This is a genomic window from Microbacterium sp. NPDC090281, from assembly GCF_044769635.1.
Taxonomy (GTDB): domain Bacteria; phylum Actinomycetota; class Actinomycetes; order Actinomycetales; family Microbacteriaceae; genus Microbacterium.
The window spans coordinates 504157-560211 of sequence record NZ_JBIVYH010000001.1 but is presented as its reverse complement, the minus strand read 5'-3'; the positions used below and the strand labels follow the sequence as shown (position 1 = coordinate 560211).

General features: G+C 68.4%; 53 protein-coding genes (2 of these 53 cut by a window edge). 27 read left to right on the top strand and 26 right to left on the bottom strand.

The window, feature by feature from the left end; all coding sequences use genetic code 11:
- Nucleotides 1–153 carry the 3' portion of a helix-turn-helix transcriptional regulator gene (locus ACIQTX_RS02705; protein WP_402968555.1) on the top strand. Its footprint begins 744 nt before the window's first position, so only the last 153 of its 897 coding nucleotides appear in the window; its start codon lies off the left edge, out of view; it ends in the stop codon at nucleotides 151–153.
- Nucleotides 154–561: 408 nt separating this feature from the next.
- Nucleotides 562–915: a helix-turn-helix domain-containing protein gene (locus ACIQTX_RS02700; RefSeq protein ID WP_105526050.1), complete on the top strand. Its 354-nt coding sequence runs from the start codon at nucleotides 562–564 to the stop codon at nucleotides 913–915.
- Between the two features lie 2 nt (nucleotides 916–917).
- Here ACIQTX_RS02700 and ACIQTX_RS02695 read toward each other — a convergent pair whose 3' ends face one another.
- The 3 genes from ACIQTX_RS02695 to ACIQTX_RS02685 form a co-directional block, all read right to left on the bottom strand.
- Nucleotides 918–1508: a ClpP family protease gene (locus ACIQTX_RS02695; RefSeq protein WP_028501040.1), complete on the bottom strand. Its 591-nt coding sequence runs from the start codon at nucleotides 1506–1508 to the stop codon at nucleotides 918–920.
- Nucleotides 1505–2119, bottom strand: a complete 615-nt coding sequence (locus ACIQTX_RS02690; RefSeq protein ID WP_028501041.1) for an ATP-dependent Clp protease proteolytic subunit — start codon at nucleotides 2117–2119, stop codon at nucleotides 1505–1507. Before ACIQTX_RS02690 ends, ACIQTX_RS02695 begins: the two co-directional genes overlap by 4 nt.
- A gap of 143 nt (nucleotides 2120–2262) precedes the next feature.
- Complete coding sequence (locus ACIQTX_RS02685; protein ID WP_402968551.1) at nucleotides 2263–3690, bottom strand: hypothetical protein; 1428 nt, start codon at nucleotides 3688–3690, stop codon at nucleotides 2263–2265.
- A gap of 214 nt (nucleotides 3691–3904) precedes the next feature.
- Here ACIQTX_RS02685 and ACIQTX_RS02680 point away from each other — a divergent pair, with 214 nt between their 5' ends.
- From ACIQTX_RS02680 to ACIQTX_RS02670, 3 genes are all read left to right on the top strand, one after another.
- Nucleotides 3905–4378, top strand: coding sequence for an acyl-CoA thioesterase (locus tag ACIQTX_RS02680; RefSeq protein ID WP_402968548.1), 474 nt, complete (start codon nucleotides 3905–3907; stop codon nucleotides 4376–4378).
- Nucleotides 4379–4560: 182 nt separating this feature from the next.
- Nucleotides 4561–4746: a hypothetical protein gene (locus ACIQTX_RS02675; RefSeq protein ID WP_402968545.1), complete on the top strand. Its 186-nt coding sequence runs from the start codon at nucleotides 4561–4563 to the stop codon at nucleotides 4744–4746.
- The gene (locus tag ACIQTX_RS02670) at nucleotides 4743–4877 is read left to right on the top strand and encodes a hypothetical protein (RefSeq protein WP_402968542.1); all 135 of its coding nucleotides are present in this window, start codon (nucleotides 4743–4745) and stop codon (nucleotides 4875–4877) included. Before ACIQTX_RS02675 ends, ACIQTX_RS02670 begins: the two co-directional genes overlap by 4 nt.
- Before the next feature lie 28 nt (nucleotides 4878–4905).
- On the opposite strand, the gene ACIQTX_RS02665 is transcribed toward ACIQTX_RS02670, so the two are convergent.
- Entirely contained in the window at nucleotides 4906–6156 is a 1251-nt protein-coding gene (locus ACIQTX_RS02665) for a trans-sulfuration enzyme family protein (RefSeq protein WP_402968539.1), read from the bottom strand.
- A 112-nt stretch (nucleotides 6157–6268) separates the two neighbouring features.
- Between ACIQTX_RS02665 and ACIQTX_RS02660 the strand changes: the two genes are divergently transcribed.
- Together ACIQTX_RS02660 and ACIQTX_RS02655 are read left to right on the top strand one after the other, a co-directional pair.
- The gene (locus tag ACIQTX_RS02660) at nucleotides 6269–6736 is read left to right on the top strand and encodes an Lrp/AsnC family transcriptional regulator (RefSeq protein WP_036273520.1); all 468 of its coding nucleotides are present in this window, start codon (nucleotides 6269–6271) and stop codon (nucleotides 6734–6736) included.
- A gap of 291 nt (nucleotides 6737–7027) precedes the next feature.
- Entirely contained in the window at nucleotides 7028–8737 is a 1710-nt protein-coding gene (locus ACIQTX_RS02655; RefSeq protein WP_402968535.1) for an AMP-binding protein, read from the top strand.
- Nucleotides 8738–8755: 18 nt separating this feature from the next.
- Here ACIQTX_RS02655 and ACIQTX_RS02650 read toward each other — a convergent pair whose 3' ends face one another.
- The 5 genes from ACIQTX_RS02650 to ACIQTX_RS02630 all read right to left on the bottom strand — a co-directional run bounded on the left by ACIQTX_RS02650 (nucleotide 8756) and on the right by ACIQTX_RS02630 (nucleotide 13866).
- On the bottom strand, nucleotides 8756–9187 hold the full coding sequence (locus ACIQTX_RS02650; RefSeq protein ID WP_402968532.1) for a hypothetical protein: 432 nt from the start codon (nucleotides 9185–9187) through the stop codon (nucleotides 8756–8758).
- Between the two features lie 135 nt (nucleotides 9188–9322).
- A complete protein-coding gene (locus ACIQTX_RS02645; RefSeq protein ID WP_105526058.1) occupies nucleotides 9323–10795 on the bottom strand; it encodes an MATE family efflux transporter in 1473 nt (490 codons plus the stop codon).
- A gap of 103 nt (nucleotides 10796–10898) precedes the next feature.
- Complete coding sequence (locus tag ACIQTX_RS02640) at nucleotides 10899–11789, bottom strand: ATP-binding cassette domain-containing protein (protein WP_402968529.1); 891 nt, start codon at nucleotides 11787–11789, stop codon at nucleotides 10899–10901.
- The gene (locus ACIQTX_RS02635) at nucleotides 11786–12829 is read right to left on the bottom strand and encodes an ABC transporter permease (RefSeq protein WP_402968526.1); all 1044 of its coding nucleotides are present in this window, start codon (nucleotides 12827–12829) and stop codon (nucleotides 11786–11788) included. Before ACIQTX_RS02635 ends, ACIQTX_RS02640 begins: the two co-directional genes overlap by 4 nt.
- A 53-nt stretch (nucleotides 12830–12882) precedes the next feature.
- Nucleotides 12883–13866 carry a sugar ABC transporter substrate-binding protein gene (locus tag ACIQTX_RS02630; protein WP_105526061.1) on the bottom strand — a complete coding sequence of 328 codons (984 nt, stop codon included), beginning with the start codon at nucleotides 13864–13866 and terminating at the stop codon, nucleotides 12883–12885.
- A gap of 157 nt (nucleotides 13867–14023) precedes the next feature.
- Here ACIQTX_RS02630 and ACIQTX_RS02625 point away from each other — a divergent pair, with 157 nt between their 5' ends.
- Complete coding sequence (locus ACIQTX_RS02625) at nucleotides 14024–15208, top strand: Gfo/Idh/MocA family protein (protein ID WP_402968523.1); 1185 nt, start codon at nucleotides 14024–14026, stop codon at nucleotides 15206–15208.
- Nucleotides 15209–15214: 6 nt separating this feature from the next.
- Here ACIQTX_RS02625 and ACIQTX_RS02620 read toward each other — a convergent pair whose 3' ends face one another.
- Genes ACIQTX_RS02620 through iolC form a run of 8 tightly spaced genes read right to left on the bottom strand, consistent with a single transcriptional unit; the run spans nucleotide 15215 to nucleotide 24352 of the window.
- Complete coding sequence (locus ACIQTX_RS02620) at nucleotides 15215–16012, bottom strand: TIM barrel protein (protein ID WP_402968520.1); 798 nt, start codon at nucleotides 16010–16012, stop codon at nucleotides 15215–15217.
- Nucleotides 16009–17019, bottom strand: coding sequence for an inositol 2-dehydrogenase (iolG, locus tag ACIQTX_RS02615; protein WP_402968517.1), 1011 nt, complete (start codon nucleotides 17017–17019; stop codon nucleotides 16009–16011). Before iolG ends, ACIQTX_RS02620 begins: the two co-directional genes overlap by 4 nt.
- Before the next feature lie 55 nt (nucleotides 17020–17074).
- Complete coding sequence (locus ACIQTX_RS02610) at nucleotides 17075–17992, bottom strand: sugar phosphate isomerase/epimerase family protein (RefSeq protein WP_402968514.1); 918 nt, start codon at nucleotides 17990–17992, stop codon at nucleotides 17075–17077.
- Nucleotides 17989–19932 carry a 3D-(3,5/4)-trihydroxycyclohexane-1,2-dione acylhydrolase (decyclizing) gene (iolD, locus tag ACIQTX_RS02605; protein WP_402968511.1) on the bottom strand — a complete coding sequence of 648 codons (1944 nt, stop codon included), beginning with the start codon at nucleotides 19930–19932 and terminating at the stop codon, nucleotides 17989–17991. Before iolD ends, ACIQTX_RS02610 begins: the two co-directional genes overlap by 4 nt.
- A complete protein-coding gene (iolB, locus tag ACIQTX_RS02600) occupies nucleotides 19929–20909 on the bottom strand; it encodes a 5-deoxy-glucuronate isomerase (RefSeq protein ID WP_402968508.1) in 981 nt (326 codons plus the stop codon). Before iolB ends, iolD begins: the two co-directional genes overlap by 4 nt.
- 7 nt (nucleotides 20910–20916) lie before the next feature.
- A complete protein-coding gene (locus tag ACIQTX_RS02595; protein WP_402968505.1) occupies nucleotides 20917–22485 on the bottom strand; it encodes a CoA-acylating methylmalonate-semialdehyde dehydrogenase in 1569 nt (522 codons plus the stop codon).
- Nucleotides 22486–22494: 9 nt separating this feature from the next.
- The gene (locus ACIQTX_RS02590) at nucleotides 22495–23385 is read right to left on the bottom strand and encodes a deoxyribose-phosphate aldolase (RefSeq protein ID WP_402968502.1); all 891 of its coding nucleotides are present in this window, start codon (nucleotides 23383–23385) and stop codon (nucleotides 22495–22497) included.
- 10 nt (nucleotides 23386–23395) lie between these two features.
- On the bottom strand, nucleotides 23396–24352 hold the full coding sequence (gene iolC, locus ACIQTX_RS02585; protein WP_402972933.1) for a 5-dehydro-2-deoxygluconokinase: 957 nt from the start codon (nucleotides 24350–24352) through the stop codon (nucleotides 23396–23398).
- Nucleotides 24353–24512: 160 nt separating this feature from the next.
- On the opposite strand from iolC, the gene ACIQTX_RS02580 reads away from it, so the two are divergent.
- A complete protein-coding gene (locus ACIQTX_RS02580; protein WP_402968499.1) occupies nucleotides 24513–25274 on the top strand; it encodes a GntR family transcriptional regulator in 762 nt (253 codons plus the stop codon).
- Between the two features lie 135 nt (nucleotides 25275–25409).
- Nucleotides 25410–26879, top strand: a complete 1470-nt coding sequence (gene cycA, locus ACIQTX_RS02575) for a D-serine/D-alanine/glycine transporter (RefSeq protein WP_402968496.1) — start codon at nucleotides 25410–25412, stop codon at nucleotides 26877–26879.
- 66 nt (nucleotides 26880–26945) lie between these two features.
- Here cycA and ACIQTX_RS02570 read toward each other — a convergent pair whose 3' ends face one another.
- The 4 genes from ACIQTX_RS02570 to ACIQTX_RS02555 all read right to left on the bottom strand — a co-directional run bounded on the left by ACIQTX_RS02570 (nucleotide 26946) and on the right by ACIQTX_RS02555 (nucleotide 31512).
- Nucleotides 26946–27398, bottom strand: coding sequence for a DUF2871 domain-containing protein (locus tag ACIQTX_RS02570; protein ID WP_402968493.1), 453 nt, complete (start codon nucleotides 27396–27398; stop codon nucleotides 26946–26948).
- A 79-nt stretch (nucleotides 27399–27477) separates the two neighbouring features.
- On the bottom strand, nucleotides 27478–28101 hold the full coding sequence (locus ACIQTX_RS02565; protein WP_402968490.1) for a response regulator: 624 nt from the start codon (nucleotides 28099–28101) through the stop codon (nucleotides 27478–27480).
- The gene (locus ACIQTX_RS02560) at nucleotides 28098–29420 is read right to left on the bottom strand and encodes a histidine kinase (RefSeq protein ID WP_402968487.1); all 1323 of its coding nucleotides are present in this window, start codon (nucleotides 29418–29420) and stop codon (nucleotides 28098–28100) included. Before ACIQTX_RS02560 ends, ACIQTX_RS02565 begins: the two co-directional genes overlap by 4 nt.
- Nucleotides 29386–31512 (bottom strand): MMPL family transporter, encoded by a 2127-nt coding sequence (locus tag ACIQTX_RS02555; RefSeq protein WP_402968484.1) that lies wholly within the window; start codon nucleotides 31510–31512, stop codon nucleotides 29386–29388. The genes ACIQTX_RS02560 and ACIQTX_RS02555 overlap by 35 nt, the downstream gene beginning before the upstream one ends.
- A gap of 187 nt (nucleotides 31513–31699) precedes the next feature.
- On the opposite strand from ACIQTX_RS02555, the gene ACIQTX_RS02550 reads away from it, so the two are divergent.
- The 9 genes from ACIQTX_RS02550 to ACIQTX_RS02510 all read left to right on the top strand — a co-directional run bounded on the left by ACIQTX_RS02550 (nucleotide 31700) and on the right by ACIQTX_RS02510 (nucleotide 41637).
- On the top strand, nucleotides 31700–32686 hold the full coding sequence (locus tag ACIQTX_RS02550) for an aldo/keto reductase (RefSeq protein WP_402968481.1): 987 nt from the start codon (nucleotides 31700–31702) through the stop codon (nucleotides 32684–32686).
- 30 nt (nucleotides 32687–32716) lie between these two features.
- Nucleotides 32717–33370, top strand: a complete 654-nt coding sequence (locus tag ACIQTX_RS02545; protein ID WP_402968478.1) for an IMPACT family protein — start codon at nucleotides 32717–32719, stop codon at nucleotides 33368–33370.
- Between the two features lie 69 nt (nucleotides 33371–33439).
- Nucleotides 33440–34378 (top strand): DnaJ domain-containing protein, encoded by a 939-nt coding sequence (locus tag ACIQTX_RS02540; RefSeq protein ID WP_402968475.1) that lies wholly within the window; start codon nucleotides 33440–33442, stop codon nucleotides 34376–34378.
- Nucleotides 34379–34505: 127 nt separating this feature from the next.
- Entirely contained in the window at nucleotides 34506–35495 is a 990-nt protein-coding gene (locus ACIQTX_RS02535) for a LacI family DNA-binding transcriptional regulator (RefSeq protein ID WP_105526079.1), read from the top strand.
- Nucleotides 35496–35577: 82 nt separating this feature from the next.
- Nucleotides 35578–36843, top strand: coding sequence for an extracellular solute-binding protein (locus ACIQTX_RS02530; protein ID WP_402968471.1), 1266 nt, complete (start codon nucleotides 35578–35580; stop codon nucleotides 36841–36843).
- A gap of 4 nt (nucleotides 36844–36847) precedes the next feature.
- The gene (locus ACIQTX_RS02525) at nucleotides 36848–37744 is read left to right on the top strand and encodes a carbohydrate ABC transporter permease (protein WP_402968468.1); all 897 of its coding nucleotides are present in this window, start codon (nucleotides 36848–36850) and stop codon (nucleotides 37742–37744) included.
- A complete protein-coding gene (locus tag ACIQTX_RS02520; RefSeq protein ID WP_105526082.1) occupies nucleotides 37741–38583 on the top strand; it encodes a carbohydrate ABC transporter permease in 843 nt (280 codons plus the stop codon). Before ACIQTX_RS02525 ends, ACIQTX_RS02520 begins: the two co-directional genes overlap by 4 nt.
- 29 nt (nucleotides 38584–38612) lie before the next feature.
- The gene (locus ACIQTX_RS02515) at nucleotides 38613–39596 is read left to right on the top strand and encodes a glycoside hydrolase family 130 protein (RefSeq protein ID WP_402968465.1); all 984 of its coding nucleotides are present in this window, start codon (nucleotides 38613–38615) and stop codon (nucleotides 39594–39596) included.
- 4 nt (nucleotides 39597–39600) lie between these two features.
- Nucleotides 39601–41637 carry a hypothetical protein gene (locus ACIQTX_RS02510; protein WP_402968462.1) on the top strand — a complete coding sequence of 679 codons (2037 nt, stop codon included), beginning with the start codon at nucleotides 39601–39603 and terminating at the stop codon, nucleotides 41635–41637.
- An 80-nt stretch (nucleotides 41638–41717) separates the two neighbouring features.
- Here ACIQTX_RS02510 and ACIQTX_RS02505 read toward each other — a convergent pair whose 3' ends face one another.
- Nucleotides 41718–45281, bottom strand: a complete 3564-nt coding sequence (locus ACIQTX_RS02505; RefSeq protein WP_402968459.1) for a GEVED domain-containing protein — start codon at nucleotides 45279–45281, stop codon at nucleotides 41718–41720.
- 210 nt (nucleotides 45282–45491) lie between these two features.
- Here ACIQTX_RS02505 and ACIQTX_RS02500 point away from each other — a divergent pair, with 210 nt between their 5' ends.
- The 3 genes from ACIQTX_RS02500 (at nucleotide 45492) to ACIQTX_RS02490 (ending at nucleotide 48111) form a co-directional block, all read left to right on the top strand.
- On the top strand, nucleotides 45492–45914 hold the full coding sequence (locus ACIQTX_RS02500; RefSeq protein WP_028501068.1) for a Fur family transcriptional regulator: 423 nt from the start codon (nucleotides 45492–45494) through the stop codon (nucleotides 45912–45914).
- A 66-nt stretch (nucleotides 45915–45980) separates the two neighbouring features.
- Entirely contained in the window at nucleotides 45981–47432 is a 1452-nt protein-coding gene (locus ACIQTX_RS02495; RefSeq protein WP_402968454.1) for a catalase, read from the top strand.
- An 82-nt stretch (nucleotides 47433–47514) separates the two neighbouring features.
- Nucleotides 47515–48111, top strand: a complete 597-nt coding sequence (locus ACIQTX_RS02490; RefSeq protein ID WP_402968451.1) for a hypothetical protein — start codon at nucleotides 47515–47517, stop codon at nucleotides 48109–48111.
- A gap of 23 nt (nucleotides 48112–48134) precedes the next feature.
- Here the strand turns inward: ACIQTX_RS02490 and ACIQTX_RS02485 are convergent, their stop codons facing one another.
- Nucleotides 48135–48794 (bottom strand): TetR/AcrR family transcriptional regulator, encoded by a 660-nt coding sequence (locus ACIQTX_RS02485; RefSeq protein WP_219844672.1) that lies wholly within the window; start codon nucleotides 48792–48794, stop codon nucleotides 48135–48137.
- Between the two features lie 122 nt (nucleotides 48795–48916).
- Between ACIQTX_RS02485 and ACIQTX_RS02480 the strand changes: the two genes are divergently transcribed.
- Together ACIQTX_RS02480 and ACIQTX_RS02475 are read left to right on the top strand one after the other, a co-directional pair.
- Nucleotides 48917–50938: a glycoside hydrolase family 3 protein gene (locus ACIQTX_RS02480; RefSeq protein WP_402968448.1), complete on the top strand. Its 2022-nt coding sequence runs from the start codon at nucleotides 48917–48919 to the stop codon at nucleotides 50936–50938.
- An 80-nt stretch (nucleotides 50939–51018) separates the two neighbouring features.
- Nucleotides 51019–52320 carry an MFS transporter gene (locus ACIQTX_RS02475; protein ID WP_402968445.1) on the top strand — a complete coding sequence of 434 codons (1302 nt, stop codon included), beginning with the start codon at nucleotides 51019–51021 and terminating at the stop codon, nucleotides 52318–52320.
- On the opposite strand, the gene ACIQTX_RS02470 is transcribed toward ACIQTX_RS02475, so the two are convergent.
- Entirely contained in the window at nucleotides 52304–52792 is a 489-nt protein-coding gene (locus ACIQTX_RS02470) for a winged helix-turn-helix transcriptional regulator (RefSeq protein ID WP_402968442.1), read from the bottom strand. The genes ACIQTX_RS02475 and ACIQTX_RS02470 overlap by 17 nt on opposite strands.
- A 56-nt stretch (nucleotides 52793–52848) precedes the next feature.
- Between ACIQTX_RS02470 and ACIQTX_RS02465 the strand changes: the two genes are divergently transcribed.
- Both ACIQTX_RS02465 and ACIQTX_RS02460 read left to right on the top strand, forming a co-directional pair.
- Nucleotides 52849–53214, top strand: coding sequence for a DoxX family protein (locus ACIQTX_RS02465; RefSeq protein WP_402968439.1), 366 nt, complete (start codon nucleotides 52849–52851; stop codon nucleotides 53212–53214).
- A 31-nt stretch (nucleotides 53215–53245) separates the two neighbouring features.
- Nucleotides 53246–54049 (top strand): alpha/beta fold hydrolase, encoded by an 804-nt coding sequence (locus ACIQTX_RS02460; RefSeq protein WP_402968436.1) that lies wholly within the window; start codon nucleotides 53246–53248, stop codon nucleotides 54047–54049.
- A 76-nt stretch (nucleotides 54050–54125) separates the two neighbouring features.
- On the opposite strand, the gene msrA is transcribed toward ACIQTX_RS02460, so the two are convergent.
- Nucleotides 54126–54671 (bottom strand): peptide-methionine (S)-S-oxide reductase MsrA, encoded by a 546-nt coding sequence (msrA, locus tag ACIQTX_RS02455; RefSeq protein WP_028501075.1) that lies wholly within the window; start codon nucleotides 54669–54671, stop codon nucleotides 54126–54128.
- Complete coding sequence (gene msrB, locus ACIQTX_RS02450; protein ID WP_402968433.1) at nucleotides 54668–55162, bottom strand: peptide-methionine (R)-S-oxide reductase MsrB; 495 nt, start codon at nucleotides 55160–55162, stop codon at nucleotides 54668–54670. Before msrB ends, msrA begins: the two co-directional genes overlap by 4 nt.
- 157 nt (nucleotides 55163–55319) lie before the next feature.
- Between msrB and ACIQTX_RS02445 the strand changes: the two genes are divergently transcribed.
- Nucleotides 55320–56055, top strand: partial view of a DUF808 domain-containing protein gene (locus ACIQTX_RS02445; protein ID WP_028501077.1) — the 5' portion only. It continues 182 nt past the right edge of the window; 736 of the gene's 918 nt are visible here — the first part of the coding sequence; the start codon lies at nucleotides 55320–55322; its stop codon lies off the right edge, out of view.

Below are 56055 nucleotides of genomic sequence, written 5' to 3'. Positions count from 1 at the left end.
GCCGATCCCGGCCTGCAACTGTCGACGTACACCGCAGAGCCGGGCTCGGCATCGGCCGACAAGCTGAAGATGCTCGCCAGCTGGGCGGCGACGGATGCGGCCGGGCCCGTTCCGGCAGAGGCCGAGGCCGCGCCCGAACGCACCGACGTCTGACACCGCGCACCGCGCCCCACGCTGGGAGTTCAACTTCGGTCCCGGCAGGGTCACTCTGCTGTGGGAGTGGTGAAGCCGTTGGAATGGTGGTCGGACGACCCGCCTCACGGCGTTCGAGGATAGGCGTTCGAGGATAGGGGAGCGAAACGGTCCACCACCGTCTCGCTCCCCGCGCTTCCCCCTCAACCGGTTCCGACAGGGAGAGAACCGGTGACAGCCCCACCCGCGCATCGCTGCGCGGACTGCCACCGGGACGCTCGTCCGCCACCGGCGCGCAGAAACGTATCAGTGCGCCGTTCACGGAGAGGCCCTGCTCGCGTGAACGATCCACGCCCCCGGCCTCCGCATCCGGTTCTGCTCTGAGCAGAACGTCTCGAATCCCCCGGTTGCGGCGGCTTATCGTGAGGCATGGCCGACCTCCTCTCGTTCCCGCGCTCCCCTCGCTCCGACCGTCCACGGCCGAGTGATCCCGAACCCCTCTGGCGTCATCTGCTGGGCGACCAGCTGCGCCGCCGCCGCCACGACCGCGAGGAGACGCTCACTGAGACGGCCGAGAAGGCCGGGGTCTCCCCGCAGTACCTCTCCGAGGTCGAGCGGGGGTTGAAGGAGCCGTCGAGCGAGATGATCGCGGCGATCGCGGGCGCCCTCGACACGAGCCTCATCGAGCTGACCAGCGCGGTCGCGGATGAACTCCGTTCGGTGTCGGCGTCCGCTGCGGTGTCGATGTCCGCCGGACCCGGCATGTTCGCTCTTGCCGCCTGAGCTCAGACGCGCGGCCCGAGCACGGAGTCGATCAGCCCGTAGTCGAGCGCTGCGGATGCGGTGAACACCCGGTCACGGTCGGTATCCGCGCGCAGTTCGACCACCGAGCGGCCGCTATGCCTGGCGAGGATCTCCTCCATGTCCGACCGGACGCGCACCACCTCGTCGGCGGCGAGGATCAGGTCGGGGATCGCTCCCCGCGACTGGCCGGCCGGCTGATGCAGCACGATGCGTGCGTGCGCGAGCGCAGCTCTCTCCCCCGTCGCCCCGGCAGCGACGAGCAATGCCGCTGGACCGATGGCCTGGCCGACGCACGTCGTCGCGATGCGCGGACGGATGTGCTGCATCGTGTCGTAGATCGCCAGCGCCGCGCCTGGGTCGCCGCCCTCGCTGTTGATGTAGAACTGGATGCCCGACTCCGGGCTGTCCGCGTCGAGGTGCAGGAGCTGGGCGATGAGGGCGTTCGCGACCCCCGCGTCGATGCCGGTGCCGAGGTAGATGACCCGCTCGGCGAGCAGGTGCGAGTAGACGTCCATGACGCGTTCGCCTCGCGGATGCTGCGCGATGACGTTCGGGATCGTGTAGCTGCTCATGCGTCCACCCCCAGTCCGACGCGCGCGCGTCGTCGCGGCATCACCTCGGCGATCGAGGCCACGATCCCGTCGATGAAGCCGTACTCCTGGGCCTGAGTCGCGGTGTACCAGCGGTCGTGCAACGAGTCCTCGAAGATGCGCTCGATGGGCTGGCCGGTGTCGGCGGAGATGAGCCCGAGCACGGTGTCTCGCATGTGCCGGAGGTCGTCGGCCTGCGTCTCTATCTCCCCTGCCGAGCCCCCGATCCCCGCTGACCCCTGATGCATGAGGATGCGCGCGTGCGGAAGGGCTCGCCGCTTGCCCGGAGTGCCGGCGGAAAGCAGGAACTGCCCCGCACTGCAGGCGAGACCGAGCGCCAGCGTCGCGACGTCGTTGGGGATGAGGTGCATGATGTCGCGGATCGCGAGCATCGACGGCACGGAGCCGCCGGGCGAGTGGATCCAGAGCGCGATGTCGGCGACCGGGTCTTCTGCCGACAGTGCGAGCAGCTGTGTCATCAGGAGGGTGCCGTTGTCGTCATCGAGCGCACCGTCGAGCACGAGCACCCGCTCGTGGAACAGCGCGCGTCGGGCTTCTGGGCCGAACTGCGGGATGGGGTTGTCTTCGCTCATGCCCCCAGCATCCGTCGCATCTCTGCACGCGGGGGTGGATTCTGCCGTGGGCGGCTCTGCCCTGAGCGGATGCCGGTGGGAAGGCATCCGCTCAGAGCCCCGGGGGAGAGCAGGGTGGGTGGGGTCAGGCGGGGTGGATGGGGTCAGGCGGCGAGAGCCAGGGAGCGGCGGTGGGAGACGCGGTGACCGACCCAGAAGCCGATCGCGATCAGTCCGGCGAGCGCGATGCCGAGGATCCACGGTGTCATCGACGGCGCAGCCCCCGCCGTGGCGGTGGCGAGAGTGCCCGAGCCTTCCGCGATCAGGCCGTTGCCCTCGGCGAGGTCGGCGGCTCCGGCTTCGAGCTTGTCCCCGCCCGCCGCGAGATCACCCGAACCGTCCGCCACCGTGGATGCCCCGGCCGAGAGCTTGCCGATGCCGGTGTTGAGGTCGCCGGCGCCGGACTGCAGCGCGCCGACTCCGGTGGCGAGCGTGCTCGCTCCGTCATTCAGTCGGGTTGCGCCCGCGCTGAGATTCGCCGTGCCGGAGTACAGCGCAGAGGCTCCGGACGAGAGGGTCTGCAGGCCCGAGGCCAGCCTGGCTGCACCGGCCGAGAGCTGCGAGGTGCCGGAATGCAGCGCCTGGGCGCCGGCGACGAGGGCGGGCGCACCCTGGGGAGCGACGAGCGCCGCGGTGCCGGGCCACTTCTTCGACGGGTCCCCGCTGATGAGGGCGTTGACCCCGCCCGTGACCTTCGCGGAACCGTCGGCTGCCGCGACGAGCCCCTGCGCGAGGAGGGGGGCCTTGGCCACCACCGGTGCCATGGCATCCACCTGCTGGTCGACGCCGGTGGCGAGGGTAACGAGCGCCTGCAGCTGCGCGTTCGTCGAGTCGGCCGCGAGCATTCCGGTGAGGGCGTCGCGGAGCTGCTGGGAGTACCCGGGAGCGGTGGCGGCGAGGCCTTCCAGCTTGGTCTGCGCATCCGCGTGCGCGAGAGCGACCACATTCGCATCGACTCCCGCGCCCAACGTGTCGCTGAGCGTGGTCGCGCCGAGGAGCACGCCGTTCGCATATGCGTGGGCGCCGTTGACCCCTGCGGCGAGCGTCGACATTCCGGAGGAGAGGCTCTGCGCCCCGGCATCCGCCGTCGCCAACTTCGCGGCGAGTTCCTGTGCACCGGCAAGCGCCGACTGCGCGCCTCCGCTGACCTTGCCCGCACCGACCACCGCTGTGGATGCACCGGTTGCGAGGCTGCTCGCGCCCTCGGCGAGGGTCGTCGCGCCGGTCGCGGCCGTCGTGGCACCGTCGCTCAGCTTCTGCGAGCCCTCCTGCGCGCTGGCAGCCCCTGTGGAGAGGTCGTCTGTGCCCTCGGCGAGTCGCGCGGCACCGGCCGAGAGGTCTGCGGCGCCGGCAGCGAGGTCCGCGGAGCCGTCCTTCGCCGAGGTGGTGCCGTCGGCGAGTTCAGATGCACCCGCGGCGATCTTGCTCGTCGTCACGAAGAACAGGATGACCATGGCTGCCAGCAGCAGGCTGAGCACGATGACGGCGATGCGCATGCCGATGCCGTGCGAATGGGGCGTGGTACTCGTCATTGAGGACTCCCGAGGTAGGTGGCGTCGTTGCCACCGGCGACTGTATGGGCAGGCCACCTCGCGACTCCGGGATTTGCCGTTCGATACCAAGTCTCAGTGCTGTTGAGACTCAGTTTCTTGTGGCTAGTGCACAAAAGGACATCCGCCACCCCTGTGCTTTCCACGAAAACGAGCCGTAACATCGTGGACTCACGGCCCGCCTAGCCTCGTGCTCATGGCGAAACAACAGGCACAGGCATGGCAGTGGTCGGAAGACGGGCTCAACTTCCGCACCCGCAAGTGGGTGCGGCCCGAAGATCTCAACGCGAACGGCTCCCTGTTCGGCGGCAGCCTGCTGAAATGGATCGACGAAGAGGCGGCGATCTACGCGATCGTGCAGCTGGGCAACTACCGCGCCGTCACCAAGCACATCTCGGAGATCAACTTCGAGGCATCCGCGGTGCAGGGCGACCTGATCGAGATCGGCCTGCAGGCCACGCACTTCGGCACGACGTCCCTGACCATGCGCGCGGCGGCCAGGAACATGATCACGCGCAAACGCATCCTCACCATCGAGAAGATCGTGTTCGTGAGCCTCGACGAAGACGGGATGCCGACCCCGCACGGCTACGACCGGATCACCTACGACCGCGACCGGATGCCGACCGAGCGCATCGCGACCGGGACGATCCGACTCCCCTCGCTCTGACTCGCCTCGACAGCGCCGCGTTGATCGTGTTCGGCTTCGAGAGGTTCGATCAGGTTCGTGAGGGCGCGGAGTCCCCCGAGTGGCCGACAGATATTGCCGGTCAGGTCGTCGATACTGGTTGAGCGCTGTGGCTGCCTCGGGGCTGTCCATATGAAGTTCGGGACCGTGGAGGAGGGTGGTACATGTCAGCCATGGCGGTTTGGATTGTGTATTTGGAGGACGAGCCTGGTTTCATCGGCGTATTCGACATCGAAGACGATGCATATGAGTTCCAGGAGACCTATGCGGCTGAGACTGGCCGTTCGGTATTGCTGACCCCAGTAGTCGTCCCTTACCAGCAAACAGTCGCGCGGTCGCCCGCAACATGATCACGCGCAAGTGCAGCCTCGACGAAGACGGGGTGCCGACCCCGCACGGCTACGACCGCATCACCTACGGCCGCGACCGGACGCCGACCGAGCGCATCGCGACCGGGACCATTCGACTCCCCTCGCTCTGACTCGCCTCGACAGCGCCGAGCCACCTCCTCAGGCGCGAACCGCCCCCCGGTGTGTCGCGCTCGAGGAGGTGACCCGGCCGGGGAGGGGCGCTTCGACCTCGAAGGCCGGAACGCCGGCGAACGCCTGGGCGAGGTCGGCGATGAGGTCGTCGACATCCTCCAGGCCGATCGACAGCCGCAGCACGTCGGCGGCGGGCCGGGCCTCGGGCGGCACCGGGCGATGAGTGAGCGCCGCCGGATGCTGGATCAGCGAATCCACCCCGCCGAGCGAGACGGCATGGGTGAACAGGGTCGTCGCGGTCGTGACGGCGGATGCGGCGGCGAACCCGCCCCGCATCCGCATCGCGATCATCGCGCCGGTGCCGCGCATCTGTCGCTCCAGGATGCCGCGCGGATCTCCATCGAGCCCCGGATAGAAGACCTCGGCGACCTCGGGACGGTCGATCAGCCACTGCACGACCCGCCGCGCACTCTCCTGCTGGTGCCGCACCCGCACCGGCAGGGTCGTGAGTCCGCGATGCAACAGGTAGGCCCCGAGCGGATGCAGCAGCCCCCCGGTCACCGCCCGCACGCGGCGCAGGGCCTCCGCGGTCTCTTCGCTGCAGGCGACGACACCGGCGATCACATCACCGTGGCCGCCGAGGTACTTCGTGGCGCTGTGCAGTGACATCGCCGCGCCCAGATCGATCGGGTTCTGCAGCACCGGAGTCGCGAAGGTGTTGTCGACCACGACCGGGACCGACCCGGACTGGCGCACCACATCAGCGATGTCGGCGATGTCGAGTGTCGGGTTCGCCGGGGTCTCGACGACCACGAGGCCGGTGTCCGGCCGCATGGCCGCTGCCACTTCGTCGGGGTGGCAGTAGGTCGTCTCGACGCCGAGCAGCCCGGAACCGAGCAGATGGTCGGTGCCACCGTAGAGCGGACGCACCGCGACGACATGCCTCAGGCCGGTCGCGCCGGTGTGCGCCAGGATCACGGCGGTCATCGCGGCCATGCCCGAAGCGAAGGCGACTGAAGCCTCGGCGTGCTCGAGCTCGGCGAGTGCCTCCTCGAAGCGGGCAACCGTGGGGTTCCACAGCCGCGCGTAGACCATGCTGCCGTCGGCAGGAGGACGCCCGCCCGTCGCCATCGCCTCGTAGGAGTCTCCGCCACGCTCGATGTCGGGAAGCGGGTTCGTCGTCGACAGGTCGATCGGCAGCGCGTGCACTCCGAGACCCTCCAGATCGGAGCGGCCGCTGTGAACGGCGACGGTATCAGGATGCAACGGTGCAGTCATGACTCCAGGCTGCCGGAATCACAGAAATACCGCAGGAAGTTGACAGAAGCCACTATTGAATCACGCGTTGACGCTATTCTGTGCAATATCCGGCACGAGAAGGGGCGCCCCGTTGGCGAAAGCGCAACTCGACGAGATCGACCTCGAACTGCTCGCGGTCCTCAGCCGTGACGCCGAGACGACGAACAAGGCGCTGGCGCATCGGCTCGGCCTCGCCGAATCGACGTGCGCACACCGAGTGCGTGCACTGCGCGAGCGCGGGGTGATCCGCGACACCCGCATCCGCATCGACGGGGCAGCACTCGGCTTCCCCCTGCAGGCGATCATCAAGGTGCGCCTCGCGAACCACACCGGCGAGAAGGTGACGGCACTGTTCGACGCGCTCGCCGACATCCCGCGCGTGCTTCAGGTCTTCCACGTCGCCGGCGTCGACGACTTCCTCGTGCATGTCGCCGTGCAGGACGCGACGGCGCTCCGCGACATCGTGCTCGAGCACATCACTGTCCACCCGGTCGTGCGCGGTACCGAGACGCAACTCGTGTTCGAACTTCGCGACGGCCCGGGAGTGCTCCCCCAGTAGGCCACGACGGGCTCGATCTCGTCGGGTCAGAGCGCGGCGGCCACCGCGCCGACGAGCTCTTCCGAGACCGCATCCTGAGCATCCCCTCGTTCCGGTCGCAGTTGCTGCCGCTCCAGCGGGCCCGCGGGCGGCAGGAAGTGCGACCGGAGCGGCGGAGGGCGACACGAAGTGCGACCGGAGCGGCGGAGGAGCAGGCGCGTGCGCGAGGATGGAAGGCACGTCAGCAACGGAGCAAGTCAGCAACGGAGCACGTCAGCAACGGAGCACGTCAGCCAGGAGCAAGGGAGCACCATGAGCCGCAGCGCCACCGCAGCCACGCACACCATCCGCGAGATGCGGGACTTCCTCTTCGCCAACGCGACGGACTACGCGGCGGCCCGTGCGGGATTCGCCTGGCCCGAGGTCGACGAGTTCAACTTCGCGCTGGAGTGGTTCGACGTCATCGCTGGCGAGCGTCCTGACCGGCCGGCTGTGCAGATCGTCGAGGCCGACCTGAGCGTGCGCTCCTGGACCTACGGCGAGCTGTCCACGCGATCCGACCAGGTGGCCGCATGGCTCAGCGGGCTCGGCATCAGCCGGGGCGATCACGTGATCGTGATGTTGAACAACACGATCGAGCTGTGGGAGGTGATGCTGGCGATCACGAAGATCGGCGCCGTGTCGATCCCCACCTCGACGCTGCTCTCCGCCTCGGACCTCGCCTACCGTGTCGACCACGGTCGCGCCGGCGCGGTCATCACGCTCGGCACCCTCGCCGACCGCCTCGCCGACATCGGCTCCGCCGTCCTGCGCATCGGCGTGGGCGACAGCGTCCCCTCCGACTGGGCGCGCTTCGACGATGCGACCACCGCACCGACGACCTTCGAGCCCGATGCTCCGACACCCTCGTCCGACACCGCGCTGCTCTACTTCACCTCGGGCACGACGAACCGGCCGAAGCTCGTGCAGCACACGCACGCGTCTTACCCGATCGGACACCTGTCGACCATGTGGTGGCTCGGCGTGCGCCCGGACGACGTGCACCTCAACATCTCATCCCCCGGCTGGGCCAAGCACGCGTGGTCGAGCTTCTACTCGCCGTTCCTCGCTGAGGCGACCGTGTTCGTGTACAACTACGCCCGTTTCGATGCGAACACTCTCATGCAGGTCATGGATACCCATCACGTCTCGACCTTCTGCGCGCCGCCGACCGTGTGGCGGATGCTGATCCAGGCCGATCTCGCTCGTCTCACCCACCCTCCTCGCGAGCTGGTCGGTGCGGGTGAGCCACTGAACCCCGAGGTCATCGACCGGGTGCGAGTCGCGTGGGGAGGCACGATCCGCGACGGCTTCGGGCAGACCGAGATGACAGCCTGCATCGGCAACTCCCCCGGCCAGACGGTGAAGGTCGGCTCGATGGGACGCCCGCTGCCCGGGTACCCGGTCGTGCTGCTCGACCCCGTCACCGGAGAGGTCGTCGAGGGCGAGGGAGAGATCGCGCTCGACCTGTCCCACCCGCCGCTCGGACTCATGGCCGGGTACTACGACGACCCCGAGAAGACCGCCGAGTCACGGATGGGTGGGTATCACCACACGGGCGACATCGCAGTGCGCGATGACGACGGCTACCTCACCTACGTCGGTCGCTCCGACGACGTGTTCAAGGCCTCCGACTACAAGATCTCGCCCTTCGAGCTCGAGTCGGTGCTGCTCGAACACGACCTCGTGATCGAGGCGGCCGTGATCCCGAGTCCCGATCCGACACGACTCGCCGTTCCGAAGGCCTACGTCTGCCTGACCCCGGATGCCACGGCAGCCGAGGGCGACGCCGCGCGCGCGATCTTCGCCTACGCGCACGAGAGACTGTCGTCGCATCTGTGGGTGCGGATCATCGAGTTCGTACCTGAGCTGCCGAAGACGATCTCCGGGAAGATCCGCCGTGTCGAGCTGCGGGCGCGCGAGGTCGCGCGAGTGGAGTCCGGTGACGAGACACGGCAGCACCGCGACCGCGACTACCGCTGAGCTCTCAGCCGCGGTCGGTCAGCGAACGATCGCGATCGACCCGGTCACTGCGCTCTTCGCGGTCACCGGCTTCGTCACGTTCACACCGGCGGTCTTGGCTGCGGTCTTGGCTGCGGGAACCGCCTTCGGCAGCGGCTCCTCGATCGCGCGGTCCGCTCGTCCGACTCCGGCCGCGTTCACGAGAGCACGCACGACGCCACCGATCAGCAGCATCGACGCGAGTGCTGCGCCCGCCAGGATCAGCGGCATCCACACCTGTGCGAATGACGCCGTGAAACTCAGCAGCGCGGCGACGATCCACCCTCCGACCGCGCCCCCGACAAGCCCTCCGGCTCCTCGGACGATCGCGACCGCCGCGACGATCGCGAAGACGGCGGCGAGCGCCGCGCCCACGTAACCGATCGGCACCATCAACGCAGCCAGATCGCTGGCCACTCTCATTGTCGTCATGACGACCCCCCGTCAGTGGTTACTCCACTAATTCGACATTAGAAGTGTCTCCCGAAAAGGGCATCCGCCTCAAGTCCTACCTGCATCATCCTGCAGACGGATATCCGCCCGGATCGGACGAGTCGGCGCGGGGTTTCAGCGGCGGCGCGGCCAGCGCAAGCGGCGGGCACGCACGACCCGGACCGGCTGGGTGACGACAGCGTCCACGACCATCGAGCCGTCGGTGGGACCGACGATCGCGATGGCCGAGGTCTCGGTCGTCTCAGCCGGGTCGATGGGCAGCCGCCCGAGTGCCCTGTGCGCACGGATGTAGGCCGGCACGAGCAGCACGATCGCGCCGAGCCAGGCGAGCGGATTGCTCAATGCGACGCCCTCGAACCCGATCCACGCCCCCAGCACGATGGCCGCCCCGACGCGCATGACCAGCTCGATCACACCGGTCACGGTGGGCACGAGCGTGTGACCGAGTCCCTGCAGTGCGCCGCGCAGCACGAACAGCATGCCGAGCGCCCAATAGCCGCAGCCGTTGACGATGAGCATCAGGTGGGCCTGTTCGACGACGATGTCAGAGCCCTCGCCGATGAACAGGCGCACCATCGGGGCGCCGAAGGCGATCAGCAGACCGCCGAGGACCACTCCGGCCACGACCGCCATCCAGGTCGCCTCGACCACACCGCGACGGATGCGGTCGGGGCGACGACCGCCGTGGTTCTGCGCCGCGTACATCGAGACCGCGAGTCCGAGCGAGGAGAGCAGGGCGACCGCGAGGCTGTCGACGCGGGAGCCCGTCGTGTAGGCGGCGACCGCGTCGGCTCCCAGGGTGTTCAACGCCACCTGCACCGTGAGCGTGCCGATCGCGATGATCGACGCCTGGAAGCCCATGGGCAGTCCGAGGCGGAGGTGCTCGGCGATGTCGCCCCGCGTGATGCGCCAGTCGGCACGGCGCAGGTGCAGCATCGGCAGGCGTCGGCGCACGAACTCGAGGCACAGCGCGACCGAGACGGCCTGCGCGACGACGGTCGCGAGTGCGGCGCCGCCGACACCCCATTCGAGGGGTCCGACCATCAGCACGACGAGCCCGACGTTCAACGCGCACGAGACGGTGAGGAACACCAGCGGCGTCTTCGAGTCGCCGATCGCACGGATGATCGCGGAGAGGTAGTTGAAGAACATCGTGGCACTGGCACCGAGGAAGCTGATCTGCGTGAAGATCGTGGCCTCTGCCATCAGCTCGGGTGGCGTCTGGAGCAGGGCGAGGATCGGGCCGGCGAGGAGGGGTGCGCCGATGGTCAGGATCACGCTCGCGATGCCGCTGAGCAGCACTCCCGTCGCGACCGATCGGCGCACGGCGGCGTCGTCTCGCGCGCCGAACGCCTGCGCGATCGGGATGGCGAAGCCGCTCGTCAGTCCCCAGGCGAACCCGAGCAGCAGGAACAGCAGGCTGCCGGTCGCGCCGACGGCTGCGAGCGAGGTCACACCGAGGTGCCGTCCGACGACGATGGCGTCGGCGAACTGGTACAGCTGCTGCACCACGTTGCCGAGGAGGAGGGGGATGGAGAAGGCAAGGATGACGCGCCACGGGCGGCCCGTGGTGAGGGAGGTGGCCATGAAGGAGCGGCTCGCAGAACTGAGGGGGTGATCGGGGGTGGAGCAAGCCTATCGAATCGATTCGGTGAAGCGGAATACCGGAACGGCATTCCGCCTGTCGACCTCACTCTCGCGGTGCGGTCGTCCGAGGGTTCACGACGTCGAGTGCGTCGGCTTCCTCCGCCTCCCGGAGCACCTCCTGCACGACCGGCGAGTTATCGCCGATCTCGCGTTCCAGTTCGTGCGCGAGGGAATCCAGCTCAGCCCCGCCGGCCATCATGCTGGTGAGCTGTGCGAGCGAGATCTCCGCCTTCTCGAAGTTGCCGATGCTCGTGCCGCGGTTGAGCAGGAGGAACCGGTCACCCACCGGGTATGCGTGATGCGGGTTGTGCGTGATGAACACGACGCCCAGCCCGCGATCACGAGCTCTGGCGATGTACTTCAACACCACGCCGGACTGCTTCACTCCGAGCGCGGCCGTTGGCTCGTCGAGGATGAGCACTCTCGCGCCGAAGTACACGGCACGAGCGATTGCGACGCACTGACGCTCACCACCGGAGAGCGTGCCGATCGGCTGGTCGACATCTCGCAGATCGATCCCCATGTTCGCAAGCTCGGTGTAGGTGATCTGCTTCATCCGCTTGACGTCGAGCCGGCGCAGCGGCCCCCACCCCTTCGCCAGCTCGGATCCGAGGAAGAAGTTCCGCCATACCGGCATCAGGGGCACCACGGCGAGATCCTGGTACACGGTCGCGATACCGACGTCCAGAGCCGCTCTCGGCGAAGAGAACGACACCGGCTGCCCGTCGACGAGCAGTTCGCCGGTGGACGGCGCGTGAGCCCCCGCCAGCATCTTGATGAAGGTCGACTTGCCCGCGCCGTTGTCACCGAGGACGCACGTCACCTGCCCGGCGTTCACCGTGGTGCTCACCCCGGCGAGCGCGTTCACCGGTCCGTAGCTCTTGCCGATGTCTCGCACCTCGACGACGGGCACGCCCGTGATGACCCCGCTCATTTCACTCCTCCTGCTCTGAGCCGCACCCAATGGTTCAGGAACACGGCCAGCAGCAGCATCGCCCCGAGGAACGTGCGCAACCAGTTCGTGTCCCACTGGGCGAAGGTGATCCCCTGGAAGACCATGCCGTAGATGAGGGCGCCCAGCGCCGCCCCGATCGCCGAACCGAAGCCTCCCGTCATCAGGCAGCCGCCCACCACCGCGCAGATGATGTAGATGAATTCCTGGCCGACACCCGTGTTCGCCTGCACCGTGGAGGTGCGAAACAGCGAGATCATCCCGACCAGCCAGGCCGCGCCTGCGGTCACCATGAAGAGGCCGATCTTGGTTTTGAGGACGGGAACGCCCACCTGACGCGATGCGGTCGCCGCGCCGCCGACCGCGAAGATCCAGTTACCTGGGCGGGTGCGCAGCAGCACCCAGGTGGCGACAGCCGTGACGATGAACCACCAGAGCACCGAGATGTAGAACGTGCCTCCGCCGATCGAGATCGACGAGCCGAACAGGGGTTGGATGCTGTCGTAGAACGGCACCTTCGTCATGCCCTGGATGGCCACCTGACCGGTGATGAGCTTGGTGACTGCGAGATCGACACCCGCGAGCACGAAGAAGGTGCCGAGGGTGATGATGAAGCTCGGCAGCCCGGTCTTCATCACGAGGATGCCGTTGAGAGCGCCGATAGACAGCGCGAGCACGAGCGAGACCAGGACGGCGAGCCAGATGTTGAGCCCGTACTGCGTGGTGAGGACACCGACCACGAGAGCGGTGAACCCCGTCAGCACTCCTGCCGAGAGATCGAACTCACCGCCGATCATCAACAGGGCGACCGCCACGGCCATGATGCCGAAAGTCGACGCGGATTCCAGCCACACGCCCGCACCGGCGGCCGTCATGAAGCTCTGCGTGTACACGGAGAAGAAGATCATCACCGCGAGTGCCGCGACGAGTGCACCCATCTCCGGACGCACGAGCAGATTGCGCAGGGGTCGTCGCTCGAGACGGGGTCTGTTCCCCACCGCGACGATGTCGGTCGTTGTCATCACTCAGTCCTTTCGCCGAGAGGGGACGGGTCGCCCCGTCCCCTGCCGGATGCCTAGCGCGTGCCCTTCTTGGCGAACTCGGCGACCTGTGCCGCGTTGTCCTTCGTGACGAACGCCGGCCCGGAGTACACCGGCTGTCCACCGCCGATGTCGTTGCCGTTGGTGCTCTTGAGGTAGAGCGCCGTCACCCCGAGGAAACCCTGCACGTACGGCTGCTGGTCGACCGCGAACGAGATCTTGCCGTCGGCCACTGCGGCCACGACATCCTCCGAGAGGTCGAAGGTCGCGACCTTCGCCGCGCTGCCGGACTCCTCGACGGCACCGACCGCATCGATCGCGTACTGCCCGCCGAGCGTGAGCACGGCGTCGATGGAAGGATCGGCCTGGAGCTTCGACTTGATGGTGGCCTTGACCTCGGCGTCGTTCGTGCCGTCGACCTGCAGATTCGCCATCGAACCGCTGAAGGCACCGGCGGCCGCTGCGCAACGCTCCTCGAGCCCGATGTTGCCGGCCTCCTGGATGACGCAGAGCGCGTTGGTCGCGCCCTCTTCACCCAGACGCTCACCCACGGCGGCACCGGCGATGGACTCGCTCTGACCGATGTGCGTGATCGCGCCGAACTCGGCGAACTTCTCGATACCCGAGTTGATGGTCACTACGGGGATACCGGCCTCGACGGCGCGTTCGACGCTCGCCTTCACGCCGTCCGGGTTGGCCATCGAGACGACGATGCCGTCGACGCCCTGGGCGATCGCGTTGTCGATGAGCTGCGACTGCTTGGCGGGGTCCGGGTCGGAGTTGTAGGTGACGTCCGCGCCGTAGTCGGCGCCGGCCTTCTCCGCGCCGGACTTGACGCGGTCCCAGAACGCGTCGCCCGGTGCGGCGTGCGTGACGACCGCGTAGCTCAGGTCGGACGACTTCGTGTCGCCACCCCCCTGGGTGTCGGTCGTCGGTTCCTGCCCGGTCCCGGAGCATGCCGACAGCAGCAGCGCGGCTGCGGCGGCGATCCCCAGAACGCCGATGAGGGGCTTCTTCATTTCGGTTTCCCTTCGATGCGGATGCTGTCGACGTCGACACGTCCCACATTCATGACGTCGGTGTCAGGGCGAGTCTGACACCGCGGAAATCAAATGTCAATACATTCTGTCAACATCTCCTCTTCATGTAACCTGGATCAAACGGAAGGAGTCGCTCGTGGTGGCGAAGAAGCACATCGGAGTCGGTCTGGTCTCGGTCGGATGGATGGGGCGTCTGCACTCGCGCGCCTATCTCGAGGCGCACCGCCACTACCCCGACCTCCCCGTGATCGCCGAGCTGACGGTCGCCGCCGACCCCGATGCCGTGGGCCGCGATCATGCCTCGAGCGTGCTCGGCTATCGCGAGACCACGACGGACTACCAGGAGCTGATCGCGCATCCCGACGTCGACGTCGTCTCGATCTGCTCGCCGAACTTCCTCCACCATGAGATCGCTCTGGCCGCCATCTCCGCCGGCAAGCCGTTCTGGATCGAGAAGCCCATGGGCCGGGGCGCGCGCGAGTCGAGGGAGATCGCGCAGGGTGCCGCGGAGGCCGGGCTCGTCACCTCCGTGGGCTTCAACTACCGGCATGCGCCCGCGATCGCATATGCCAGGCGCCTGGTGCGCGATGGCGCGCTCGGCACGATCACGAACGTCAGAGTCGCGCTGCTGGCCGACTACTCCGCCGACCCCGAGGGTGCGCTCACCTGGCGATTCAACCGGGAACGCGCCGGCACCGGCGTGCTCGGCGACCTGCTCTCGCACGGTGCCGATCTGGCGCAGTACGTCGTCGGCAGGATCAGCGAGGTCAGCGGACTCACCGAGACCTTCATCCGCACCAGGCCCCTGCCTGCCGGCGGCGCGACGAGCCACTTCAGCAGGGGGACCAGTGGAGGCCCCACCGGCGAGGTGGAGAACGAGGACTACGCCGCGATCCTCGCGCGGTTCGATTCGGGCGCCGTCGCGGTGCTGGAGTCCAGCCGGGTCGCGATCGGCCCCCGTGCCGAGTACCGCATCGAGGTGTACGGCACCAAGGGCTCGCTGCGGTGGGACTTCCAGCGGCTGAACGAACTCCAGCTCGCCGACGACGCCTCGGGGTATCGGACCGTGATGGCCGGACCCGACTTCGGCGACTTCGCACGTTTCCAGCCGGGCGCCGGCACGTCGATGGGCTTCGACGACCTGAAGACCATCGAGGCATCGTTGTTCCTGCGGTCGGTGGCCGAGGGGGCGCAGCTCGCGCCGTCGGCATCCGATGCCTGGTCGGCCGCCGAGATTGTGGATGCTGCGCAGCGCAGCGCAGCATCCGGGTCATGGGAGTCGGTGCCGACGGTGACAGGCTCGACGACCTACGATGCCTGAGCGGGATCAGACCCCGAAGGCGGTCCGGAACGCGTCCAGCGCGGCATCCGTGTCGCCCCGAGCCCAGCCCTCGAGACCGATCACGCCGTCGTAGCCGAGTTCGCGCAGCTCCGCGGCGATCGCCTCGAACCGGATCTCTCCCGTACCGGGCTCGCAGCGCCCCGGCACGTCGGCGACCTGGATCTCCCCGACCCACGGCAGCGCCTCCCGCACCAGCTCGACGAGGTTCCCCTCACCGATCTGCGCGTGATAGAGGTCGAGATTGAGGCGCAGGGCCGGCGCGTCGACGGCGCGCACGAGTCGGAGCGTGTCGGCTGCACGGGCGAACGGGGTGCCCGGATGATCGACGGCCGTGTTGAGGTTCTCGAGGGTGAACACGCGACCTTCCCGTGCACCGAGCTGGGCCAGTCGTCCGAGCGTCTCGGTCGCCGTTGCCCACTCGCCCTCGGCGACCTCGCCACGAGGGCGCACCGGCAGCCCGTCCGAAGCGAGGCCCGTGCCGTGCAGGTTCAGTCGCGGCACATCGATCAGCTCCGCCATCCGCAACGACTCCTCCGCCGTGGCGATGAGCTCGGCGATGCCGTCCGGTGTCGTGAGGTCGCCCCGCAGGTAACCGGTCATCGAGGAGAACACCGCACCGGTCGCAGCGAGCGCCGGCAGATCCTTGGTGCTCCAGTCCCAGATCTCCACCTCGAATCCCCGCTCGTGCAATCGTCGGACGCGCTCCACGAAATCGAGTCCGGTGTGGAGCATCTCCGCCGAGGCGGCCAGACGGTAGCGGGCAGGCGGCAGGATTCCGCTCATCGCAGATCCACCGGCACCACGACGCGCTCGGTTGCGGAGCGCTGCGCGGCATCCGCGAGGATCAGGGCAGCCCGACCGTCTTCGAAGGTCGGGCTGGTCGAAGCTTCCCCTCGGACGAGGCGGATGAACTCGTGCAGCTCCGCCGCGTACGCAGCCGCGTAGCGCTCCAGGAAGAACGGCTCGTATGGCGGCTTCGCCTCGACGGCCGCAGCGGTCGACAGACTCACGAGGCTGGTCGGCGCATTCGCCACCTGCAGCATTCCTGCAGCTCCGAACGCCTCGATGCGCTGGTCGTAGCCGACGGCGCTGTGACGCGAGTTGACGATCGTCACGAGAGCGCCGGATGCCGCACGCAGCGTCGTCACGGCAGTGTCGAAATCCCCGTGCTGAGCAGCACCGGCGTCGAACGTCGTCGAGCCGGAGGCTGAGACCTCGACGATGTCGGGCAGGAAGAACCGCGCCATGTCGAAGTCGTGGATCGTCATGTCGCGGAAGATGCCCCCGGACACGGCGACGTAATCGGCCGGCGGTGCCGACGGGTCGCGGCTGATGATGGTCAGCTGTTCGAGCGTACCGATCTCGCCCGCCGCGACGCGCGCCCTGACTGCTGCGAACGCGGGGTCGAAGCGGCGGTTGAAGCCGAGCGCGACCGGCACGCCGGACGAGACGACCCGCGATCGCAGGGCGTCGACTCTGGCGATGTCGAGGTCGATCGGCTTCTCGCACAGCACGGGGATGCCGGCGTCGATGGCCCGCGCGATGAGGTCGACGTGCGTCGGCGTCGGCGAGGCGATCAGGATCGCGTCCACATCGCCGGCGGTGAACACGTCTTCCGGCGTATCGGTCGCGGTGCCGCCGTAGGTCGCCGCGACGCGAAGGGCGCCGTCGACGAACGGGTCGGCGATGCGGATGAGCTGCGCGTCAGGATCGGCGGCGATACTCGCGGCGTGCACCTGGCCGATGCGTCCGGTACCGATCAAACCGAAGCGGAGGGGAGCGTGTGACATCGTGCCGTCTTTCGTGGAGAGGATGTGTACGGAGAGGGATTCGGGAAGGAGACCGTCACGCCCAGGGGCGCAACGCCTCACGGTTGCGGACCTGGTCGGCCCCACGCGCGGCGCGGAACGCGGAGAGCGAGACGTCCGGCCCGTTGAGCACGTCCTGCTCGACGACGATCCATCCGTCGAAGCTTCGGGCATCGACGGCGTTCATCACGGCGCCGAGATCGATGTCGCCCTGCCCGAAGGCGACGAACGCCCCGGAGGACCAGACCTCGCGCATCCCACCCCCAGCGGCGAGCACTCGGGTGAGAGCGGCGAGGTCGACGTCTTTGAGGTGCAGGTGATTGATGCGGTCTCCCCAGCGCTGCACGGCGTCGAGCGGATCGCCCCCGGCGATGAACAGATGCCCGGTGTCGAGCGTGAGATCGACATCGACGTTCGCGAGGAACCGGTCGATCTCGTCCGGAGACTCCACGAAGGTGCCGGCGTGATGGTGGAAGGTCGGCTCGAAACCGGCAGCGCGCACGATGGCCGCCGCACGTTCCGTGTTCGCCAGCAGGCGCCCCCAGGCGGCGTCGGCGAGCGGATCGACATCGGCTCCGCGGCCCGGCGCCCCCTGACGCGCGACCGATCCGCCGTCGGCGAGCGTCGGCAGCGGCAACCGGTCCGGCCCCTCCTCCGCGGCGTCGGAGAATGCCCGCAGCGTCTCGTGCAGCTCCGGCAATGCGGCTTCGAACGCCTCGTCATCCGAGAACGGCAGCTGCACCCAGCCTCCGGCGAGCTCCAGTCCGTGGCTCCGAAGCCGCTCGCGCAACCGGGCTCCCTGACCGAAGAATCCCGAGGGCCCGAGGTCGACTCCCCGATAGCCGGACTCAGCGAGGGTCGCGAGCAGGTCGTCGGGCGTGATCGTCTCCGCGCCTTCCGGCGTCAGCTCGAACACGCCGAAACTCACGGGAGCGCCGGCCACCGTCGCCCTCACTTCCCGCTCCCCGCGTCGACGTCCAGCGGACCTTCGCCGCCCAGCAGCGGTCGCTGTGCGGTGCGACGCCGCTCGTACTCCCGCCGTGCCCGACGGGTAGACGGCAGCGAGGACTCCTCGGGCACCGGTACGTCCCACCAACCCTCCCCGTCGGGGGCGTAGCGCAGCGGATCGCTCTCGATGTGGATCACGGTCGATCGCGGCGACGCCTTGGCTGCGGCGAGCGCTGCCGAGAGGTCGTCGATCGCCGAAGGTGTTGCCGCAATCTCCACGACGTCGAGCCCGTAGCTGCGTGCGTTCATCGCGAGATCGACCGGCAGCAGCCGTTCGCCGTGCTGCGGGTCGTCCTGCATCCGGTATCTGGTGCCGAACCGCTCGGACCCCACTGTCTCGGAGAGGTGCCCGATCGACGCGTATCCGTGGTTCTGCACGATGACGATGATGAGTTTGATGCCCTCGGCCACGACGGTCGCGAGCTCGGAGCTCAACATCAGATAGGAGCCGTCGCCGACCATCACGACCACGTCGCGATCGGAGCCGTCTGCGAGCGCTCCCCGTTTGGCCCCGAGTCCGCCGGCGATCTCGTAGCCCATGCAGGAGAAGGCGTACTCGACGTGATATCCGAGCGGATCCCGCACTCGCCAGAGCTTGTGCAGGTCTCCGGGCAGCGATCCCGCCGCCTGCACGATCACGTCTTCGGGGTCGGTGGCCGCCTGCACGGCGCCCACGATCTCCGGTTGGCCGGGCCTGGCGAGACCCGAGGGCAGGAAAGCGGCATCGACCGCGGCGTCCCATTCCTGCTTCTCCGCAGCGATGCGCGTGGCGTACTCGGGCGCCACGAGCAGGTCGGGCAGCGCGGCCGCGAGTGCGACGAGACCCTCGCGCGCATCGGCGATCACCGGCAGCGACGTGCCATGCTTGTAGGCATCGAACGCCGCGACGTTGACGTTGACGAACTCGACTCCCGGATGCTGGAACGCGGTGCGCGAACCGGTCGTGAAGTCGCTGTAACGCGTGCCGATGCCGATCACCAGGTCGGCCTCCGCTGCGAGCCTGTTCGCCGCGGTCGACCCGGTCGCGCCCACGCCGCCGACGTACTGAGGATGGCCCCAATCGAGACTGCCCCCTCCCGCCTGAGTGGTACCGACGGGGATCCCGGTCGTCTCGACGAAGGACCGCAGCTGCCCTTCTGCACCCGAGTAGATCACTCCGCCTCCGGCGACGATGAACGGACGCTTCGCGGCGCGGATCGCCCGCACGGCCCGCTCCAGAGCGCCACGCTCCGGCAGAGGCCGGCGAAGATGCCACTCGCGCTCGGCGAGGAACGGCAGCGGCACATCGATACTCTCGGCCTGCACGTCTTCCGGCAGCGCGATGGTGACCGCTCCCGTCTCCGCCGGGTCCATGAGCACGCGGATCGCGTTCAACGCGATCGAGAACAGCTGCTCCGGACGCTGCACACGGTCGAAGAAGCGAGAGAGCGGACGGAAGGCATCGTTCACGGTGAGACCGATGTCCCACGGCTGCTCGAGCTGCTGCAGCACGGGGTCGGCGACGCGCGTGGCGAAGGTGTCGCTCGGCAGGAGTAGAGCCGGCAGTCGGTTCGTCGTGGCGAGTGCTGCTCCGGTGAGCATGTTGGTCGCACCGGGACCCACGGAGGCCGCCGAGGCGAAGGTCGACCTGCGGCGGTGCATCCGCGCGTACCCCACCGACTGGTGCACCATCGCCTGCTCGTTGCGCGCCTGGTGATAGGGCATCGCACCGGGGCGCTCGGCATCGATCTGCCGCAGCGCCTGTCCTATGCCTGCGACATTGCCGTGCCCGAAGATCCCGAAGACACCGGGGATCGTCCGCTCGCGGATGTCGCCGTCCACCGTCCACTGGTTCGCGAGGAACTCGACCAGCGCCTGGCTGACCGACATCCTGCTGGTCGCCGTCATCGCCGGCCTCCTCCGTCTGACTCGTCATCGTGCAGAGTTGCGCCCGCCGAGAAGGGCAGACGATGGTCGATGGGCAGCGCCTTCCAGGAGTCGCGCGCCCAGGCGTGCGCCGGATCGTCGGAGATCAGCCACTGCCGCTCCGCATCCGGTCCCGCCATCACGTTCAGGTAGTAGAGGTCGTAGCCGGGTGGCGCGGCAGCCGGTCCGTGGTAGCCGTACGGCACCAGCGCGATGTCTCCGGAGCGCACCATCGCATCGATCTCGATCTCCCCGGCAGGGGACGAGTAGGCGCTGAACAGTCCGAAAGCGGCGCCCTCCCCCCGCTCCGGCCCCCGCGCCGATCCATCGGAGCGAACCGACTCGAAGTAGTAGATCTCCTCGAGACGGGACTCGTGGCCCGGCACGTTCTCGTCGTGCTTGTGAGGAGGGTACGACGACCAGTTGCCGGCGGGGGTGATCACTTCGCATACGATCAGCCGCGCGGCGTCGAGCGCCTGTGGTGTGCCGAAGTTGTGCACCTGTCGGCTGGCGGATCCTGCGCCGCGGAGCTCGACCGGGGTCTCGCTCGCCGCGATCCGACGCGTGGGTCGACGCTCGTTCGTGGGCGACGATGCGACAGCGAAGCGACCGGATCCCCGCACCGTGGCCGCAGCTGCCGAGGAGAGGTAGAGCACGTCGGTCGGTCCGTCGAACACCGAGTGTCTCCCCTCGAGCTCGATCGTCGACGTCGCTCCCTCCTCGATGACCTCGACCGTGAACCGGCCGGCGAGTGGGACGATGATGCGCTCCCGACCGGCGTCGGCCAGCAGGAAAGACGCCCCCTCGACGAGGCTGCCGACCTGCAGGCCGGTGTGCTCCCAGCCGGGCAGCCCCTCGTCGACGACGCTCTCCCAGCCGTCGACGGCGAGCGTGCCGCGACGGTTGAACCACCGTGCCGTCATGTCCGCACCACCGTCCGCAGTTCTCTCCACATTCATGCGCACCTCAACGGTTCTGCGGGAAACCGAGGTTGATACCCTCGTGCGTCGCGGGGTCGAGCCAGCGGCTGGTGACCGCCTTCTCCCGCGTGAAGAACTCGAACCCGTGCACACCGTATGCCTTCGCATCGCCGAACAGCGACGCTTTCCATCCGCCGAAGGAGTGGTAGGCGACCGGAACCGGGATCGGGACGTTGATGCCGATCATTCCGACCTGCACCTCGGTCTGGAACCGCCGAGCCGCACCGCCGTCGTTGGTGAAGATCGCCGTGCCGTTGCCGAACTCCCCCGAGTTGATCAAGTCGAGGCCCTCCTGGAAGGTCTCCACACGGACGATCGAGAGCACTGGACCGAAGATCTCCTCCCGGTAGGCCCTCGAGGTGAGCGGGATCTCGTCGATCAGCGTCGGTCCGAAGAAGAAGCCGTCCTCGTGCCCGTCGACGACGACCCCACGGCCGTCGACGACGATGCGCGCACCGTCCGCTGCGGCGATGTCGACATAGCCGGAGACCTTCTCGCGATGGGCGTCACTGATCAGGGGACCGAGGTCGGGCTCGCCGTCCGCACCACCGGCCCCGTTGCCGACGCGCAGTCGGGAGATCCGATCGGTGATCTTCTCGATGAGCCGGTCGGCCACCGGCTCGACGGCGATCAGCACCGAGATCGCCATGCACCTCTCTCCCGCGGCACCGTAGCCGGCGTTGATCGCCTGGTCGGCGACGAGGTCGAGGTCGGCGTCGGGAAGGACGAGCATGTGGTTCTTCGCACCACCGAGGGCCTGCACCCGTTTGCCATGACGCGATGCGGTCTCGTAGATGTACTGTGCGATCGGAGTCGATCCCACGAACGAGATCGACTGCACCACCGGGCTCGTGAGCAGGCCGTCGACGGCGAGTTTGTCTCCCTGCAGCACGGTGAACACCCCGTCCGGGAGCCCGGCCTCGCGCCAGAGCTCGGCCATCCAGAGCGCCGCCGACGGATCCTTCTCGCTCGGCTTGAGCACCACCGCGTTGCCGGCGGCGATCGCGATGGGGAAGAACCACATCGGCACCATCACGGGGAAGTTGAACGGGCTCACGATGCCGACCACGCCCAGCGGCTGCTTGATCGAGTAGACGTCGATGCCGGTCGATACGTTCTCGGAGTACGCGCCCTTGATCAGATGCGGGAACCCCGTTGCGAGCTCGACGACCTCCTGACCGCGGAGGATCTCGCCCATCGCGTCGGAGAGCACCTTGCCGTGCTCACGCGTGACGATCTCGGCGAGCTCGCCCTTCTTCGCGTTGAGCAGCTCACGGAAGGCGAACAGCACCGCCTGGCGCTTGGCGATCGACGTGCTTCCCCACGCGCGCTGTGCGCGTTCGGCGGAGGCGATCGCCTCCGCGATCTCGCGCTCATCGGCCAGGGCGACCCGGCCGATCACGGCGCCGGTCGCCGGGTTGAAGACGTCGGCCGCGCGGCCGCTCGTCGAAGGCCTCGGCGCGCCGTCGATCCAGTGGCCGATCTGCGGCACGTCGGCGGCTGTCCCCGACCTCTGGGGGTCGGGGGTCTGGGGGTTGGTCGTCTCGATGGTCATGTGGACTCCTCAGATCAGCGTGGGGTGGACGAGCCGCGCCGCGATGTCCACGGCGGCCGCGACATCGCCGTCCGGCGGGTAGAGCAGGGTGCGGCCGGCGGTCAGCCCCCGCACGCCGTCGAGCGAGAGCGCGTCATCCCATGCGGCGAAGGTCTCGTCGGGTCCGTCCGGCGAATCACCGCCGAGGAGGACGGTCGGCATGGTCGTCGCCGCCATCACTCGTTCCATCTCCGGGACGACCGGCAGCTTCATCCAGGTGTAGGCGCTGCTCCCGCCGAGTCCGGCGGCGATCGCGATCGAGCGGATGACGGCATCCGAGGTGAGGTCGTTCACGACGTGCCCGTCCTTCCACTCGCTCAGGAACGGCTCGAGCATGATGGGCAGTCGCGCGGCGGCCGCCTGCGTCACGGCGCGCGCCGTCGCCTCGAGCGTCGCCGAGGTGCCTTCGTCGTCGAAGTTGATGCGCATCAGGGTCTTCGCGAAGTCGAGCCGGGACTCGACGATGCTCGGCACGTCGTATGCGGTGAAGCGGTCGTCCATCTCGAATGTCGCGGAGCGCAAGCCGCCCCGATTCATCGAGCCGACGACGACCTTGCCCTCGAGCAGCCCGAGGGCCGCGAGGTCGTCGATGATGTCGGGCGTTCCGAGCACGCCGTCCACTCCGGGGCGGGAGAGCGCTGTCGCCAGTCGGTCGAGCAGGTCGTACCGGTCGGCCATCGCGGTCGCATCCGCCCCGACTGCCAGGGCTCCTCGGGCGGGATGGTCTGCGGCGACGATGAACATCCGATCATCGGGGCTCAGCACCTCCCGCCGGGTGCGCGTGCGCAGCGCATCGGCGATCTCGTAGGGCCGTCGGGAGCGCACCTCTCGCAGTCGCGCGAAGTCGGACGCGGTCAGCATGCCGCCCATATCAGTTCCCCCTTGCCACGGCGGTGTCGACCTCCGCCGTCGTCGGCATGGCCGTCGAGCACTCCAGCCTGGAGGCGGCGATCGCCCCTGCGGCATTCGCGAAGCGGACGACCCGCTCGAGCCCCCACCCGCTCAGCAGTCCGTGGCACAACGCACCGCCGAATGCGTCGCCCGCACCGAGACCGTTCACGACGTCGATGGTCAGGGGCGCCACCTCGACCGACTCGTCACGAGTCTTGGCGAGAACACCTCTCGGTCCCTGCTTCACGATGGCGAGTTCGATGCCTCGCTCCAGCAGGGCGTCGGCGGCTCGATGCGGCTCGGTCTCCCCCACCGCGATCTCGCACTCCTCGCGGTTGCCCACCGCCACGGTCACTCCCCCGAGAACCGCGTCGACCTGCGCCGACGCCTCTGCGGGATCGCTCCAGAACATCGGCCGGTAGTCGAGGTCGAGGACCGTATGCCGCGCGCGCCCTCTGGCCTCGATCGCAGCGAGGTGTGCCGCGCGACTCGGCTCCTGGCTGAGTCCGGTCACCGTCAGCCACAGGAGATCGGCGGCGCGCAGGGACTCCACGTCGATCTGGGTGGCGTCGATGTTCAGGTCGGGCGCCTTCGGATCGCGGTAGAAGTACAACGGGAAGTCGTCGGGCGGGAAGATCTCGCAGAACGTCAACGGCGTCTTCAGCCGAGGATCCACGGCGACGCCCGAACGGTCGACACCGAGACGGTCGAGCTCGCGATGCAGGTAGCGGCCGAAGGGGTCGTCGCCGACGCGGGAGACGAGAGCGACCCGGCGACCGTGTCGAGCGGCGGCGACGCTCACATTGGCAGCACTGCCGCCGAGATACTTGCCGAAGCTCGTTACGTCTTCGAGACCCACCCCGCTCTGCAACGGGTAGAGATCGACTCCGAGGCGTCCGAAGGCGATGATCTCGGGTGCGTCCTGCGTAGCGATCATGCGCGCGAACACCTCTCTGTACTGCGGCATCGGCCTCGATGCTCGAATGTCCTAACAATAACACATGGACCGTTTCTCGCAAGCGATCCGGACGTTCGCAGATGCGGACGTAAGATTGTCGGAACATGGCCCGCGACTGCACGGGCCGGGGGAGGGAACCATGGCCGGCGAAGAGCCCCATTGGCCGGCCGAGCTTTTCGCGGATCTCGACCGCACCGGTCCCGTGCCGCTGTACTACCAGGTGTCGAGCCGCCTGGAAGCGGCGATCCACTCCGGAGCGATTCCCGCGGGCGCCCGTCTCGAGAACGAGATCGCGATCGCTCAGCGACTCGGCCTCTCGCGTCCGACCGTTCGCCGCGCGATCCAAGAGGTCGTCGACAAGGGCCTGCTCGTTCGTCGCCGAGGAATAGGCACTCAGGTCGTCCAGGGTCAGGTCACCCGCCAGGTCGAGCTGACCAGCCTCTATGAGGATCTGCAGGGCTCGCATCACGAGCCCGGCACCCGGGTTCTCACGCACGAGGTGGTGCCGGCACCCGAGTCGGTCGCGACCGGTCTCGGCATCCACGTCGGCGAAGAGGTCGTCTACATCCGCCGCCAGCGCAGCACCGACGGAACACCGGTGGCAGTGCTCGAGAACTATCTCCCCCATAACTTCCGCGACATCACCACCGAGGATCTCGGCACCCGCGGGCTCTACCAGATCCTCCGCGCGAGAGGCGTCACGATCCGCATCGCGAAGCAGAAGATCGGTGCGCGACGCGCCGCGGGCGATGAGAGCGGGCTGCTCGACATCGACGAGGGCGGCCCCGTCCTCACCATGGAACGCATCGCCTTCGACGACTCCGGTCGCGCGATCGAATACGGGAACCACTGCTACCGCCCCGACATGTACAGCTTCGAGACCACGCTCGTCGCGAAGTAGCTCGCGCACCGGGCGCTTCGAATCGGAGACGCTCGCTCGGGGTGAAACGGCGGCATGCCGGAACTCGATTCTGGACTCGGCACCTCCTCCAGGTACCGTCAGACGGCAACCGTCGACGAAGACCGGAGGAAGAAAGTGACGAAGCAGTACACGGGGGGAACCGGACGCGACGGCGATGCCACCGCGGATGGAGAGGAACAGCACCTGCGGCGAGCGCTGAGCAACCGCCACATCCAGCTGCTCGCGATCGGCGGGGCCATCGGCACCGGGCTGTTCATGGGAAGCGGAAAGACGATCTCGGTCGCGGGCCCGTCGGTGATCTTCGTCTACATGATCATCGGCTTCATGCTCTTCTTCGTCATGCGGGCGATGGGCGAGCTGCTGCTGTCGAACCTGAAGTACAAGTCGTTCAGCGACTTCGCGAGCGACCTGCTCGGCCCGTGGGCCGGATTCTTCACCGGCTGGACCTACTGGTTCTGCTGGGTGGTCACCGGGGTCGCCGACGTGATCGCGATCGCCGGATACACGGATGCGCTCATCCCCGGCATCCCGCTGTGGATCCCCGGCGTGCTGGTGATCGTGATCCTGCTCGCCCTGAACCTTCCCACCGTCGCCGCGTTCGGCGAGATGGAGTTCTGGTTCGCGCTGATCAAGATCGTCGCGATCGTGGCGCTCATCGTCACCGGCCTCGTGATGATCTTCACCGGCTTCCAGCACGACGCCGGAACCGCGAGCTTCTCGAACCTGTGGGACAAGGGCGGCATGTTCCCGCACGGGTTCATGGGCTTCGTCGCCGGGTTCCAGATCGCGGTGTTCGCGTTCGTCGGCATCGAGCTCGTCGGCACCGCTGCGGCCGAGACCAAGGACCCGAAGCGCAACCTCCCCAAGGCCATCAACGCGATCCCGATCCGCGTGCTGCTGTTCTACGTGGGTGCGCTCATCGTGCTGATGGCCGTCACCCCGTGGACCGAGTACGTCGCAGGCGAGAGCCCGTTCATCGCGATGTTCGCCCTCGCCGGGCTCGGCATCGCCGCGACCGTGGTGAACCTCGTCGTGCTGACCTCTGCCATGTCGAGCGCCAACTCCGGCATCTACTCGACGTCGCGCATGGTGTTCGGCCTGGCGCAGGACGGCGATGCCCCTCGCGTGTTCGGCCGACTCTCCCGCCGCCGCGTGCCGCAGAACGCACTGTTCCTGTCGTGCATCCTGCTGCTGTCCGGCGTCGTGCTGCTGTATGCGGGCAAGGACATCGGCACCGCCTTCGACATGGTCACGACGGTCTCGGCCCTGTGCTTCATGTTCGTGTGGACGATCTTCCTCTGCAGCTACCTCGTGTACCGACGCACCCGCAAGGACAAGGTCGCCGCATCCACCTTCCGGATGCCCGGCGGCGTCTTCATGGTCTACGTGGTGCTGGCGTTCTTCGTGTTCGTGCTGTGGGCACTCACCACCCAGCCCGACACGCTGACCGCGTTGCTCGTGACACCCATCTGGTTCGTCGTGCTGTTCGTGGCCTGGCTGTTCGTGCGGCGCTCGCCGAACCACCTGAAGCGGCACGCGGCCCACATCGCCCATCTGCGCGACGACTCGGTGGAGGCGGACTGAGCCTGAACCCACGCAAGAGCGCCGCCTCCCGGAGGGGTGGGCGGCGCTCTTGCGGCGTTGCGACGGTCAGGCCGTGACGGCGGATGCCGAAGCCGTGGGGGCTGCGGGCTTCACGGCGAACAGGCGCTTGCGCAGTGCGAGGAACAGCAGCACCATGCCGGCGCTGAGCAGGATGTGCCCCATGCCGGCGATGCCGGCGATCATGCTCGACGACTCCAGGCCGAGCACCGTGAGGGAGCCGTGCCAGAGCATCATCGCGGAGGTCAGCACGAGGCCGGCGTTGTAGAGCCAGAAGAACCAGCCGAAGAGGCGACTCTCGGACAGGGCGAAAGCCTTCTCGAGGAGCAGGACGATCAGCAGCACGACGAAACCCAGCACCAGCAGGTGCGTGTGCACGAGGCCGAGCTGCGTCGGCTCCCCCTCGGGGAAATCATTGATCTTGGTGAACTCTCGGTAGAAGAGTCCGGAGGCGACACCCACGATCATGTAGGCGAACGCGGCGTAGAAGAGGCGGCGCATCGGAATCCTTTCGGTCTGATTCCAGCCTCGGCAAAGCGGCCGTTTCGAGGATCCATCGAACGGTTGAGATGCGGGATGACTAGAGCAGGCCGGTGTCGCGGGCGATCGCGATGGCGCGGGCGCGGCTGTCGGCGCCGAGCTTCTCGAACACGTGCACGAGGTGCGTCTTCACGGTGGCCTCGGTGACGAACAGGGTCTTCGCGATCTCACGGTTCGAGGCCCCCGTGTCGAGCAGTCGGAGCACGTCGAGTTCACGGTCGGTCAGCCGCACCCGCGGCGCACGCATCACCTGCACGACCCGCTCGCTGAGCTCGGGCGTGAGCACGAGACCGCCCGCCGCGGCCTGCCGGATCGCCCGCACGATCTCGTCCGGCGCCACGTCTTTGAGCAGGTAGCCGGCTGCTCCCGCCTCGATCGCGCCGAGGATCTCGGCATCGCGGTCGAACGTCGTCAGGATCAGCACGGCCGGAGTCGGGTCCTGGGCACGAAGCGCAGCGGTCGTCTGCACGCCGTCCATGCCCTCGCCGAGGCGCAGGTCGCAGAGCACGACGTCGGGGTGCAGGTGACGGGCGAGGGCAACAGCCTCTTCGCCGGATGCCGCTTCTCCCACCACCTCGACGTCGTCGCGATGGTCGAACAGCGAGCGCACCCCGGCGCGGACGATGGGGTGGTCGTCGACGAGCAGCACGCGCACCGCGGTCATCCCTCATCTCCCGTCCGTCTGGACGATGTCACGCCGCCGAGCGGGAGGTGCGCCGAGAGCGCTGTGCCGTCGCCAGGGGTGCTCTCCACGTCGAGCCCGCCGCCGAGCTCGCGCAGCCTCGCGCGCATCGAACGCAGCCCGTAACCGCCACCCCGGCTGCCGACACCGCCCTGGGCGTCCCAGCGCCTCGCGTCGAACCCGACCCCGTCATCGACGATGTCGAGCCGCACCGCATCGCCGGCGTCGGCCAGGGTGACCACGACCCGGGAGGCGGCCGCGTGGGAGCGGACGTTCGCGAGGGCCGACTGTGCCGTCCGCAGCAGAGCGACTTCGGCATCGAGCCCCAGCGAAGGCAGGTCGTCGTCGGCGTTGAGCGTCGCCTCGATCCCCGTCTCCTCGGCCAGACGTTCGAGCATCCGGGCGAGGGCGTCGCCGAGCGCCGTGGACTCCAGTTCGGCCGGCATCAGCGCGTTCACGATGCGCCGCGCATCGGCGAGGCCCTCGGCCGAGAGGGCGCTGATCTGCTCGAGCGCTCGGGTGCGCTGCACCGGGTCGTCCGCTTCCAGAGCCGCTCGCGCCAGCATCCCGATCGACGACACGCTCTGCGCGACCGTGTCGTGGATGTCGCGCGACACCCTGGTGCGTTCGTCGCTCGCCCCCGACTCGCGCTGGGTGCGGGCGAGTTCATCCTGAAGCGCCGCCATCTCCTCCTGGGTCGCGACGAGCGAGGCGATGAGTCGGCGCCGCTCCCGTCCGTCGCGCACGAGTTCGAGGTAGCCGCGGGAGATGCCGAACGCGAAGACGCCGCCGACGAGCGGACCGATCACATTCGCATAGGTCGTCGTGCCGGTGTGCAGCAGCGGGGCGGTGACCACGACCGCGAGGATCGCCACGCTGAGCAGCGCCGCCCACCGCAGGCGCATCACGAAACCGGCGAGCAGCCACAACGGGAAGGCGAGCCAGACGAACTCCGGCGAGACCACGACCGCACCGAGCCAGATGAGCGTCAGCCCGAGCAGCCACCAGGTCGCCAGACGACGATCCGAAGTGCGTTCGCTGAGCACGAGCCCGCCGCCGTACCAGCCGAGGAACACGAGCGAGAGGGCGAGCACCCAGGGCAGCGGGACACCGTCTGTCGCCGCACGCCAGGCGCCGATCACGAGCAGCACGACCGTGATGACGGCCTGGCCGATGCGGATCGATCCGACCAGGCTCGCCCAGGTGCGCGGTGCGCGGATCCCCGCCACCGTGTCGACGTGGCCGGGACGCTCCTCTCGCGACGGCTCAGTCCGCGACTGCGGGGGTGTCGGCTGCGGCATCCTCGTATTCTCCCTCGTGCGAGCGCTCTGCACCTCTATCGTCGCGGGATCCGGCTCGGTCGACCTTCCCCGACCACCACATCCGGTCACCGACGATCGCGAAGATCGCCGGCACGACCAAGGTCCGCACGACGAACGTGTCCACGAGCACCCCGATCCCGACGATGAGCCCGATCTGCCCGAGCGTGACCAGCGGCAGTAGCCCGAGAGCCGCGAACACTGCCGCGAGCACGACGCCGGCGCTCGTGATCACACCGCCCGTCGCGGTCAGCGCACGCACCATCCCCTGCCTAGTGCCGACCGTCTTCGCCTCGACGCGGGCCCGATGGACGAGGAAGATCGTGTAGTCGATCCCGAGCGCCACCAGGAACAGGAACGACAGCAACGGCACCTGCAGGTCGAGCGCGTCCCATCCGAACACGACCCTGCTCAGCCAGGTGCCCGCACCGATCGCGGCGACCGCGCTGAGGATGTTCACCGCGAGCAGCAGCACGGGTGCCACCAGGGAGCGCAGCAGCACGATGAGCACGAGGAGACTCACCGCGAGGACGAGCGGGACGACGAGGAGCAGGTCGCGCTGATTGCCCTCGCGCGCATCGAGATCCGCCGCCACCGGGCCGCCGACCGTGGCGTCGGCATCCGGCACCGTGTCTGCGGCTTCTCGCACGGCGCTCACCAGGTCGAGGCTCTCGGTCGTGCCCGGCGCCGGTTCGCCGACGACGAGCAGGCGCGTGAGCGCGCCGTCGGTGCTCTCCCCGGTCGCGGAAACTCGGAGCACACCCGGCACCTCACCGATCGCCTCGGCCAGCGCATCGACCTCTGCTGTGGCGCCGATCACGATCATCGGCTGGGCCTCACCGGCCGGGAAGTGCTCGCCGAGCACCGTGAGACCGGCCGCTGACTCGGACTCGACGCGGAACTTCTCGACCTGCGTGAGCCCGACGGACACCCCGGCGAGACCACCGGCGAGGATTCCGAGGAGCGCGAGCCCACCGACCAGCGGCACCCAGGGGCGTCGAGAGACGCGCTCTGCCACGGCACCCCACACGCGACCGGTGACAGCGGCATCGCCCACACGCGGCGCGAACGGCCAGAAGATGTGGCGGCCGCACACGGCGAGCGCCGGCGGAAGCACCAGCAGCACGGCGGCGAGTGCGATCAGGAGACCGACCGCCGATGCGATGCCGAGTCCGCGTGTGCCGGGGATCACGGCGAGCGCGAGCGTCGACAGCGCGAGCACCACGGTCACGTTCGAGGCGACGATCGCCGGCGCCGTTGCACGCCATGCGGCGACCAGTGCACGGCGATGGTCGGTGTCTCGTGCGAGCTCTTCGCGATAGCGAGAGATCAGGAGGAGGGCGTAGTTCGTTCCGGCGCCGAAGACGAGCACGCTCACGATCCCGGAGTCGAACTGGAGGCCCAGCCCTGCCCCGATCGCCGCCGTCGCCTTGTTCGCCAGCTGATCGGCGAGCGCGACCACCACGAGCGGGATCATCCAGAGCACCGGCGAACGATAGGTGACGATGAGCAGGAGCGCGACGATCCCGAGGGTGACCATCAGGAGCGTGAAGTCGGCGCCGTCGAACGCGGAGGCGACGTCCACTCCGAAGGCGGGCCCGCCGGTGACCTGCACGGTCACCCCGTCGATCGGATTCGCGGCGACGACGTCACGCAGACCGTGCACGGCATCCGCGGCGGCATCGTCGTCTTCGAGGGTGAGCGTCGCCTGGAGCACTGCGGCCTCGCCGTCGTCGCTGACGATCGGACCGTGCGGCTCCTGCCCCGTCTCCGCCTCGACATCGGTGGCGAGGGCGCTGATCGCCGCGACGTCGGCGTCGTCGAGCTTCGTTCCGTCATCGCGGGATGCGACCAGGAGTACCGCGTGCTCATCCGCATCGGGGAACTGCTCGGCGAGGACCGCCGCCCGCGCGGACTCGGAATCGGGAGGAGCGACGTCGTTGCCGGCCGGGAGCGATGCCCGGCCGAGGGCGCCGAGGAGTGCGGTGAACGCCACCACGGCGACCAGCAGGGAGATCCATCCCCCGCGTCGCGAGGTGAGCCACAGCGGAAGCGAGCGAAGGGTGCGGAGCATGGATCCAGTCCAGCCACCATCGGCTCCGCGAGGATCGGGCAGGTGGCTGAGACGAGTCTCCACCGTTCGATGGATCCGGTGGCGCGGCCAGAGGGGTTCCACCAGGCCCTCCCCCGTTTCGGCTCCCGCGCGTAGCGTCGGTTCGACGGCCGCGGACACGTCTGCGGCGACGATGAAAGGACCACTCATGCACACTCGCACTCTCGGACAGGGCCTTCGGGTCTCGGCGATCGGACTCGGCTGCATGGGCATGTCGCAGAGCTACGGGCCCAACCCCGGCAGCCGTGACGACATGATCGCGGTGCTGCGGTCGGCGGTCGATCACGGGGTCGACTTCTTCGACACCGCCGAGGTGTACGGACCGTATGTGAACGAGGAGCTCGTCGGGGAGGCGCTCGAACCCCTCCGCGACCGCGTCGTGCTGGCCACCAAGTTCGGGTGGGACATCGAAGACGGCAAAAGCGTCGGGCTGAACAGTCGTCCCGAGCAGATCCGCCGCGTGGCCGAAGCTTCGCTGCGGAGTCTGCGCACCGATGTGATCGACCTCTTCTACCAGCACCGCGTCGACCCCGACGTGCCGATCGAAGACGTCGCCGGCACCGTCGGCGAGCTGATCGCCGAGGGGAAGGTGCGCCACTTCGGGCTCTCCGAGGCCTCGGCCGACACCATCCGTCGCGCGCACGCCGTGCATCCGGTGACCGCGCTGCAGAGCGAATACTCGCTGTGGACCCGCGACCCCGAAGCCGAGATCCTGCCGGTGCTCGGCGAGCTGGGCATCGGGTTCGTACCGTTCAGCCCGCTCGGCAAGGGTTTCCTGACCGGCACGGTCGACACGGCAGCCGACTTCGCGACCGGCGACATCCGTGCGACCATCCCGCGCTTCACGGCCGAGAACCGAACGGCGAACCAGGCGCTCGTGGCGCACGTGGCCGAGTTGGCCGCGGCGAAGGAGTCCACGCCGGGGCAGATCGCTCTCGCCTGGCTGCTCGCCCAGCAGCCGTGGATCGTGCCGATTCCCGGCACACGTCGCACCGCGCGCATCGCCGAGAACGCCGGCAGCACGGCCGTCGCCCTGTCGGCCGACGAGGTCGCCGATCTCTCGTCCCTCGCGACCCGCATCGGCGTGAGCGGTGACCGCTACAACCCGCAGCAGATGGCGTTCGTCGACCGTTGAGCGACGCGCGGCCTCGGTATCGTGAGGCGGGTGACCTCCGCCCGCAGCTACCCCGCGACGATCGCGGCGGCTGTCGAGCACGAGTCCGTCATCCGCAAGTCGCGCTTCCTGACCCGCATCGAACCCGTCTCCTCGGTTGAGCAGGCCGAGGCCGTGATCTCGGGCATCCGCAAGCGGGCATGGGACGCCAACCACAACTGCACCGCGATGGTGACCGGACTCCTCGGCGATCAGGCGCGTTCTTCCGATGACGGCGAGCCGTCCGGCACCGCGGGGACCCCGATGCTCGAAGTGCTGCGTCGGCGCGAGCTGACCGATGTGGTCGCTGTGGTCACGCGCTACTTCGGCGGGGTGAAACTCGGCGCGGGCGGGCTCGTGCGCGCCTACTCGTCTGCCGTGTCGGAGGCGCTCGATCTGGCCGCACTCGTGCGGCGGGCGGCGCTCCGACAGGTGACGCTCGAGGTGCCGCACGCGGATGCGGGCCGCTACGACAATCTGCTGCGCGACTGGGCGGCGCACCACGGAGCGACGCTCGGTGATCCGGCCTATGCGGCGATGGCCACGCTCGAACTGTGGGTCCCGGAGTCGGAGCTTCCTCGCCTCCGGGACGACCTGGCCGCCGCCTCCGCCGGCTCGATCATCCCTGTCTTCGGCATCGAACGCATCGTCGACGTGCCGGCCTGACCCCGGGAGATCGGCCAACACACAACGACCGGCGGATATCCTGGATGCCGCGGTCGCGGAGGGAGAGCGATGTTCGACAGTCCGCTCTCGGCTTCGGCCTACGAGATCCTCGAAGTCGACCCCACCGTCGACGACGTCGAGCTGCGCCGCGCCTACCGTCTGCGCCTGCGCCAGACGCACCCCGACACCGGCGGTGACGCGGCGGTCTTCATCCAGGTGCAGCGCGCGTGGGAGCTGGTCGGGACCGTCGAGGGCCGTGCGGCGTACGACCGCCGAGCCGGCATGACCACCGGCACCAGCACCGAGACCGACACCGGTGCTGGCTGGAGCGGATGGCGGCCTGCTGCAGCTCGCACCGACACCCGTCCCCGCGCCCGCTCCTACGGCCACCCCGGCGGATGGCGTCGCGAACGCTACCTCGTGCTCATCCGCGAATGGGCCGGCCGCGGCGTCGAGGTTCCCGACCCGTACGACCCCGCACTCGTGCGTTCGGCACCGCGCGACCTGCGCCGGATGCTCGCCGACGCTCTCGCAGAGGAAGCCACGGCACGCACGGTCTCCGACCTCGGCATGGGCTTCACGGTGTGGCACGACGTCGCCGTGGGAGCGGATGCCGACGACAAACTCGACCATGTGGTGCTGGGCCCGTCCGGACTGTACGGCGTGATGTCGGAAGACTTCGGAGGAGTGGTGGGCTTCCGCCGCGGCGAGATCACCGGCCCGAGTCTGGGCACCCGCGCACCCGTCACCGCGACGCTCGGCCGGATGCGCACGATCGCCAAGGCCGCGCGCGTGCGCTTCGGCGGCGCCATCATCGTGCTGCCCGACGACGACCTCGCCCAGGCCGTGACCCCGCTCGGCACGAGCCGCGGAGTCCCGGTCGTCGTGGTGCGCCGCAGCGCTCTCGCCATGGTGCTTCGCCAGGGCGTTCCGCAGGCGCGGGCCATCGGCGGCAACGAGCTGTTCGACGTGCGCACGCGCCTGCAGCAGACCGTCCGCTTCGTCTGAGCCCGCGCTTCGCCACGCTTTCCAGAAGGCGCCGTACCGTTGACTTCCGCAATCAAACCGGTTTACACTCATCAAACCGGTTCACCGATGAGCGCATCGGAGCGTCCGGAACCCACGAGGAGGTGGCATGAGCCGCACGACCATCGCCGATGTCGCTCGCGAAGCAGGCGTCACGAAGGCCACGGTCTCGCACGCCCTGAGCGGCAACCGCCCGATCTCCGACGAGACGAAGGCGAAGGTCCTCGCAGCGGCCGAGAAGCTGAACTGGGCACCGAGCCAGAGCGCGCGGGCACTCGCCACCCGTCGGGCCAACGCGGTCGCCGTGGTGCTGGCCCGCGACCCCCAGGTCATCGCGAACGACTCCTTCTTCCCGGCCTTCATCGCCGGCGTCGAGTCGGTGCTCGCCGAGACCGAGACGGCTCTCCTGCTCCAAGTCGTCCCCGACCGCGACGCCGAGGAACGGGCATACCGCACGCTCACCCACGGCCGCGCCGACGGCGCCCTCCTGCTCGACCTGCGCACCGACGACTGGCGCGTGCCCTTCCTCGACGACCTCGGACTGCCCACCGTGCTGGTGGGCGCCTATGACCAGCCGACCGGGTTCTCGTGCGTGCGAACCGATGACACCGCCCCGGTCCGCGAGATCATCGCGCACCTCCGGGCCGCCGGACACGAACGCATCGCCCACGTCTCCGGGCCGCTCGAATACGTGCACTCGAAAGCGCGTGCAGACGCCTATGTCGCGGCGATCGGCGACGACGAGCTGCTCCGCGAGGGCGACTTCACCGCCGCGAGCGGCCGCACCCGCACCGCCGAGCTCCTCGCCCTGCCCGACCGCCCGACCGCGATCCTCTACTCGAACGACACCATGGCCATCGCCGGGCTCTCCTACGCCCGCTCTCAGGGCCTCTCGATCCCGCAGGACCTCGCGATCTCGGGCTTCGACGACGACCACCTCTCCGCCCACCTGTCTCCGGCGCTGACCAGCGTCTCATCCGACCCCGCGGCCCGAGGCCGCGCCGCCGCCCGCCTCCTGCGGGCAGACATCCTCGGGGCGCAGCCGCGCACCGAGATCGTCGACTGCAACGTCGTGCACTTCCGGGAGAGCACCAGCTAGTCGACATCCGCATCACCGCAGCACCACCACCCGCAGCGTCACCACCCGCAGCGTCACCACCCGCAGTGTCAAGGAGGACACCATGAAGAAGCTCCGCGCAATCGCCTTGATCGGCGCCACCGCTCTCATCGCCACCGGATGCTCGGCCGGAGGCGGCGGTGGCGAAAGCTCAGCCGACGGCACCGGCCCCATCAGCATCTGGCTCTCCAACAACGAACAGGAACTCGCCTGGGGCACCGCCGTGGTCAAGGCCTGGAACGACGAGCACCCCAACGAGAAGGTCAAGGCGCAGGAGATCCCCGCCGGCTCCTCGTCGGAAGAGGCGATCACCGCCGCGATCACCGCAGGCACGGCTCCCTGCCTCGTCTACAACGTGGCGCCGGCCGCGGTCTCGGGCTGGGTCAAACAGGGCGGACTCGTCGACCTCAGCAAGATCGACGGCGGCAGCGACTACATCACCGAGCGCGGCGGAGAGGTCGATGCCTACGCGAGCGACGGCAGCTTCTACCAGCTCCCGTGGAAGTCGAACCCCGTGATGGTCATGTACAACAAGGCGCTCTTCCAGGCCGCAGGGATCGACCCGGAAGACCCGCAGATGAACACGTACGACGCGTTCCTCGAGGGGTCGCGCGCGATCGTCGCCTCCGGCGTGCAGAGTGCGATCTGGCCGGCACCGACGAGCGAGTTCTACCAGCCGTGGTTCGACTTCTATCCGCTGTATCTGGCCGAGACCGACGGCACGATGCTCGTCGAAGACGGCAAGTCCACGTTCGACTCGGATGCCGGGCGCACCGTCTCGGAGTTCTGGAAGACCTTCTACGACGAGAAGCTGTCGCCGAACGAGGCGTCGACCGACGACGCGATGTCGGCAGGCACCACTGCGATGCAGCTCGCCGGCCCCTGGGCGATCCCCTCCTACGCCGACACCGTCGACGTCGGCTTCATGCCGGTGCCGACCAGCGACGGCCGGGAGACTCCGACGACCTTCGCCGACTCGAAGAGCGTGTCGATGTTCACGGCCTGCAAGAACCAGGGCACCGCGTGGGAGTTCCTGAAGTTCTCCACCAGCGAGGACAGCGACGGCCAGCTGCTCGAGGCCACGGGGCAGATGCCGATGCGCACCGGACTCACCGACACCTACGGCGACTACTTCGCTGCGAACCCGAACTACGTGGCGTTCGCCGAGCAGGCCGAGAAGACCGCCGACGTCCCCAGCATCCCGAACTCCGTCGAGGCGTGGCAGGCATTCCGCGACGAATACTCCTCCGCCGTGATCTTCGACAAGGAGTCGATCGACGACTTCCTCGGGAACGCGGCGAAGAAGATCGACGCGCTCGTCGCCGAGTGACACCGTGACCGATAAGAATAGGTTGCGCACCCGATGGCTGGGTGCGCAACCGATCGGCGGCCTGTTCGCGCTGCCGTACTTCGTGTTCGTGATCGCGATCTTCGCGTATCCCCTCGCGTTCGCGGTCTACATCGCCTTCCACGACTACTTCTTCACCGCTCCGGGCACCGAGGTCGATCGCCCGTTCGTGGGCTTCGACAACTTCGTCACGGTGCTCACCGACCCGCGGGTGCTCGGATCGTTCCGCAACACCCTGATCTTCCTGGTCATCAACGTGCCCCTCACGGCCGTGCTCGCCCTCGTGCTCGCGGCGGCCCTGAACACCGGAATCCGCTGGGTCGCGGCCTACCGGGTCGCGTTCTACGTGCCGTATCTGACCGCGAGCGTCTCGCTCGTGGGCGTGTGGATGCTGCTGTTCTCGGGCAACGGGCTGATCAACACGATCCTCGGCCCGCTCGCCCCCGATCCGTCGTGGCTCGTGAACAGCGGACTCGCGATGCCGATGATCGCGTTCTACGTGACCTGGAAGCAGCTCGGGTTCTACATCCTGCTGTATCTGGCGGCGCTGCAGAACGTGCCGAAGGAGCTGTACGAGTCTGCCGAGACCGACGGTGCCGGCGTGCTCTCGCGCTTCCGCCACGTCACGATCCCCGGGGTGCGCAGCGCCACGACCCTCGTGCTGATCCTGTCGATCATCACCGGCGCGAACCTCTTCACCGAGCCCTACCTGCTCACCAACGGCGGCGGCCCTGACGGCGCATCGACCACTCCGGTGCTGCTGATCTACCAGCTGGGCATCCAGCAGCAGAACCCCGACACCGCAGCGGCCATCGGCATGATCCTCGTGATCCTCGTCGGCATGCTCTCGCTGGCGGCCAACCGCGCGACCAGGGAGCGATGATGAAACGCAAGCGTTCAGTCCCCCGCATCCTGAGCATCATCCTGCTCACGATCGCGGCCATCGGCTTCGCCTTCCCGTTCTACTTCATGATCGTGGGGGCGTTCCAGGAGAGTCCGACGAACTCCCCGAGCGAGCTGTTCCCGACGAGCGGATGGACGGTCGACAACTTCGTCGCGATCGACTCCCGGATCGACCTGGTCGGCTCCCTGCTGAACTCGCTGATCTTCACGGCCGGCGTGCTGCTGGGAACCGTCGTGTTCGGGCTGCTCGCCGGGTACGCGATCGCCCGCCTCGACTTCCGCGGTCGTGGCGTGATCTGGGTGCTGATGCTGCTCGTACAGATGGTGCCGTTCCAGCTGCTGATGATCCCGCTCTACGTGCAGATCACCCGCAACTACGGCCTCGGCGACTCGTACATGGGCATGATCCTGCCGTTCCTCATCAACACCACGGCGGTGTTCATCTTCGTGCAGTTCTTCAAGGCGCTGCCGGTGGAGATCTTCGAAGCGGCGCGGATCGACGGCGCGGGCGAGATCCGCCTGCTGACATCCGTCGCGATCCCGCTCATCCGTCCCGTGCTGGTGACGGTCGTGCTGGTCACCTTCATCGGCCCCTGGAACGAGTTCCTCTGGCCCTTCCTCATCACGAAGGATGCGAGCCTGCAGCCGCTGGCCGTGTCGCTGGCGAACTACATCTCCAACGTGGCGCAGTCCACGGCCAACCCGAACGGCGCGATCCTCGCCGGCGCCACGGCGCTCGCGTTCCCCGTCGTCATCCTGTTCGTCGTCTTCCAGCGCTTCTTCAAGGCCACCGACCTCGGCGCGGCCGTCAAAGGCTAGCCCCCATCCCCCAGCCAGAAAGGGCCCCCATGTTCACCGGAGCCTCCTTCCCCCTCGGTCCGTTCACGCCCTATGAGGGCAACCCCATCCTGCGTCCGCGCGGCGACAGTTGGGAGTCGGCCAACCTCTACAACCCGGCGGCCCTCGTCGACGGCGATGAGGTGGTGCTGCTCTACCGGGCGCACGCCGACGACATCATCTCCCACATCGGCCTCGCCCGCTCCCGGGACGGGGTGACCTTCACCCGCGAGGACGCACCGATCCTCTCCCCCTCCGAGGACTACGAGACCTACGGGTGCGAAGACCCGCGCATCGCGCTGATCGACGGCACCTACTACCTCACCTACACGGGCTGGGACCGCCGCAGCGCGCAGCTGTGCCTGGCGACCTCGACCGACCTGCGCACCTGGACCAAGCACGGTCCGCTGTTCGACGACTTCGACACGTTCAAGACCATGGACCCGCGCGGTTTCAACTGGTCGAAGGCCGGGGTCATCGTTCCGCAGCGGATGCACGGGAAGTGGTGGATGTACTTCGGCGAGGGGGCGATCTACTGGGCGACCAGCGACGACCTCATCCACTGGACCCCGGGCACGGCCGACACCGACCCGATGTACTCGCCGACGCCCGGCACCTGGGATGAGGCGCTGGTAGAGATCGGCACCTCCCCTGTGGTCACCGACAACGGGCTGCTGCTCTTCCTCACCAACGGCGCCACCCGTGTCGTGCACGACGACGGCACCGTCGACGTCGACTACCGCTGCGGGCAGATCGCGATCGACCCGGACGAACCGACGAAGGTCATCGCCCGCCTGCAGGAGCCCTGGCTGCGCCCGCAGACCTTCGAGGACATGCACGGGCTCGTCTCGAACGTGACCTTCGTGGAGGGGCTCGTGAAGTTCCGCGGCAAGTGGTTCGCGTACTACGGGCAGTCCGACACGACGCTGGCGGTCGCGATCCACGATCCGGCCGAGTCGTGGGGTCGCGCGCTGCGCGATGGCGGAGAGGCGTGATGACATGGACGCCTCCCGACGCACCTTCCTGACGTTCACGGCGGCAGCCTCCGCGCTCGTCCTCCTCCCCGTCGATGCCGCCATGGGCGCGACGAGCGCTGCGCCCGGCACGGCGATGCGGCCGTTCGAGGCCGCGCGCCGACCACGACTGACGAACCTCGCCCACCTGCGATTCCTCCTCGCCGATGTTCCGGTCGTCGCGAGCGCGACCCACACGACGTTCGGGATCGAGGCGCAACCCACGGTCCGCGCACCCTGGACCTACGCCGACACCGACGGTGCCGGCGGCTATCGACCAGTGGGCGGCGGCACCCGCGATGCGCTGACCGGATACTGGTCGCAGGGCGCGTACAACGCCGACGACATCGCCCGCGCCGCCGTCGTGTTCGTCCGCGAGTGGAAGGCCACGGGCGACGCACAGAGCCGCGACGAGGCCAGAGACGTGCTCCGTTCGCTCGCCTTCCTGCAAACGGCATCCGGGCCGAATGCCGGGCGCGTGGTGCTGTGGCAGCAGGAGGACGGCACCCTGACCCCCAGCGCCGTCCCCGTCGAGCTGCCCGACCCCTCGGACTCGGCGGAGTCGTACTGGCTCGCCCGCTCGGTCTGGGCCTTCGGCGAGGGCTATGCGGCCTTCCGTCGCGACGACCCGGAGTTCGCGGCATTCCTCCTCGCGAGGCTGCACCTGTGCCTCGACGCGCTGGGCCTCGAGTCGCTCTCCCGCGCCGGCCAGTGGGTGCGAAGCGATGGGCAGAGGCTCCCCGCCTGGCTGATCGCCGGAGGAGCGGATGCCACGGCCGAGGCCATGCTCGGTCTCGCTGCCGCCGCCGAGGCCGGGGACTCCCGCAGCCGGACGGCCCTGCAGTCGTACGGCGAGGGCGTGGCCGCGATGGCGACCGACCCCGCGCGGGGCTGGCCGTTCGGTGCCGTGCTGCCGTGGACGGGTTCGCTCGGGTTCTGGCACGCGTGGGGTGCGGCGGCGCCGGAGGCACTGGCCAGAGCCGGAGCGCTGCTCCGGCGTCGGGACTGGTCGGCCGCAGCACTCTCGGATGCCGGACGCTTCACCCCGCAGGTGCTGGCATCGGGCGGGCCCCACAACGCGTGGGCGCCGCTTCCGGCCGAGGCGCAGATCGCGTACGGCGCGCACGGCCGCGTGGCCGGCGCGCTCCAGGCATCCGCAGTCGGAGGGGAAGGGCTCCGCCTACTCGCGGGACTCGCCGCCGGATGGTTCTTCGGCGCGAACACCGCCGGCATCCCGGTGTACGACGCAGCGACGGGTGTCACCTTCGATGGGGTCGAGACCGATGGACGGGTGAACCGCAACTCGGGCGCCGAGTCGACGATCCATGGCCTGTTGACGATGCAGCTGCTCGACGCGAACCGCGACGTGGCCGACCTGGCAACCTCGATCACCGGCCTCACCGCGAACACCGGTCTGCGCGTCATCGATGCCGAGACCGCGCGACTCTCCCCCGGATGCGTGGTCGAGCGGCCGGACGGCGGGGCCTGGACGGGTGAGGGGAACCTGTCAGGCGGCGCCTACGTGCGCATCCCCCGCGGCGAGTGGGTCGAGTTCGACGTCACCGAGTCCGGCGGCATCCTGCACGGTGTCGTGTGGCGGCAGGCGGCAGATGCGGGCGAGGCCGAGTGGGAGGTCTTCCGCGGACGCCGTCGACTGTGGAAGACCCGCACCGCGGCGGGCTCGACCGGAGACCGCGGCCTCACCGAGGCCGACGGGATGCTCGTGCCGGAGCTTCTCGGTGGCGATCTGCCGGAGACAGCGGTGACGGTGCGCTGCACGAGTCGCGGCGATGTGCGCCTCGATGCCCTGCTGATCCAGCCGCGGATCGCGAGCGCGGTGTATTCGACGCGCTCGGGCTCCGCCGTGCTCTACGCCAACGGCGCCCGCCAGGATCAGCGGGTCCCACCGCTCGCGCCAGGCACCGGGCGCGCCTACGACGCAGACGGCTCGCCGCGCGGCAACGCGGCGCAGAGCGGGAAGGTGCGGGTGCGCGGTACCGGCTTCACCGTGACGCGCAGCTGACCCGCACCCCTCGGCCGATCCACGCCGACCATGACAATGCCCCGACGAGCAGAAGAGCTCGTCGGGGCATTGCCTGTTGCCTAGTCCTGCAGCTGTCGACGACGACGGATGGCGGGGAGGAGCATCCCTCCCGCGAAGAGCATCAGCCCACCCAGCAGCAGACCGCCCGAAAGCACTCCACCGGTCACCGCCAGTGTGGGCGGCGGCGGCGGGAACACTCGCGTGGTCGTCTCGGACGGAGGCGGAACGATCGTCCCTCCCCCGGGCGGGACGCCTGTCGCGGTGGCCACGTTCCGCACCTGTCCACGACCGACGTCGGCGGTGGTTACGGTGTGCGCAGGCACCGTGCAGGTCATCTGCGCTCCGGAGCCGAGGCTCGTGGCGGGACACGTGACCGGACCAGCCGTGGGGTCGCTGACCACGATGTCGTCGATGGTCTGCGCACCGGTGTTCGTCACGATGATCGTCCACTCGATGCGGTCACCGGGGTCGATGACGCCGTTGCCGTTGACGTCGACCGGGTTCGCGCGCTTCTCGAGGGCGAGCGAGTTGGTGCCGTCGAACGGGACCTCGACCGTCGAAGGCGGCGAAACCGGGGGCTGGCCCGACGGCGGAGTGCCGGTGGCGATGGCGGTGTTCGTCAGGAGACCCGAGTCCACGTCGGCCTGCGTCGTCTGATACTCCGCCGTGCAGGTGACGATCTGACCGGGCAGCATGCTCGCAGCCCCGGCCGGGCACTCGATCGCAGACAGTGACCCGGATCCGGAGAACGCCGTCTCGTCGACCGTCACGTCGGTGAGGGTGACGTTGCCGGTGTTCGTGACCACGAACGAGTAGGCGAGCGTCTGCCCCACGGCCGTCATCGTCGCAGGCGTCGCCGACTTCACGATGCTGATCGCAGGAGCCGGGACGATGGGTACTTCGGTCTCAGAAGGCGGTGAGACCGGAGGAACGAGACCACCGGGCGGAACCCCGGTCGCGGTCGCGCTGTTCGTGACCTGCCCCGCATTCACATCCGCCTGGGTCAGCACGTACGTTGCGGTGCAGACGATCTGCACGCTCGGCGCCAGGGAGGCCGCGCCGGCTGGGCACACGACCGGAGACAGCGTTCCCGAACCGGAGAAGTCCTCCTCGTTCACGGTCACATTCGCGAGAGTGACGTTGCCGGTGTTGGTGACCACGAAGGAGTAGGTGATCTCCTGTCCGACCTGATAGGCCTCAGGGGTGTTCGGGCTCGCCGACTTGACGACGCTGATGCCGGGCACGGGGTTCGGCGGGACGACGACGGTCGACGGCGGAGACACCGGAGGCTCACCCGTCGGCGGATTGCCGGTGGTCGTCGCCGTGTTGCTCACTCCTCCGGCATCGATATCAGCCTGGGTCACCACGTAGGAAGCCGTGCACGTGACGGTCGCCCCTGCCGCGAGCGATGCCGCGCCGGCAGGGCACGTGATCTGCGGAGGCGTCCCCGTTCCGGTGAACGCCGTCTCGGTCACCGTCACGCCCGTGAGCGTGACGTTGCCGGTGTTCGTCACCAGGAACGAATAGTTGATCGTCTCGCCCGCCGCCGTGATCTGGGTGCGGTCGGCCGTCTTCGCCACGGTCAGCCCCGGTGTCGAGACGACGGGGATCTCGACGGTCGACGGCGGAGACACCGGCGGTGTGCCCGAGGGCGGAGTGCCGGTCGCGGTGGCCGTGTTGTCGAGGGAGTCGGAGTTGTAGTCAGCGGCTGTCGTCGTATAGGTCGCCGTGCATGTGATCTGCGCGCCCGGGATCATCGAGGCGGCACCCGCCGGGCAGGTGATGGCCGGCGGCGTTCCGGTACCCGAGAAGGCCGTCTCATCGACCGTGACGTTCGTGAGCGTGACGTTGCCGGAGTTGATCACCTGGAACGAGTAGGCGATCGCCTGCCCCGCTGCCGTGATCTCCGTGGTGTCGGCGCTCTTCACGAGGGTGAGCGCGGAGGTGGCCGTCGCCGGCACGTTCACGGTCGATGGCGGGGAGACGGGAGGGACGAGGATGCCCGGCGGGACACCCGTCGCGGTCGCGGTGTTCGAGAGGGAGCCGCTGTCGATGTCGGCCTGTGTGAGCGTGTAGCTCGCGGTGCAGGTCGTCTGCGCTCCGGGAGCGAGCGGAGCGGTCGGACAGACCGGCGTCGTCATGGTCCCGGAACCGGTGAACGCGGTCTCGTCGACGGAGATGTCGGTGAGGGGCACGTCGCCCGTGTTCGTGACCACGAACGTGTAGTCGATGACCTGCCCGACGTTGAAGTCGTCCGGCCCGGACGGTGACGCCGACTTGAACAGCGACACCCCCGGGGTCGCCGCGGCGATGGTGAGGGCATAGTCCTCCACCTCGCCGGGGGCTCCCGCGCCCGTGGGCGTGGATGTCGTCAAGCCGGTGCCGGTCTCGATCCGAAATCGGGCGAAGGTCGCACCGGCGACCGTCTGCGCGATGATGCCCGACCAGTTGAGAGTCACCGACGTTCCATCCGGCGTGTCTGCCGGGACGACGACGGACGCTCCCTCGTTCGCGTCGAAGATGCCGTTGCGGTTGAAGTCGACCCAGCCGACGAGCGTCGCCGCCTGGCCTTCCACCTTGTTCGAGGCCAGCACCGATACCGAGTAGCTGCCGGTGATCCCGGCCGTGATCGGGCCGAGGGTCGCGACGCCGTTCTCGTCGTTGATGAACTGGTTCGGCGCGGTGCCACCGACCTGGTTGTCGCCTGTCGCGGTGGGGCTGAACTGCATCGCCGCCTCGGTGTCGGCCGACCAGCCGAGGTAGGTCGCGGCGTTCAGCTCGTGCGAGACGACGCCATAGCTGGCGGGAGCATCGCCGAAGTCGTCGGGGATGGTGGCGCAGGAGGGGTTGAACCCGTCGATGCCCTCGCCGCCGCCCTGAGCACGGTAGCCGCGCACGACGATGTCGCTCGTTCCGGTGGTGGCTGCGGGACCACAGCGCGGGGTCGGGGTGTCCAGCCCGCCGGTGGTGTTGAAGTTCTCACCGATGGTGATGACGGTCGGGGTGGCGGCCAGATCGATGCGGATCGCGCCCGCCGGCGCCAGAGTCATCGGGCGACAGGTGATCTGCACGGACGACGGCCAGCGGTCGGCGCCGTTGCCGACGAAGGTGGTGCCGGTGATCCGGTGCACGAAGGTGTTGGCCGGGCAGGTGCCGGTCTGCACGTTGCCGCGGCTGTTATCCCAGGTGGGGCCCGTGATCCACGTCGGATTCACGGTGCCGGTGACGATCCCGGCATTGTTCACGGTGATGGTCGAGCACTGGATGCTGAACCGCACGAGGATGGAGTTGGCGCCGCCCGGCTGGCTGGCGTCACGGTTCTCCGTCTGCACTCCGGTGAGCACAGAGTTGGATGGACACTCCGTCGGTGCGGTGAGGTCTTTGTCCGAGCCGACCGTGGCTGCCTCGGTCGACGGGCCGAGGTACAGCTGGGCGGCATCGCCCGGAGCGGCCGTCGCAGGCGAAGCCGGTACGACCAGTGCGGTGAGCACGAGGGTCAACAGTGCGGCGACGGCCCAGGACTTGCGACGCGCATCCGCGGATCGCACGCGGGACGACCAAAACCCGCGTTGCTGAGGGCGACGACCTCTGATCTTGAATCGCGTGCTGGTCTGAATCTGCATGAGCCCCCCTCGGCATCGCCTGGGCGGGCATCGCTCAGACCAATATTCTGCAAGCTGTGATTTTGCCTAGAGTATCCGAGAGGCAACCGGAACCCAACCCCCCTTTTTTCGCCCCAGACCACGGAAAACCTGGGTCCGCCGACAACGGCCGGATCGCATGCCGGTATTCTTTCTTTTGAGTTACTCAAATAAAGGCGTAGGCTCTCGTTCATGGAGACAGAACTCGACTCGGCGCTTCGCAACGCCGGGCTTCGGGCGACCGCGGGCCGCGTCGCCGTACTCGAGGCGCTGGATTCCATGGCCCATACAGATGCGGAACGGATCTACCGCGCCGTATCGGAAGTGCTCCCGACCACGTCGATCCAGTCGGTGCACAACATCCTCGCGGACCTGACGACGGCGGATCTCATCCGCCGGATCGAACCGGCAGGCTCCGCGGCGCTCTACGAGCGGCGCATCCACGACAACCACCACCACGTCGTCTGCACCTCCTGCGGTGCCGTCGGCGATGTGGACTGCGTCGTGGGTGAAGCTCCGTGTCTCACCCCGTCATCGACGGGGGGATTCACCGTCCAGACAGCCGAAGTCACCTTCTGGGGCCTGTGCCCCAGTTGCCAAAACGCCGCGCAGTAGCAGTCCGCCGAACGTCCGTCCCCGGATGGGGGTATTCGTTGCGCCTGCGCGGAGAAGGAGAACACCATGACGAAACCTGCCACCACCACACAGGCCGGAGCCCCGATCGCGAGTGACACCCACTCGCTCACCGTCGGCGCCGACGGCCCCACGGTCCTCCACGACCACTACCTGGTCGAGAAGATCGCCGCCTTCAACCGGGAGCGCGTGCCGGAGCGAAACCCGCACGCCAAGGGCGGCGGCGCTTTCGGCGAGTTCGTCGTCACGGAAGACGTGTCGGCATACACCCGGGCGGCCGTCTTCCAGCCGGGCGCGACGAGCGAGACGCTCATCCGCTTCTCCTCCGTCGCCGGAGAGCAGGGCTCTCCCGACACCTGGCGCGACGTGCGCGGATTCTCGCTTCGCATGTACTCGGAAGAGGGCAACTTCGACATCGTCGGCAACAACACGCCCACCTTCTTCCTGCGCGACGCGATCAAGTTCCCGGACTTCATCCACTCGCAGAAGCGTCTGGGCGACTCTGGCCTGCGCGACCCCGACATGCAGTGGGACTTCTGGACGCTGTCGCCGGAGACCGCGCACCAGGTGACCTACCTCATGGGAGACCGCGGCCTCCCGCTGAGCTGGCGGCACATGAACGGCTACGGCTCGCACACCTACTCCTGGGTGAATGCGGCGGGCGAGCTCTTCTGGGTGCGCTACCACTTCGTTTCGCACCAGGGCGTCGAGGCGATGAGCCCCGACGAGGCGCAGCAGCTCGCCGGATCCGACGCCGACCACTACCGGCGCGACCTGTTCGACGCGATCGCACGCGGCGAGCACCCCTCGTGGGACCTCTACGTGCAGATCATGCCCTACGACGAGGCGAAGACCTATCGCTTCAACCCGTTCGATCTGACGAAGACCATCTCGCTCAAGGACTACCCGCGCATCAAGGTCGGCACGCTGACCCTGAACCGGAATCCGGAGAACTTCTTCGCCGAGATCGAGCAGGCCGGCTTCTCGCCGGGGAACCAGGTGCCCGGCACCGGCATCTCGCCGGACAAGATGCTGATGGGCCGGATCTTCGCCTACCCCGACGCGCAGCGCCACCGCATCGGCGCGAACTACAACCAGCTGCCGGTGAACCAGCCGCACGCCGCCGAAGCTCGCAACTACCAGCACGAGGGCGCGATGCGGTACCAGCACAACGACGCAGCGCACCGCACCTACCAGCCGAACTCCTTCGGCGCAGCCGGCGGCCCTGAGGCCGACCCGGCGAAGGGGATCGAAGCGAACTGGGAGGCCGACGGCGAGCTCGTGCGTTCTGCCGCCACGCTGCACGCCGAAGATGACGACTTCGGCCAGCCCGGCACGCTCTACCGCGAGGTGTTCGACGACGAGCAGCGGGCACGGTTCCTGGAGACCCTCACCGGTCAGGGACGCTCCATCACCGTCGACGCCATCCGCGAGCGGTTCTTCCAGTACTGGACGAACGTGGACGCAGGTCTCGGGGCCGCGCTGCGCGACCGGGTCTGATCCGCACGACCGCCTGACCCTGCGGCCTCCTGGACGACATCTCGTCTCCAGGAGGCCGCATCGCCGCTGCTAGCGTTGCGGCATGGCACTGTTCTCCCGGAAGCCGAAGCCTGCGCTTCACCGCGTGATCATCCACTTCGCACAACCCGTCTCCCCGATCACCCGACATGCCCAGGAAGACGGGATCGTCGGGACTCTGCTGCCGCAGCTCGATGCGACTGCGCGGATCATCGGCGGCGGCACCGGACTTTCCCCGGACGGCGAGCCGGTTTCGTGCGACATCGAACTCGAGGTCACGACCGCCGACATCGACCGGGTCCTTGCCGCCCTCATCGGCGTGCTCGACGACAACGGCATCGCGCGAGGATCCTGGGTCACCCTCGACGGCGTGAAGCACCCCGTGGGGTCGAGCGAGTTCGTACTGCTGCGCACGCGCATCGACGATGCCTCAGCTGCGGAAGAAGTCGACCTGACCACAGCCCTCCAAGAGGCACTGGGCTCCGGCACCATCGGCTGGCACGACGAGACCTACTCGGGAGCGGACGGCCCCGTCTACGTCTTCAGCGGCCCTTCGGCCGAACGCATCCTCGCTGCCCTCCGGCTCGCTCTGCCGGAGCACGCCCTGCTCGATGGGGCCGTGTTGGCCTCGGTGACCGCGGGAGCCGCAGAGGCCGAGTGAGATAGCCCGGCCGCGGCCCCTGTTCAGGCGCCGACCGGCTCCGCCTCGGGGATGATCGCCTCGAACGCCGCCTCACCCTCGGGAGTCATCCATTCCCGCAGCATCGCGCGGAGGGCGTCGGCCATGTCTATCGAACGGTCGAACAGCCATTGGGTCTGCAGGCCGTCCATCGTCGCCGTGAGACGCAACGCGGCATCATCCGGTTCGAGACCCGAGTGCAGCTGCCCGGCCTCGACGGCGAGCGCGATCGCACGGCCCGTGCCGGCACGAATCCGTTCGTAGCGGCGCCGGAAGTACTCGTGTGCGGGGTGATCGGCGGCCGAAGCCTCGGAAGACAGCCGCACGAACAGCTCGATCAGGCCCGGCACGAGCCGGTTGTGGTCGGCGAGGTCGACCATGCCGCGCAGCACTCCCATGCCGCCGAAACCTCGGGCGTACGGGCGGAAGCGTTCGCGATCCTCGATGTCCCGCGCTTCGAGCACGGCTTCGAGCAAGGCCTCTTTGTCGGCGAAGTGGTGCAGGAGCCCTGCGCGCGAAATTCCGCACACGGCAGCGATCTCGAGGATGGTCGCCGAGAGGAAGCCGCGTTCGGCGAAATGGTGGGAGGCGACGCGGATGATCTCCTCGCGGCGGGCACGACCGTTCGCGTATCCGCGCCCTCGGAGCATCGTCGCATCGGCCATGGGGGAAACCGTAGCACCGCTCTTGACAAAACCGACACAAGTGTAGATATTTAACCCGACGCCGGTGTCGGAATCGCTCCGCCGCCCGATCGAGGCCGTCGTACCCGAACGAAGGAGTTCCCGTGAGCGAGACCGCGCACCCGTACCAGGACCGCACCCTGCCCGTCGATCAGCGTGTCGACGACCTCCTCTCCCGGATGACACTCGAAGACAAGGCCGGGCAGATGTTCCAGCCGATGGCGACCCTCGGCGACGACCTCGACGCCCCCGGCTTGTTCGGCTCCCCGTCGATGCGCACCATCATCGACCGCGGCATCACGCACGTGAACATCCTGCAGGCGCCGTCCGCACGGGAGATCGCCGCCTGGCACAACGCGGTTCAGGACGAGGCGCGCCAGCACGGGCTCGGCATCCCGTTCTCGCTGTCGAGCGATCCGCGCCACTCGTTCTCGAACAACCCGGCCGCCGCCCTTATCGCCGGCCCCTTCTCGCAGTGGCCGGAGTTCCTGGGCTTCGGCGCCCTCGACGACCCCGCACTCACCCGCCGCTTCGCCGAGGTGGTGCGCCGCGAATACCTGGCCGTCGGCATCCGCACCGCCCTGCACCCCCAGATCGACCTCGCGACCGAGCCGCGCTGGGCACGAGCCTCCGGCACGTTCGGCCAGAGCGCCGAAGTGACCGGGCGCCTGGGTGTCGCCTACACACTCGGACTGCAGGGTGAGGAGCTCGGCGACCGGTCGGTCTCGGCGATGGCCAAGCACTTCCCCGGCGGCGGCCCACAGCTCGACGGCGAAGACCCGCACTTCTCCTACGGCCGTGAGCAGGTGTACCCGGGCGGGCAGTTCGACCTGCACCTGCAGCCGTTCCGCGAACTGCTGGCCGCGGGCGTGTCGCAGATCATGCCCTACTACGGCATGCCGATCGGCACCGAGTACGAAGAGGTCGGCTTCGGGTTCAACAAGCAGATCATCCAGGGTCTCCTGCGCGACGAGCTGGGCTTCGACGGCATCGTGTGCACCGACTGGGGCATCCTCTCCCGCACCTTCTGGGGCGTCGAGTCGCTCACCTACGAGGAGCGGATGATCAAATCCCTCGACGCCGGTGTCGATCAGTTCGGCGGGGAGTTCAACCCGAAGGCGCTGATCGGTCTCGTGCGGTCGGGAGCGGTTCCCGAGTCACGCCTCGACACCTCGGTGCGCCGACTGCTGCGCGAGAAGTTCCGCCTCGGCCTGTTCGACGACGCGCGCTTCGTGGATGCCGATGCGGCGGACGCGATCGTCGGGATGGAAGATGCCCGCGCGGCCGGGCTCGAGGCCCAGTCCCGCTCGCTCACACTGCTCACGAACGGCGGCGGTGCTGCCCGGCTGCCGTTGAGCGGACGCCCGAGCGTATACGTCGAAGGCCTGGCGCCCGCCGAGCTCGCCGGTTGGGCCGACGTGGTCACCGATCCCGACCGCGCCGACGTCGCGATCGTGCGCACGAACGCCCCGTGGGAGCCGCGCGGCAACGGTGCCGACATCGAGTCGTTCTTCCGCGCCGGCTCGCTCGAGTTCCACGACGACGAGCTGGCTCACCTGCGCGAGCTGGCCTCCCGCGTGCCTCTCATCCTCGACGTCTACCTCGACCGTCCGGCGATCCTCGCCCCTCTCCTCGATGTCGCCTCGACGATCATCGCGAACTACGGCGCCTCCGACACGGCACTCGTGAACGTGCTGTTCGGTGCAGCCGAGCCGCAGGGAGCGCTGCCGTTCGAAGTGCCGTCGTCGATGGAGGCCGTCGCGGCGAGCCGTCCCGACGTGCCGTCCGACACGGTAGACCCCTCCTTCGCCTTCGGGCACGGGCTCCGCTATGACGGCTGGAGCCCCGCCGTTCGCCCCGACCCGGCCTCCACGACGGTCGAGGTGACGGATGTCGCAGCGCCAGGTGGACGCTTCGACCTTGGCAGCGCGACGGTCGCCCAGGTGCTCGCCGATGCGGAGGCGCTCGCGATCATCACCGAGATCATGCCGGAGCTGCCCGGCAACCCCATGCTCGCCGCGGCACAGAACATGCCGCTCGACACCGTCCTCGGCTTCGCCGGCGCCACCCTGCCGGCCGAGACCATCGACGCGCTGCGCTCCCGCCTGGTGGCGCTTCCCGCCTGACCCCCCTCTGCCCCACCCCCCTTCTGCTCGACCCACTTCTGCTCGACCCCTTCTGCTCGACCGAGAGGACCACGACGACGATGTCTGGAACACCCGCAACCCCCGAGAGCACCGTCCCGATCACGGAGACGACGTTCATCCGCACCGCCGCCGGCAACGACGATCCGCCCCCGCCCATCAAGGGGATCCGGCGCCTGCTCGGCTGGATCATCCCCGCCAACCTCGGCATCTTCCTGATCTGGGGAGCCGTCCCCGGCATCCTCCTCCCACAGCAGGTCACGGTCGCGCTCGGCGAGGAGAACAAGGTCGCCAACCTCGCCATCATCGCGACGATCGGCGCCTTCGCGGCGATGATCGCGCAGCCGATCGCCGGGCAGATCTCCGACCGGACGCGCTCGCGCTTCGGCCGGCGAGCACCGTGGATGATCGTCGGCGTCCTCGCGGGCGGCCTCGCCCTCGTCGGCCTCGCCTTCGCCGACTCGCTGATCGGCATCGCGATCGCGTGGACCCTCGTGCAGATCGCCTACAACTTCGCGCAGGGTCCGCTGTCCGCCGTGATGCCCGACCGGGTGCCCCTCAAGCGCCGCGGAACCTTCGCCGCGCTCTCCGGGATCGGCCTCATGGTCGGCTCACTCGGCGGTCAGATCGTCGGCTCGATGTTCTTCAACAGCATCGCCGCGGGGTATGTGGTCTTCGCGATCTTCGCTCTGATCGTCATCACGCTGTTCCTCGTGTTCAACCCGGACTACTCGAGCGAGCGCATCACGCCCGAGCCGTTCGACCTCGGGGTTTTCCTGCGCACGTTCTGGGTCAGCCCGATCAAGCACCCCGACTTCTTCTGGGCTTTCCTCGGTCGTCTGCTGCTGTTCACGGGCTACTTCTCCGTGACCGGCTACCAGCTGTACATCATGACCGACTACCTGCACATCGAGAAGCCGGAGACGGTCATCCCGCTGGTCGGTGTGATCAGCCTCGCCGGCATCCTCATCTCCACGATCATCTCGGGGCCCCTCTCCGACCGGCTCAGACGCCGCAAGCCCTTCGTCTTCGCCTCTTCGGTCGTCACCGGCCTCGCGCTGCTGCTGCCGTGGATCTCGCCGACGATCGAGTCGTGGATGATCATGTCGTTCATCGCCGGGCTCGGGTTCGGCATGTTCCAGGCCGTCGACACGGCTCTGATGAGCGAGGTGCTCCCGTCTGCCCAGTCGTTCGCGAAAGACCTCGGCGTCGTGAACATCGCGGCCACCCTGCCCCAGACGCTTGCTCCGGGCGTGGCGGGCGCGATCGTTCTCGCCTTCGGGTTCGCCGGCCTCTTCCCCGTCGGCATCGTCTTGTCGGTGCTCGGCGCCTTCGCCGTGTGGCCGATCAAGTCGACGCGCTGACACCACCCACGACGCGACGTGCGGCAGCTGCGGCTCCGCGCGTCGCGTCGTACTGTGTGCGGGACTCCTCGATGGCCGGATGATTCGCGAGCGCCCAGTCGCCGATGGTCTTCGCGATCGGGATGAGTGTCTCGCCGCGCTCGGTCAGCTCGTACTCCACGCGCGGTGGAACCTCGGCATAGGCGGTGCGGCTGATCAGCCCGTCACGCTCCAGCTGACGGAGGGTGAGCGTCAGCATCCGCTGCGAGATACCGGGGATGTGCCGGAGCAGCTCGCTGAAGCGCAGCCGATCCTCTCGGAGGGTCGCGATGACCAGCAACGACCACTTGTCGCCGACGCGGTCGAGCACCTCGCGGATGGCCCGCCCGGCGTCTTCATCGATCGAGCAGGAGCTCTCATATCCGGGGAAGCCGGCGAGCGCGGTCTCCTCGATGTGCGCCAGTGACATCGGTGTGCCTTTTGCAGTCGTCATCCGCATCCCCCATTCTTAGTTACTGATCGTAACAAAGACACAGAATGGAACCTTGAATGCTCATCGCACTCTGGATCGTCAACGGCCTGCTCGCCCTCGCCATGCTCGGCGGCGGCTTCATGAAGCTGGTCACGCCGAAGGCGACGCTCGCCGAACGCGGCATGGCGTGGACGGAGGACTTCTCGGCAGGGACGATCAAGGCCATCGCCGCTCTCGAGGTCGTCGGCGCGTTCGGGCTCATCCTGCCTCTGGCCACCGGCATCGCCCCGATCCTCGCCGCCATCGCCGGCACCGGGATCGCGGTCATCATGATCGGTGCGGTCGTCGTGCACGTGCGCCGCAAGGAATCCGCCACGCCGGCGCTCGTGCTCGCCGTCCTGGGCGTCGCGAGCGCAGTGCTCGGCTTCCTCGTCGTGCTCTGAGCCTCCCGCCTGCGAAGGGGGCCAAGATGGGATGGTGGCCGTCCCTCTCTCAGACCTGACCAGCATGCCCGAGCCTCAGCAGGTGTACGTCGCAGACGGCACCCGTCTGGCGACATACACCTGGGGCGAGCTCGACGCCCCGGTCGTGGTGATCGTGCACGGCTTCGCCTCGAATGCCCGCGACAACTGGGTCCTCACCGGGTGGGTGCGCGAACTCACCCGCGCCGGCTACCGGGTGCTGGCGCTCGACCAGCGTGGCCACGGGCTCAGCGAGAAGCCGCATGACCCCGACGGCTACCGCATCCGCACGCTCGTGACCGATGTCGAGTCGGTCATGGACACCTACCTCGTCGACGACGCGTTCTACGTCGGATACTCGCTCGGCGCCCGCGTGGGCTGGGAGGTCGTGCGCGATCTGCCCCATCGCATCGGCCGCGCCGTGCTCGGTGGCGTGCCTGACGGCATCCCGCTCGCCAGACTCGACCTCGACCAGGTGCGGGCGTACATCGCCGACGGCACTCCGGTCGCGGATCGCACGACGCAGAACTACATCGCGCTGACCGAGCGCGTACCGGGCAACGATCTGCAGGCGCTCGTCGCGCTCGCCGAGGGCATGCGGTCGTCGGGCACGATCGACCCGGATCCCGCTGATGCGCCGACCCGCCCGATCCTCTTCGCCACCGGGTCGAAGGACGCGATCATCGAGGGATCGCGGGCGCTGGCGTCAGCCGCCCCCGATGGCCGGTTCTTCGAGATCCCGAACCGGAACCACTTCAACGCCCCGGGCTCTCGCGACTTCAAGGAAGCAGCACTGGCGTTCCTGTCCGAGGCGTAACCCGAGCGAGAGGCATGGCCCGGTCGAGAAGCATGGCCCGGTCGAGAAGCGACCGGGCCATGCTCAGGGAACCGCGTCAGACGACGGCGGCTTCGTCGCGCTTGGGCAGCACCCATCCCGCACGCGGGAAGTGGCAGGTGTAGCCGTTGGGGTACTTGATCAGGTAGTCCTGGTGCTCTTCCTCGGCCTGCCAGAACGGCCCCTCCGGCTCGATCGTCGTGACGGCCTTCGCGGGCCAGAGGCCGGAGGCGTCGACGTCGGCGATCGTGTCGCGGGCAACCGTCTCCTGCTCGGGCGTGAGCGGGAAGATCGCCGAGCGATAGCTCGAACCGACGTCGTTGCCCTGACGGTCAAGAGTCGACGGGTCGTGGATCTGGAAGAAGAACGCGAGGATGTCGCGGTAGGTCGTCTCGGTCGGGTCGAACACGATCTCCACTGCCTCGGCATGGCCGGGGTGGTTGCGGTAGGTCGCGTGGTCGTTCGACCCGCCGGTGTAGCCGACGCGGGTGTCGAGCACGCCGGGCTGGCGACGGATCAGGTCTTCCATGCCCCAGAAACAGCCGCCGGCGAGCACAGCGGTCTCGGTCCCAGGGGTGCGGGTGATGGTTCCGGTGTCGGTCATGACTGCTCCTCAGCGGTGTCGGAAGTTGCGGGGGTGTCGGTGGTGGGGTGTGCGAAGAGGGCGCTGTAGCGACCGTACCCCTCTTCTTCCAGACTGCCAGCCGGGATGAAGCGGAGGGCCGCGGAGTTCATGCAGTAGCGCAGACCTCCCTCGGCGCGTGGTCCGTCGTCGAACACGTGACCGAGATGGCTGTCGGCGCCGGCCGAGCGCGCCTCCGTGCGCGCCATCCACAGCTTGCGGTCGGTGCGCGTGGTCACAGCATCCGGGTCGATGGGCTTGGTGAAGCTCGGCCACCCGGTGCCGCTCTCGAACTTGTCGGTCGAGGAGAACAGGGGCTCGCCCGAGACGACGTCGACGTAGATGCCGTCGTCGTGGTTGTTCCAGTACGCGTTGCGGAACGGCGGCTCGGTCGCGTCCTGCTGGGTCACCTCGTACTGCAGGTGGGTGAGGCCGCTGACAGCCTCGGGGGTCTTGCCGTAGTCGTTCGACATGATCTGACTCCTTGTCCGACGTCGCTGGCTGCGGCGTCATAGAAGGAGAACCGTGGGTGCCGCCGATTTGGTCCCGCAGGGCTGGGAGCGGGCTGTGAGTTTCGGCGGACTCGATAGAGTTGCCTCCGCACTGCACACGTTTCGAGGGGAACCGCCCATGTCCGTAGGACTGCTCGCCGTCGTCGACGACATCCTGAGCGCCGCGATGAAGGCCTCGGCGAAAGCGGCCGGCGTCGTGATCGACGATGCCGCGGTCACCCCGCAGTACGTGCAGGGCCTCACGCCGGCCAGGGAGCTGCCGGTCGTCGGCAAGATCGCCCTCGGGTCGCTGGCGAACAAGTTCCTGATCATCATCCCGGCAGCGCTGCTGCTGACCGCATTCGCGCCGTGGGTGCTGCCGTATCTGCTCATCCTCGGCGGCGCGTACCTGTGCTTCGAGGGTGCGGAGAAGGTGCTGGAGTGGTTCGGCGTGCAGCACGGCCATGCCGACGAAGGTGCGCGCGATGAGAAGAAGCTCGTGCTGGGCGCGGTGCGCACCGACCTCATCCTCTCGACCGAGATCATGCTCATCTCGCTGGCGAGCCTCGAGAAGGGGCTCGACATCTGGGCGACGCTGGCGATCCTCGCGGTGATCGCGCTCCTGATGACGGGTGTCGTCTACGGCGCCGTCGCGCTGCTCGTGAAGATCGACGACATCGGCCTGAAGATGGCGAAGAACCCGGTGCAGCGCGTGCGTCACACCGGCACCAGGATCGTGCGGTCGATGCCCGCGGTGTTCCGCTTCATCAGCATCCTCGGTACGGTCGCGATGCTCTGGGTCGGCGGCCACCTCGTGCTGGTGAACCTCGGCGAGGTGGGGCTGCACTTCACCACCGACATGCTGCACGCGATCG

Bases quoted from the DNA above. Each gene is read 5' to 3' on its own strand.
- ACIQTX_RS02700 (WP_105526050.1), top strand. From the start codon at position 562: ATGGCCGACCTCCTCTCGTTCCCGCGCTCCCCTCGCTCCGACCGTCCA.
- ACIQTX_RS02695 (WP_028501040.1), bottom strand. From the start codon at position 1,508: ATGAGCAGCTACACGATCCCGAACGTCATCGCGCAGCATCCGCGAGGC.
- ACIQTX_RS02690 (WP_028501041.1), bottom strand. From the start codon at position 2,119: ATGAGCGAAGACAACCCCATCCCGCAGTTCGGCCCAGAAGCCCGACGC.
- ACIQTX_RS02685 (WP_402968551.1), bottom strand. From the start codon at position 3,690: ATGACGAGTACCACGCCCCATTCGCACGGCATCGGCATGCGCATCGCC.
- ACIQTX_RS02680 (WP_402968548.1), top strand. From the start codon at position 3,905: ATGGCGAAACAACAGGCACAGGCATGGCAGTGGTCGGAAGACGGGCTC.
- ACIQTX_RS02675 (WP_402968545.1), top strand. From the start codon at position 4,561: ATGTCAGCCATGGCGGTTTGGATTGTGTATTTGGAGGACGAGCCTGGT.
- ACIQTX_RS02670 (WP_402968542.1), top strand. From the start codon at position 4,743: ATGATCACGCGCAAGTGCAGCCTCGACGAAGACGGGGTGCCGACCCCG.
- ACIQTX_RS02665 (WP_402968539.1), bottom strand. From the start codon at position 6,156: ATGACTGCACCGTTGCATCCTGATACCGTCGCCGTTCACAGCGGCCGC.
- ACIQTX_RS02655 (WP_402968535.1), top strand. From the start codon at position 7,028: ATGAGCCGCAGCGCCACCGCAGCCACGCACACCATCCGCGAGATGCGG.
- ACIQTX_RS02650 (WP_402968532.1), bottom strand. From the start codon at position 9,187: ATGACGACAATGAGAGTGGCCAGCGATCTGGCTGCGTTGATGGTGCCG.
- ACIQTX_RS02645 (WP_105526058.1), bottom strand. From the start codon at position 10,795: ATGGCCACCTCCCTCACCACGGGCCGCCCGTGGCGCGTCATCCTTGCC.
- ACIQTX_RS02640 (WP_402968529.1), bottom strand. From the start codon at position 11,789: ATGAGCGGGGTCATCACGGGCGTGCCCGTCGTCGAGGTGCGAGACATC.
- ACIQTX_RS02635 (WP_402968526.1), bottom strand. From the start codon at position 12,829: ATGACAACGACCGACATCGTCGCGGTGGGGAACAGACCCCGTCTCGAG.
- ACIQTX_RS02630 (WP_105526061.1), bottom strand. From the start codon at position 13,866: ATGAAGAAGCCCCTCATCGGCGTTCTGGGGATCGCCGCCGCAGCCGCG.
- ACIQTX_RS02620 (WP_402968520.1), bottom strand. From the start codon at position 16,012: ATGAGCGGAATCCTGCCGCCTGCCCGCTACCGTCTGGCCGCCTCGGCG.
- iolG (WP_402968517.1), bottom strand. From the start codon at position 17,019: ATGTCACACGCTCCCCTCCGCTTCGGTTTGATCGGTACCGGACGCATC.
- iolD (WP_402968511.1), bottom strand. From the start codon at position 19,932: ATGACGGCGACCAGCAGGATGTCGGTCAGCCAGGCGCTGGTCGAGTTC.
- iolB (WP_402968508.1), bottom strand. From the start codon at position 20,909: ATGAATGTGGAGAGAACTGCGGACGGTGGTGCGGACATGACGGCACGG.
- ACIQTX_RS02595 (WP_402968505.1), bottom strand. From the start codon at position 22,485: ATGACCATCGAGACGACCAACCCCCAGACCCCCGACCCCCAGAGGTCG.
- ACIQTX_RS02590 (WP_402968502.1), bottom strand. From the start codon at position 23,385: ATGCTGACCGCGTCCGACTTCGCGCGACTGCGAGAGGTGCGCTCCCGA.
- iolC (WP_402972933.1), bottom strand. From the start codon at position 24,352: ATGATCGCTACGCAGGACGCACCCGAGATCATCGCCTTCGGACGCCTC.
- ACIQTX_RS02580 (WP_402968499.1), top strand. From the start codon at position 24,513: ATGGCCGGCGAAGAGCCCCATTGGCCGGCCGAGCTTTTCGCGGATCTC.
- ACIQTX_RS02570 (WP_402968493.1), bottom strand. From the start codon at position 27,398: ATGCGCCGCCTCTTCTACGCCGCGTTCGCCTACATGATCGTGGGTGTC.
- ACIQTX_RS02565 (WP_402968490.1), bottom strand. From the start codon at position 28,101: ATGACCGCGGTGCGCGTGCTGCTCGTCGACGACCACCCCATCGTCCGC.
- ACIQTX_RS02560 (WP_402968487.1), bottom strand. From the start codon at position 29,420: ATGCCGCAGCCGACACCCCCGCAGTCGCGGACTGAGCCGTCGCGAGAG.
- ACIQTX_RS02555 (WP_402968484.1), bottom strand. From the start codon at position 31,512: ATGCTCCGCACCCTTCGCTCGCTTCCGCTGTGGCTCACCTCGCGACGC.
- ACIQTX_RS02550 (WP_402968481.1), top strand. From the start codon at position 31,700: ATGCACACTCGCACTCTCGGACAGGGCCTTCGGGTCTCGGCGATCGGA.
- ACIQTX_RS02540 (WP_402968475.1), top strand. From the start codon at position 33,440: ATGTTCGACAGTCCGCTCTCGGCTTCGGCCTACGAGATCCTCGAAGTC.
- ACIQTX_RS02535 (WP_105526079.1), top strand. From the start codon at position 34,506: ATGAGCCGCACGACCATCGCCGATGTCGCTCGCGAAGCAGGCGTCACG.
- ACIQTX_RS02530 (WP_402968471.1), top strand. From the start codon at position 35,578: ATGAAGAAGCTCCGCGCAATCGCCTTGATCGGCGCCACCGCTCTCATC.
- ACIQTX_RS02520 (WP_105526082.1), top strand. From the start codon at position 37,741: ATGATGAAACGCAAGCGTTCAGTCCCCCGCATCCTGAGCATCATCCTG.
- ACIQTX_RS02515 (WP_402968465.1), top strand. From the start codon at position 38,613: ATGTTCACCGGAGCCTCCTTCCCCCTCGGTCCGTTCACGCCCTATGAG.
- ACIQTX_RS02510 (WP_402968462.1), top strand. From the start codon at position 39,601: ATGGACGCCTCCCGACGCACCTTCCTGACGTTCACGGCGGCAGCCTCC.
- ACIQTX_RS02505 (WP_402968459.1), bottom strand. From the start codon at position 45,281: ATGCAGATTCAGACCAGCACGCGATTCAAGATCAGAGGTCGTCGCCCT.
- ACIQTX_RS02500 (WP_028501068.1), top strand. From the start codon at position 45,492: ATGGAGACAGAACTCGACTCGGCGCTTCGCAACGCCGGGCTTCGGGCG.
- ACIQTX_RS02495 (WP_402968454.1), top strand. From the start codon at position 45,981: ATGACGAAACCTGCCACCACCACACAGGCCGGAGCCCCGATCGCGAGT.
- ACIQTX_RS02490 (WP_402968451.1), top strand. From the start codon at position 47,515: ATGGCACTGTTCTCCCGGAAGCCGAAGCCTGCGCTTCACCGCGTGATC.
- ACIQTX_RS02485 (WP_219844672.1), bottom strand. From the start codon at position 48,794: ATGGCCGATGCGACGATGCTCCGAGGGCGCGGATACGCGAACGGTCGT.
- ACIQTX_RS02475 (WP_402968445.1), top strand. From the start codon at position 51,019: ATGTCTGGAACACCCGCAACCCCCGAGAGCACCGTCCCGATCACGGAG.
- ACIQTX_RS02470 (WP_402968442.1), bottom strand. From the start codon at position 52,792: ATGACGACTGCAAAAGGCACACCGATGTCACTGGCGCACATCGAGGAG.
- ACIQTX_RS02465 (WP_402968439.1), top strand. From the start codon at position 52,849: ATGCTCATCGCACTCTGGATCGTCAACGGCCTGCTCGCCCTCGCCATG.
- ACIQTX_RS02460 (WP_402968436.1), top strand. From the start codon at position 53,246: ATGGTGGCCGTCCCTCTCTCAGACCTGACCAGCATGCCCGAGCCTCAG.
- msrA (WP_028501075.1), bottom strand. From the start codon at position 54,671: ATGACCGACACCGGAACCATCACCCGCACCCCTGGGACCGAGACCGCT.
- msrB (WP_402968433.1), bottom strand. From the start codon at position 55,162: ATGTCGAACGACTACGGCAAGACCCCCGAGGCTGTCAGCGGCCTCACC.